This window comes from Janthinobacterium sp. BJB301, assembly GCF_002735685.1.
In the GTDB taxonomy this organism is placed as follows: Bacteria; Pseudomonadota; Gammaproteobacteria; order Burkholderiales; family Burkholderiaceae_D; genus Janthinobacterium; species Janthinobacterium lividum.
The window spans coordinates 113,714-170,386 of the sequence record NZ_PDZJ01000003.1; the positions used below are offsets into that span (position 1 = coordinate 113,714).

Sequence of the window (56,673 nt, forward strand, 5' to 3'; positions counted from 1 at the left end):
TCAGCTTGCCCGCCTCGATCTTGGAAAAATCGAGCAAGTCATTGATGATCACCAGCAGCGACTGGGCGTTGGCCTGGCCGCGCAGGATCTGCTCGCGCGTGGCGTCGTGCAGCTGCTCGTCGCGCAGGGCAAAGCCCAGCATGCCGATCACGCCGGCCAGCGGCGTGCGCATCTCGTGGCTCATGTTGGCCAAAAATTCCGACTTCTGGCGCGTCGCATCCTCGGCCTTGCGCTTGGCCTGGCGCAGGCTTTCCTCGTTTTTCGTCAGGCTGCTGTTCACTTGCGCCAGCTTTTCCGACTGGGCCAGCACTTCGATTTCCTTGCTCTGCAACTCGGCCGTGCGTTCGCTGACCTGCTTTTCCAGTTCATTCTGTTGATGCCGCAGCGCGCGCACGCGCTGGCGGTAGGCGCCATAAATGGCGCCCAGCAGCAGCACCGCCATCAGGGTGCGGAACCACCAGGTTTTCCAGAACGGCGGCAGGATCGTGATGGCCAGGGTGGCGCCGCTCTCGTTCCAGACGCCGTCCTTGTTGGCCGCCTTGACGCGAAACACGTAGTTGCCGGCATCGAGGTTGGTATAGGTGGCAAAGCGCCGCCCCGCATCCGTCATGACCCAGTCCTGGTCGAAGCCTTCGAGCCGGTAGGCGAACATGTTGCGCTGGGGCGCGGCGAAATGCAGGGCCGCGAATTCCAGCGAAAAGACGCTTTCGCGGCTGGTCAGCACGAGGTTGCGCGTGTGGTCGATGGCCGCCTTGAGCACGTGCGCGAACTCGCCGCGGCCGATGGCCACCGGCTTGTTGAAGATCTGCAGTTCCGTCACGGCCACCAGCGGCGGCACGCGGTTGTCGTGGATATCCTGCGGCACGAACGCCGTCATGCCGTTGAAGCCGCCGAAATACATGGTCCCGTCCGACGCGCGCAAGGCCGCGCCATCGAAGTACGAGCCTTCCACCGTGCCATCGGCGCTGTCGTAGTTGCGAAACAGGCCGCTGCGCATGTCGAGCCGCGTGATGCCGCTATTCGTGCTCAGCCACAGCTGCTCGTTGTCGTCGCCGAGGATGCTGGCGACGGCGTCGTCGGCCATGCCATCCTTGCGCAGGAAGCGCCGGAAACGGATCTCGCCCTTGGCATCGACGTCCATGCGGTTCAAGCCATTGGCCGTGCCCACCCACAGCACGCCGCGCTTGTCTTCGTGCAGGAAATGCACTTCATCGTGGCTCAGGCTATGCGGGTTTTGCGGATCGTGGCGGAAATGGCGGAAGTGGCCGCTGGCGCGGTCCAGCAAGTCCAGACCGTGGAAGGAACCGATCCACAAACGCCCCTTGCCATCTTCCAGCACGGGCCGCACCATGTTGTCGGACAGGCTGTTCGGGTTGGCCGGGTCGTGGCGGTAGGTGGTGAAGCGCTTGGTGACGGGGTCGAAGCGGTGCACGCCACCCCGCGTCGAGACCCACAGCATGCCGCTGCGGTCGCTCACGATATTGCGGATGGTGTCGCTGTTCGGGTCGCCGGCGGCAAAGCGCATGGTGAAGAAGCGCCCCAGTGCCGGATCGAAGCGGTGCAAGCCCGTCGAGCCGCCCACCCACAGGGTGCCGTCCGGCGCCTTGTACAGGGTAGTGACCTGTTCGTCGCGCGACATGCCGGGAGAACTGCGCAGGTCGAACAGGTGCGAGCTGCCGTCGCGCGTGTCATACAGTTTCAGGCCGCCCTTGGTGGCCAGCCACAGCTTGCCATTGCCCGCGTCGGCCACGGCGCGCACTTTCTTGTCCGCCAGCGCGCCAACATCGCCGGGCGCGCGCGCCATGCGCGAAAAGCCGCCGCTGCCCAGGTCGACCCGGCTCACGCCGTTGTACCAGGAGCCGACCCAGAAGGTGCCGGCGCGGTCGCGGTACAGCGACGACAGCTGGTTGTCGGCGACGCTGAATTTGTCGCCCGTCTGGTGACGGTACTGCAGGAAGGTGTCGCTCTCGGGCAGCCAGCGGAACAGGCCATCGGCATTGCTGCCCAGCCAGACAGTGGCGTCGACATCCTGGTACAGGCTGGCGACGCGGATGGCGGAAAAGCCATTTTTCTCACCGAAGCGCACTCTTGCCTGCGGCGGCTGGCCGGCGGCGCCCAGGCGCCAGCGCTCGGCGCCGGCCATGGTGCCGATCCACAGGTTCTGCTGGCGGTCGATCAGCAGCGACTGGATCACGTTGTACTTCGAGCCGGGCTCCGTGTCGACGGCAAAATGCTCGAAACGTTCGCTGCCCGGTGCCAGCATGTCCAGGCCCGTTACCGTGCCGATCCACAGGCGCTGCTGCGCGTCCAGCGCCAGCGCCTTGATTTCATTGTCACCCAGGCTGTGCGGGTTTCCCTCTTCATGGTGCCAGGTACGGAAGACGCCCGTGGCGGGATCGAAATGCTGCAAGCCGTCCGAGGTGGCGATCCAGAAGCCGCGCGCGCCATCTTCGAGAATGGCGTGGATATGCCGGTTGCCGTTACCACGCTTGCTCTTTTCAGCCGGGACGTAATGGATGAAGGTCTGGCTGGCGGCATCGAAGCGGTCCAGGCCATTGTCGGTACCCACCCACAACTGGCCCTGGCTGTCGACATGCAGTTCGCCCACCCAGTTGTCGGCCAGGCTGGTCTTGTCGCCTTCGATATTCTTGTAGACGACCATGCGGTAGCCATCGTAGCGGCTCAAGCCAGACTGGCTGCCGAACCACATATAGCCCTGCCGGTCCTGGGCGATGGCCAGCACCGATTCCTGCGCCAGGCCCTGGTCGACGCTGAGCTGATCGAAACGCAGGGTGGGCGCAGGCGCCGCCGCGGCCGGGCCGCCCAGCAGCAGAATTAACAGTAAGGCAACATCGTAAACACGTCGAAATACCAGCACAATCGTCCTGTCAAAAAAAACGCGAAAAACCCGCACGCCGCTCCAAGGGCCGTCTCAGGAACCAAAGAACGCCAGGACATCATCCTTGCGGGCCTGCGTATCGCGCTGTCCAAGACGGATCAGCTCGTTAGTATACGTCGATTCGAACAATAAATACGATGCCAGCGCCGCGCCGCGCGCTTCTGCCGCGCCGATGCCCGACAACATGGTGCGGATGGGACGCGGCAAACTGCCGATATGCCGGCTGGCGATGGCGTCGAGCCGTTCGGACGGCGCGATGACCAGCAATTCCACCGGCCGCAAGGCCGTCTTGCCCAGCAATTCGGGCGGCAGCATCGACAGGGTCAGGTTGATGCGGTTCAGGCGCTCGATGTCGACGGCCAGGCCATCGAGGAAGATCGACGACAGCGCATGGCCGGCGATCTGCGCCAGGCTCGGGTAGCGCGCCGCCTCGGAGGCGGCGGGCGCCGGTTCCGTCATGCGCCCCGCGCCCACCACCAGCACCTTGTTCGCGCCCAGGTGGATGGCCGGCGAGATCGGCGCCAGCTGGCGCATGGAGCCATCGCCGCAGTACTCGCGCTGGCCGCCCACATACAGGGGCACGGCAGGAAAGATGAAGGGGATGGCGGCCGAGGCAAGCAAGTGCTCCACGCCGATCTGGTCCGGCAGGGCCAGGCGCTGCGTGCGCACCCACGGCGCGATATCCTCGGCCGTCTGGTAAAACGTCATGTGGCGGCTGCCCGAATACGACGACGCCGTCACGGCCAGCGCATGCAGCAAGCCGTCAGCCAGGGCAGCGTCCAGGCGCGGCAAGTCGAGCATGCGGTGCAGCAGGCTGACCAGCGGGGTATTGTCGAGCAGGGAACTGGGCGGCGACGCATGCCACTGGCGCAGCAGCCAGCCGAACGACAGCAGCGACAGCCAGCGCGCGCCCGAGCGGATCACGCCCAGTGAATCGGCCCGATACACTTGCTCGACTTCGATGTGCTGCCACACGTCGAGCAGCTTTTGCACGCCTTCGCCGAAGTTATCCGCGCGGCAGGCCAGCGCCGTGGCGTTGATGGCGCCGGCCGAGGTGCCGCAGATGATGTCGAACGGGTTGCGCGCCGGCGCCCAGCCCGCTTCCCACAGAATCGCTGAAATCGCCTGCAGCACGCCCACCTGGTAGGCGGCACGGGCGCCTCCTCCCGTCAGTATCAAGCCTGTTTTATTTTGCATTCCCATGCCGGCAGATTAGCAGGGTCTTGATACTTTGTGGAAATTTCAGTCGCCGCGCACCATGCCTTCCCTGCGTGGGTCCGCGCCGCCAAACCAGAAGTCCTTGCCATGCGCATTCAGGCGCATGATGCCCTGCAAGCCGGAATTCTGTTCGATGACGCGCACTTCGTGGCCCATGGCTTGCAGCGCCTCGACTTGCGCGGCAGGCGCGCGGCCCTTTTCCAGTTCCGTCGGGCCGTTGCGGCTGCCAAAGTTCGGCAGGTTGATCGCCTGCTGCACGTTCATGCCCCAGTCCATGGTGCCGACCAGGACCTTGGCGACATAATTGATGATGGACGAGCCGCCGGGCGAACCCGTCGCCAGCACCAGCTTGTGCGTGCCCTTCTCGAACACGAGGGTGGGCGACATGGCGCTGCGCGGACGCTTGCCCGCCTCGACCCGGTTGGCAATCGGGCCGTCCGCGTCGCGCGAATCGAACGAGAAATCCGTCAGCTGGTTATTCAGCAAAAAGCCGTCGACCATCTGGCGCGAGCCGAACGCGTCTTCCACGCTGGTGGTCATCGACAGGCCGCCGCCAAAAGCGTCCACGGCCACCAGGTGCGAGGTCGACGGGCGCTGCAAGGCGTTGTCCATGCCCCACGCCACTTGCATGCCGGGCGGCGTGCCGGGCATGGCCTTGCCCATGGATTTGTCGCCGATCAGCGAGGCGCGCTGCGCCAGATAGGTTTTATCGAGCATCGAGGCAATACCGTTGCCCGGCAGCGGCACGAAGTCCGTGTCGGCCACGTAGCGGTTGCGGTCCGCGTAGGCCAGGCGCCCCGCTTCCGAGAACAGGTGGATCGCTTGCGCATCGAGCACGCCGTCGACGGGCGCATACGGCCGGATATCCTTCACTTCCAGCATGCCCAGCATCTGCGCGATGGCGATGCCGCCCGACGATGGCGGCGGCATGCCGCACACGGTCCATGCCTTGTAATCGCTGCAGACGGGTTCACGCACCTTGGCCCGGTAGCCGGAGATATCTTGCGCCGTCAGCTTGCCCGGATTGGTCGGATGCGCCGCCACCTTGGCGGCGATGTCGCGCGCGATGCGGCCCTGGTAAAAAGCGTCGGCGCCGCCACGGGCGATCTCGCGCAGGGTGCGCGCCAGCTGCGGGTTTTTCAGCACGTGGCCGACGGGCCAGGCCTTGCCCTCTTTATCATAGAAATAGGCGGCGGCGACAGGGTCGCGCTTCAGGGCCTGGTCCCAATTCAATAGGCCGTTGAGGCGCTGGCTGACGGGAAAGCCGCCGTGCGCCAGCTTGATGGCGGGGCCGAACAGGGTCGCCCACGGCAGCTTGCCGTGTTCCTTGTGCGCCAGTTCCAGCATGCGCAGCACGCCCGGCGCGCCCACGGAACGCCCGCCCACCACGCCCGTGGCGCGCGAGACGGGGCTGCCGTCCGCATTCTGGAACAGGTGCTCATCGGCGCTAGCAGGCGCCGTTTCGCGTCCGTCGAACGCCTGCACGCCCTTGGCCGTGGAATACAGCAGGAAGGCGCCGCCGCCGATACCCGACGACTGCGGTTCGACCAGGGTCAGGACCAACTGCGTGGCGATGGCCGCGTCGATGGCGCTGCCGCCCTTTTTCAGCATCTGGTAGCCGGCATCGGCGGCCAGCGGATTGGCGGCGGCAACCATGAATTTCTGCGCTGCCCAACCCGATTTTTCCGCATACGCAGTGGCGATTTCCGGCGCCTTTTGCGGCACCTCGGCAAATACGGGACTGGCAGCCAGGGCTCCCAGCAAGGTCAGGCTCAGCGCCAGCGGCTTCAATGTGATCATGGATTCTCCGATAAAAAAAGGGCGCACAGCCAGGCAAGGCTGTACGCCCCATACGGGGGTATCCTACATCAAATCACGCCAGGCTTATTTCGGTTGCATGCGGATCGCGCCGTCCAAACGAATCGTCTCGCCATTGAGCATGACGTTTTCCACGATGGCTTTCACCAGTTGCGCGTACTCGCCGGGCTTGCCCAGGCGCGAAGGGAACGGCACCATCTTGCCCAGCGCATCCTGCACTTCGGCCGGCATCCCGAGCAGCATCGGCGTTTCGAAAATGCCGGGCGCCACCGTCATCACGCGGATGCCGTTGCGCGACAGGTCGCGCGCCATCGGCAGGGTCAGTCCCACCACGGCCGCCTTCGACGACGCATACGCGGCCTGGCCGATCTGGCCATCGTAGGCCGCCACGGAAGCCGTGTTGATGATGACGCCGCGCTCGCCTTCAACGGTGGCATCCTGCTTGGTCATGGCGTCGGCCGCCAGGCGGCACATATTGAAGGTACCCACCAGGTTGATGTTGACGACCTTCTGGAACAGGGCCAGCGGATGCGGGCCGTCCTTGCCCACGGTTTTCACGGCCGGCGCCACGCCGGCGCAGTTGACCAGGCCGCGCAAGGTACCCAGTTGGGTTGCGGCGGCCACCACGGCCAGGCCGTCCTCTTCCGACGTCACGTCGCACTGCACGAACACGCCGTTCAACTCCGCGGCCAGCGCCTGGCCCGCCTCCGTCTGCACGTCGGCCAGCACGACCTTGCCGCCGGCTGCCGTCAGCATGCGCGCCGTGGCCGCGCCCAGGCCCGATGCGCCGCCCGTGATGATGAATACATTGTCCTGAATCTGCATGAAATCTCCTGAGTGATAAGGGCCGTGTTCCCGGCGCCTGATGAGTGCATGGTGTCGTGCATTACGTTTACGTAAACGTAATGTCGGCGACAATTGTAGCCATTTTTGCGGGCACCGAGCGAAAACTTGCAGCGCTGGCGTATGAGAACGTTAAAAACACTGGATGAAAGCGCCGTTGCGGTGGCAGATGCGCCCGTTGGCATCGAGCGTGGCATTGCCCGCGCCGTTGTAGCGCGCGCCGGCAGAGTCGCGGCAACCGCCCGTATCGCATGAACCGATGGGCTGCGGCGCGCGCGGCATCGGTACGGCCGGGCTGGGCGGCAAGGGCGCCATGGGCACGACGAGCGGCACGGCTTGCGCCGGCATGCGGCCGATCACCTGCTCCACGGAACGGCGCGGCTGCACGGGCGGCGCCGGGCGGCATGGTTCCACCGCCAGCTTGCTGCTGTCGCGCGGGTCCAGCTGGCACACGGGCAAGGACTCAGGCGCCTGCTGCTGCGCCCAGGCATGGCCGCCAGCCGATACCGACATGCCGCAAGCCAGCGCCAATATGCTTTTTGTCATCCGCTTCATGCCCTCTCCCAACACATCCATCGCCCGGTTTTCATTATTGGCACATGCCGCGCCAGATGCCAGCAAGGTAACAATTACTCACGCTTGCTGGTGCCGCACACCGCCGATGCGCGTCCGGTAACGGTGTTTTATTTCCTTTCAGTACTTTCTTTCTTGCCAGCATGCCATTACAATAAGAACGATTCTTATTCTCATTAGTGGAGTGAGAGCGCAATTTATTATCTTTTCACTCATTTATACCCGAGCCACCCGGAAGGCAGCCAGGAAATAACAATATCCGGAAAGTTCATCATGACCCAGCGTAGTTCCGTCTTCGTAGCCCCCGTCGCCACTCCCGCCCGTTCCATTCATTCCGCCGCCCTGCTACTGCCCTGCCTGCTGTCGCTGGCCGTCAGCAATGCCTGGGCCGAAGGCAATGTGGCCGCCGATCCCACCATGAACACGGTGGTCGTCACCGCGTCGGGCACGGCCATCGATATCAAGGATGCGCCGGCCAGTATCAGCGTCATCACGCGCGAGGAAATCGAACGCCAGCCCGTGTATGACTTGAACACGCTGCTGCGCCGTATCCCCGGCGTGACGGGCGGCACCAGCCCTGAAGGCGAGGCGTCGAAGATCAAGCTGCGCGGCTTGCCCGATAAATACACGCTGATCCTGGTCGATGGCAAGCGCGTGGGCAGCTCGGCCGACACGGCTTACCGTCCCGACCTGGGCCGCCAGGACTTGAACTGGATCTCGCCCGACATGATCGAGCGTATCGAAGTGGTGCGTGGCCCCATGTCCTCGTTGTACGGATCGGACGCCATGGGCGGCGTGATCAATATCATCACGCGCAAGGTGCCGGGCAAATGGAACGGTTCGGCCACGGCCAACTACACGCAGCCGCAGGACAGCGACCGCGGCACGGCGCACCAGCTGGGCGTAAACCTGGCCGGCCCCCTGTCGGACACGGTCGGCATGCGCCTGGGCGTGAGCCAGTCGCGCCAGAACGCCGATAAAAAATTTGACAAAGCGGGTGGCATGGGCGGCGAACGCAACCAGACTGTCTCGGGTCAGCTGAGCTGGGCGCTGGACAAGAAACAGAACCTGTCGCTGGACGCCAGCTATGGCAGGCAGGAAGCCAGCGATTCGAGCGCGCATGATGCGGATGGCGAGCCGCTGGTCTACAGCTGGGGCGCCAACAAACTGATACGCAAGAGCGTCAGCCTCGGGTACGAAGGCCGCTGGGACTTTGGCAAGGCGACGGTCAATTTGTACCACAACGATTTCGACAACGAAGTCGTCGGCACTGTGGCGAAATCCAAGGACAGCACCCTGGACGCCAGCCTGGAAAAACGGGTCGGCTGGGGCGGCATCGAGCAAATGCTGGTGATGGGCGGCCAGTGGAAGCACCAGGAGCTGACGAACACGGACACCATCGGCACCGTGCCCACCGATTACCTGGGCAACCCCGTAAGCGGCGCGACCCTGTCGGGCACCACCTCGGCCCTGTTTGCGGAAGACCAGCTGTTCCTGCGCGAAAACCTGACGGCCACGGCTGGCCTGCGCCTCGACCACCACAGCAAGTTCGGCAACCACTACAGCCCGCGCCTGTACCTGGTGTACCACCCTGCCCCGGCCTGGACCATCAAGGGCGGCATTTCGCAAGGCTTCCGCGCCCCGAGCCTGAAGGAAAACTCGCCGGCGGCAGCGACCAACTCGGGCGGACGCGGTTGCGGCAGCCTGAAACCGCTGGGCTACATCACCGGCTCCTGCTACATGGCTGGCAATGCGGACTTGAAGCCGGAAACGAGCACGGCCGGCGAGATCGGCTTGGCGTGGGAACAGAATGGCTGGGATGTAGGCCTGACCTACTTCCACACGGATTTCAAGAACAAGATCGACTATGCGCCGCTGGGCTTTTACCAGAAACGCTGGTGGACCAAGATGACGAATATCCAGAAGGCGCGCACCAGCGGCCTGGAAGCGACGGCCACCATCCCGCTGACGAAAAACCTGAACTGGCGTAACAACGTCACCTACATGGCGGAAGCGAAGAACCTGACCACGGGCGCCAACCTGCTGTCCACGCCAAAACTGTCGTGGTACTCGGCGCTGGGCTGGCAAGTCAACGACCAGCTGTTCGGCGAAGTATCGGCCCAGTACACGGGCAAGGAACTCGATGCCGGCAAGCTGGCCGAAAAAGCCTACACCATCGTCGACACCGTCGTGTCGTACAAGGTCACGCCACAGTGGACCGTGCGTGGCGGCGTGCAGAACCTGTTCAAGAAGGGGCCGATGGCCGATGGACTGGTCGACTATTACGTGCCGGGACGCCGCATGTTCGTCGGCCTGACGTCGCGTTTTTAATGCCTGGCTGTAAGACTTGATAGCGGCAGCGTGCCGGCGTTGGCCGGCACGCTGCCAGCATGGGCGCCGCCCTTCACCACCCGTTCCTGTTCATGCCGGCCTCCCGCGTCTCAGCGTCCGCCCAAGGCCGTCACTGCGCGCCATGGCGTCAGGCAATTTTTCACATACGGATAATAGCCCTGCGGCCGCGCGCAGTAATACCACCTCTGCGCCGTCGGTACGCCGCCCTGCTCGATATACACGGGCGGCAGCGGCACGATGAGCGTGCGGCCATACGGATAACGGTAGGGATAGCCATACCACGGGTCGCCATACCAGCCCGGCCCATAGCCCCACGACGATCCCATCCATACGCCCACCTGCGGGCGGCCGTGAAAGTTGCCGTGATGACCATGGTGGCCATGGAATTGGCCGTGCCCCATGTGCGCGCCATGCCCGCCCCGTCCACCGTGTCCGCCAGGCCCGGCCGCGGCGGCGCCGCTGAGCGCCAGTCCCACCACCAGCAGCACCAGCCCCACGCCACGTCTCTTGTACTTGCTGTCCATGACATCCTCCCGCCATGCACCATCAACGGTGACTATCACTCCATTATTGGTCGCTGCGGCCGGAAGTCAAAGGCAGGGTAACAAATGCTCACCGTTGATACGCGAGGGATACGGATGGCAGGAAAGTTTCGCGTGTGCACAGAAAAACAGCCCCGCTGGCTGCGGGGCTGTCGAGCGTGAGTGCGCTGCCTTACTGCGCCGGCAAGACCTGCGCCGGTGTCGCCGGCGCCAGGATGGGCGGCACGGGCGCGTGGATGGGTGCCGGCGCCTTGACCGCCAGCCAGCCCGTGGCCGGCAGCAGCGGCACCAGCAGCAGGGCCACGATATTGATGATCTTGATCAAGGGATTGACTGCCGGACCGGCCGTATCCTTGTACGGATCGCCCACCGTGTCGCCCGTGACGGCCGCCTTGTGCGCATCGGAACCCTTGCCGCCGAAATGGCCATCCTCGATGTATTTCTTCGCATTGTCCCAGGCGCCGCCGCCCGTCGTCATGGAAATGGCCACGAACAGCCCCGTGACGATCGTTCCCATCAAGAGGCCACCGAGCGCCGCAGGCCCCAGCAGCATGCCGACGACGATGGGCACCACCACGGGCAGCAGCGAGGGCACGATCATTTCGCGGATGGCCGACGCCGTCAGCATGTCGACGGCCTTGTCGTATTCGGGCCGCGCCGTGCCATCCATGATGCCCTTAATGTCGCGGAACTGGCGCCGCACTTCCACCACCACGGCGCCGGCCGCGCGGCCCACGGCTTCCATCGCCATGGCGCCGAACAGATACGGTATCAGGCCGCCGATGAAGAGGCCAACGATGACCATGGGGTTCGACAAATCAAAGGTGATGTGCTGGCCCACCGATTCGAGCGCATGCGTGTAGTCCGCAAACAGCACCAGCGCGGCCAGGCCGGCCGAGCCGATGGCATAGCCCTTGGTAACGGCCTTGGTGGTGTTGCCGACGGCGTCGAGCGGATCGGTGATGGCGCGCACGGAGTCTGGCAAGCCCGACATCTCCGCGATGCCGCCCGCGTTATCCGTGATGGGGCCATATGCGTCGAGCGCGACGATGATGCCCGCCATCGACAGCATCGAGGTGGCCGCGATGGCAATGCCGTACAGCCCGGCCAGCTGGTACGAAACGAGGATGGCGACGCAGACGGCCAGCACCGGGTAGGCCGTGGATTTCATCGACACGCCCAGGCCGGCGATGATATTCGTGCCGTGGCCCGTCGTCGACGCTTCGGCGATGTGGCGCACGGGCTTGAAGTCCGTGCCCGTGTAGTACTCGGTGATGTACACCATCAGGCCCGTGAGGACGATGCCGACGACGGTGGCGCCCAGCATCTTGTAGCGCATGGCGTCATCGGGCCACAGCAGCCACGTGACGACGGCAAAGCCGACCAGCGACAGGCCGGCGGCCCACCACAGGCCCGTGTACAGGGCCGACATGATTTTCGCACCCGGCTTGGTCTTCACCATCGAGCAGCCGACGATGGAGGCGAGGATGGAGACAGCGCCCAGCAGCAGCGGATAGAGGATGGCCGTGCCGCTGGCCTCGGCCATCAGCAAGGCGCCCAGCAGCATGGTGGCGATCAGGGTCACGACATAGGTTTCGAACAGGTCGGCCGCCATGCCGGCGCAGTCGCCCACGTTGTCGCCCACGTTGTCGGCGATGACGGCGGGGTTGCGCGGATCATCCTCGGGTATGCCCGCCTCCACCTTGCCCACCAGGTCCGCGCCCACGTCGGCGCCCTTGGTGAAGATGCCGCCGCCCAGACGCGCGAAGATGGAAATGAGCGAGGCGCCGAAGGCCAGGCCGATCAGGGGCTTGATCAGGTCATGCTGGGTCAGGCCGGGCGCGCCCGTCGTCACCAGCAGCCAGTAGAACAGGGTCACGCCCAGCAAGCCCAGTCCCACCACCAGCATGCCGGTGATCGCCCCGCCCTTGAAGGCCACGTTCAGCGCCTGGTTGATGCCCAGGGTGGCCGCCTGCGCCGTGCGCACATTGGCCCGCACGGAGACATTCATGCCGATGAAGCCGCAGGCGCCCGACAGCACGGCGCCGATCAGGAAGCCCAGCGCCGTATGCAGGCCAAGCAACGCATAGATGGCGATCAGGAGCACCACGCCGACGATGGCGATGGTGCGGTACTGGCGCGCCAGGTAGGCGGCCGCGCCCTGCTGGATCGCCAGGGCGATTTCCTGCATGCGCGCGTTGCCGGGATCCTGCCTCAGGATCCAGCTGCGCGACACCAAACCGTAAATGACTGCGACCACGCCGCAGGCTACCGCAAACCACAAACTGGCTGCCATATCGTCCCCTTCTGTTTTTATCCGACGTCATTGCCAACAGCTGCAGACCGCACCGGGTAGGCACGCGCAGCCAGGAAAACACGACCTGCAAAAAACCTGAACTACGAAAACGATGTGGCACCGCTGCTGAAAAGCGGGCACAAAAAAAGCGGACACTCAGGTCCGCTTTTCATAAACTGCTTATTCCGCCAGGGCGGCAAATGCGCTGTCGCGGATTTGCTCGACCGGGCCGACGCCGGCGATGCGGCGGTATTTCGGTGCGCCTGGCAGGCCGGACTTGGCCCAGTCATTGTAGTAGCCCAACAAGACCTTGGTCTGGTTGTGGTACACGTCCAGGCGCTTCTTGACCGTTTCCGCCTTGTCGTCGTCGCGCTGGATCAGCGGTTCGCCGGTGATGTCGTCGATGCCGTCGACCTTGGGCGGATTGAATTTGACGTGGTAGACGCGGCCCGAACCCGGGTGGCTGCGGCGGCCATCCATGCGCTCGATGATCGACGCGTCAGGCACGTCGATTTCCAGCACGTAGTCGACATTGATGCCGGCATCTTTCATGGCGTCCGCTTGCGCGATGGTGCGCGGGAAGCCGTCAAACAGGTAGCCATTGGTGCAATCGGCTTCCTGCAGGCGGTTCTTGACCAGGCCGATCATGATGTCGTCCGACACGAGGCCGCCCGCATCCATGACTTTTTTCGCAGCCAGGCCCAGTTCCGTGCCTTCCTTGATCGCCGCGCGCAGCATGTCGCCCGTGGAGATTTGTGGAATGTTGTATTTTTCTTTGATGAAATTAGCTTGGGTGCCCTTGCCGGCACCGGGTGCTCCTAAAAGTATCAGACGCATTGAAAAGTTCCTAAAAAACAGATTTTGGATGGTGGTATGTGTAATTATTTTTAGATGGTGTTGCTAAGGCTATCTTTCCCTACGAAACTTACCACAAAAAAACCCCGGAACGCCAGTTTGCTATCGAATTGCTATGCCCTGATTGATCAAAGCCAGCAATTCGCGCGACGCACGTTTCAAAATGTGGTTTTTTGTGGCAAGCCCCGCATAAAATTTTTCACGCGCACACACGGCGCCTGAAAAACGTTCAGGGCAAGGCGCCCCGCCGCAGACAGTACGCATGTACGGCAAGGCGGGGCAACGCAGCCATGGACGTTTTCTCAGGTGGCGTGACGGTAGTGCGCCTGGACCCTGGCAAGATCTTCCGGCGTGTCGACACCGGCGGCTGGCGCCAAGTCCGTGACATGCACGGCGATGGCCACACCGTGCCACAGCACGCGCAACTGCTCCAGCGCCTCGATGGCTTCCAGCGGCGAAGCGGACAATTGCGGATATTCTTGCAAGAACGCATTGCTGTACGCATACAGGCCGATATGGCGCAGCGGCACGTAGCCAGCCGGCAGGCTGTCTTTCGATTGCGCGAAACCGTCGCGGTGCCACGGGATGGTGGCGCGCGAGAAATACAAGGCGCGGCCATTCTTGTCCAGCACGACCTTCACCACGTTCGGGTTGAACGCATCCTGCACATCGTGCAGCGGATGGGCGCAGGTGGCCATGGGGACGGCAGCGCTGATCTGCGCCGCGCAGGCGGCCAGCAGGCCCGGATCGATCAAGGGTTCGTCGCCCTGCAGGTTGACGACGACGGCGTCCAACGGCAAATCGAGCGTGCGCGCCACTTCGGCGATGCGGTCCGTGCCCGATGGATGGTCGCTGCGCGTCATGCACACTTCCACGCCATGCGCGGCGCAGGCGGCGCGGATGCTGTCATGGTCGGTGGCGACGATGACGCGCGCGGCGCCAGACAAGGCTGCCTGCTCGGCCACGCGCACCACCATGGGCTTGCCGCCCAGGTCAGCCAGCGGCTTGCCCGGCAGGCGCGTCGAGGCCAGGCGGGCCGGGATGATGACGATGAACGCCATCGTTATTCCACTGCGTCTTGCAGGGTGCGCGCTTCGTCCGCCCACATGATGGGGATGCCATCGCGGATCGGATAGGCCAGGCGGTCGGCGCGGCAAATCAGTTCCTGCGCCTTCTTATCGTGTTCAAGCGGACCCTTGCAAACAGGGCAGACCAGGATATCAAGCAGTCGAGCGTCCACGACATTTCTCCACAATTTGTTGGGCCAGCGCGCTATCGATGCGCGCACTGACGGGGACGACCCACAGTCTCGGGTCATCTTTGAGATGTTCAATTTGCGCACATTTTACTGCATCCTTCTCGGTGATCAAGATCACATCCGTGTCGAGCGCCGCAAATGGCTGGTCGAGGAAGTCGTGATGGTCGGGCAGGGGCAATTCCATGAAGTCCAATCCGGCCCCGCGCAGCATGGCAAAGAAACGCTGGGGGTTGCCGATGCCGGCCGCCGCCACGATGCGCTGGCCGCCAGCCGCCAGGGTCGCCAAAGGCATGCGCTCGCCGCGGTCGAGCAGGCGCTCGGCCACGCCACCGGCCAGCAGCATCTGCACCACCAGCCCGCCCTGCGGCGCGGCCCTGGCCACCAGTGCCGGCGCCAGCTCGGGCGCATTGATCACCGTCACATCGCGCCGGCGGCGCGGCGATTCGCGCAAAGGCCCCGCCGGCAGCAGCCAGCCATTGCCTGCGCCGCGGCCATCGAACAGCACGATTTCCACGTCGCGCTGCAAGGCGTAATGCTGCAAGCCGTCGTCCGTCACCAGCACGTCGACGTCCGGGTGCGCGGCCAGCAGCGCCCTGCCCGCTTGCGCGCGGTCGCGCCCCACCATCACGGGGCAGCCGCCGCGCTGGAAGATCAGCAGCGGCTCATCGCCCACCTGCTGCGGCGTGGAAGCGGCGCTGACGGCGCGCGGCGAACGGTCGGCGCTGCCATGGCCGCGCGAAATGACGCCCGGCCGCATGCCCGCCTCGCGCAAGGCTTGCACCAGCCAGATCGTCAGCGGCGTCTTGCCCGTGCCGCCGATAAAAATATTGCCGACGACGACGACGGGCACGGGCAGGCGCGCGGATTTCAGGAGCTTGGCGCGGTACAAAACGCGCCGCACGGCGCTCAGGGCGCCGAACAGCAGCGATACGGGCCACAGCGCGCACGCCAGCGGACCGCGCGTCAGCCAGGCGCGGGTAAGAGTGGTTTCAAGCTTGGCGGGAGAGGATGTGGGCATGAAGGAAGACGTAAAAATAGTGTAGGTCGGATTAGCGGCGCCGTCAGGCGCAGCGTAATCCGACATGCTCGGCTGCGGCTTTTGTCGGCTTACGCCGTTCCGGCTAAGCCGACCTACTTGCTACCACCCGCCTGCGCCGCAAACGTCAGCTTTTCATAGCCGGCCAGGCGCGCCGCTTCCATCACGTGGATGACCATCTGGTGCATGGCGAACTGGTCGGCGTTGACCACCACCACGGGCGTCTGCGCGGGTGCCTTGCCGCCATTGGCTGCCTTGGCCGCGCTTTGCAGGGCGTCGGCCAGGCCGGCCACGTCGCGGAACGAGACGGGCTCGCGGTTGACCGTGTAATTACCCTTGGCATCGATGGTGACGTCGATCTGCTGCGGCTTGTCCTTGGCTTGCTCGGCGTCGGCCGTCGGCAAGGTGATCTGCAGCTCCGTAAACTTGCTGTAGGTGGTGCTGACCATGAGGAAGATCAGGATCACCAGCAGCACGTCGATGAACGGGATCAGGTTGATTTCGGGGTCTTCACGCCCCTTGCCTTTGCGGAAGTTCATTTGCGGCCACTGTGGACGATGTCGACGAACTTGACCGCTTGCTGCTCCATGTCAATGACGAAGCTGTCGACGAGGGCGCGGAAATGGCGGTAGAAGACCAGGGTCGGCATGGCGATGGCCAGGCCAAAGCCCGTGTTATACAGGGCCACCGAGATGCCGTGGGCCAACTGTGCGGGATTGGAGCCGCTGGCGTTTTGCGAGCCGAAGATTTCGATCATGCCCACCACCGTGCCAAACAGGCCCATCAGTGGAGCCAGGGTGGCGATGGTGCCCAGGGTCGTCAGGAAACGTTCCAGCGTGTGGGCCACGCCGCTGCCCGCCTCTTCGATCGATTCCTTCATCACCTCGCGTGGCGCGTCGACGTTGCGCAGGGCGGCGGCCAGCACCACGCCCAGCGGCGAGTTGTCTTCCAGCTTGGCCACCGTGTCCGGCGTGATCTTGCCGCTGCGATACACCTGCACCACTTCATCAAACAGCTTGCGGGGCAGTATCTTGACGCGGCGCAAATACAGCAGGCGCTCGATGATCAGGGCCAGGGCGACGATGGAAGCGATCAACAACAGCCAGATGGGCCAGCCAGCGGCTTGAAATATAGCGAGCAAAAGAAACTCCTGGAAAAGGGAAGGCGATGGACCGCCCGAACAGCCTGTATTGTACCGAGCGCCGAAGACCGATTGTACGTCCGCGCGGGAATGGCGCAATGTAGCGCGTTGCCGCGCCGGCGGCAAGTGGCGCCCGCATGGCAGTTGTCCACACGGCGCAGCGGACGCCCACCGCCGGCGCCCGGTTTTGCACATTTTATGTGGATAAGATTGTGAGCAAGCATGAAGTCCATCAGGCAAGTCATTGATTTATATACAGATTATAGAGCTGCGCAAAATACAGGCATAGCAGCTTAACGGCAGTAGTCAATATCAATAAATCAATACTTGAAGAGTTCTGCACATTTACTGTGGACAAGATTGTGCGCAAAGCCCGGGAATTAAATTAAGTCATTGATTTTAAAGGAAATTAAATCAATGAGTAAAAAAGTGGCAGCGGGCGTGCGATACGCAGCATAGTGGCCGTAAAAGTTCTGCACACAATCTGTGGACAAGATTGTGCGCAAGCTCAAAGATAGGCGCCAAGTACATTGATTTATATCGTTTTTATTGCCATGCATAAAAATGTAGCACGGCCTGAAAAGCGGGGTTTTCGGCGTCCGATTTCACTTCGACACGGCAGTTTTTAAGCGCGAAGGCAGTTCCACACATAAAGTGTGGATAAGATTGTGAGCAAGCGGATTGACTCCATGTAAGAGCATTGATTTTAAAGGAGTTTTTTTCAATGCTGAAAAATTAGGCAGAGGAATGCTCTGGTCGTTCAGTGGAAAAGCAGGCGAAAAGGCGAAACGGTTTATGCAGTTTTGCACACATTCTGTGGATAAGATTGTGAGCAAGGCGTATGACGTGACGCTACACCATTGATTTATATGGCTATTTTTATGCTGCGCAAAATTCAGGCAAGCCATGCCATGGGCGTTCCGGTGGATAAATCAGGCGCTGTGCCAGAGTTCTGCACATTTTTTGTGGATAAGATTGTGCGCAAGGCCATGCATGGCATACTAAGCGATTGATTCCTATACACTTTATTTCCGTGCGCAAAAATGTAGCACGACACTTTTATCGCTCAATGCTGGCTTGTCAGGCAACGTTTGTCCAAGGCAAAAAGTTCCGCACACTTTCTGTGGATAACTTTGTGCGTAAGTGGCAGAGGCTTTACTGATGTGCTTGATATTAAAGGTTTTTTTCCCTGTGCACGCAAATCAGGCATACAGGAATTCATCATGAAATCAAATACTTAGAAATAGAACTTGTTGTTTTGCACGATATATGACATAAGCATGACCTCGCCGATAATATGTGGACAGTTCCCTCCCCCATAGCACCAGATGATGACCGATACTCCAACTGACAGCGGCTTTGCCGCCCCGCCCGTGCTGACCGTCAGCGCCCTGAACCAGGCCGTCGCGCGTCTGCTCGAGCGCTCGTTTCCCCTGACATGGATCGCCGGCGAGATTTCCAACTTCACGCGCGCCGCGTCCGGCCACTGGTATTTCACATTAAAAGATGATGGCGCCCAGGTGCGCGCCGTGATGTTCCGCGGCCGCGCCCAGTTTGCCGGCTTCACGCCGCGCGAAGGCGACAAGGTGGAAGTGCGCGCCCTCGTCACCCTGTACGGCGCGCGCGGCGATTACCAGATCAACGTGGAAGCCATCCGCCGCGCCGGCGTGGGCGCCCTGTATGAAGCGTTCCAGCGCCTGAAGGAAAAGCTGGCCGCGCAGGGGCTGTTCGACCAGGAACGCAAGCGCGCCATCCCCATGTTCGCGCGCAGCATCGGCATCGTCACCAGCCCGCAGGCGGCCGCCCTGCGCGACGTGCTGATCGCGCTCAAGCGCCGCGCGCCGCACGTCTCCATCATCCTCTACCCCACGCCCGTCCAGGGGCAGCAGGCGCCGGAAAAGATCGCGCACGCCATCCGCACGGCATCCACAAGGGCCGAGTGCGACGTGCTGCTGGTGTGCCGTGGCGGCGGCAGTATCGAAGATTTGTGGTCGTTCAACGATGAAGCCGTGGCCCATGCCATTGCCGACTGTTCCATGCCCGTGATCAGCGGCGTGGGACACGAGACGGATTTCACCATCGCCGACTTCGCGGCCGACCTGCGCGCAGCCACGCCGACGGCGGCGGCCGAACTGGCGGCCACGCCGCGCGCCGACTGGATGGCTTCCCTGCGCGCCGATGCGGCCGACCTGCGCCGCGCCATGCGCCGCAGCCTCGACGATGCGGCGCAGACCCTGGACCGCCACAGCCGCCGCCTGCTCAACCCGAAGGCGCAGCTGCAGCAACAGCGTTTGCAGCTGCTGGCCCTGTCGACAGCCATGACGCATGCGGCGCGCGCGCCCGTGAACCAGTCGCAGTACGCGCTCGAACGCCTGCGTGCGCGCTGGGCGGCCTTGCGCCCCGACGTCGCGGCGCCGCGCGCGCGCCTGGAAGAAATGCAGCGGCGCGGCGGCGCGGCCATGGCGCAGCAGCTGGGCCAGCGGCGCCACCGCCTCGACGGCCTGGCGGCGCAGCTGGAGCTGTTGAATCCCCAGCGCACGCTGGAACGCGGCTACGCCATCCTGCGCGATGAGAAAGGGGCGATCGTCCGCTCGCCGGCGCAGCTGCAGGCGCGCCAAAACGTGAATGTACGCCTGGCCGAAGGCAGCGCGCAGATCGGCATCGCCAGCGTGCAAGCCACCCTGGAATAATAAAAAAGGCCGGGGAAACTCCCCGGCCCAACACCTGCCCTACTGAGTGGACTGCTACTGCAACTGCTCTTTCACCCTACGCCATCAGAACTTCATCGACACGCGCGCGCCAAAGGTGCGCGGCGCGTTGTAGAAGGCGCCGTAGATCTGCTGCGTGGGCTGGCATGGCATGCCCACGTCCGTGCAGATTTCATTGACGTCCAGCTTGACCGCCTTGTCCGTGGCGTTCTGCACGAACGCCTCCACCGTATAGGCCTTGTTCGCCGGCTGGAAGCGCAGGCTCAGGTCCAGGGTCGTGTAGGCTTCCTGGCGCTTGACGCCGGCATGGCCGGGCACGTCGCCGTTGAACGCGCCCGCGCCCACATACGACATGGTTTCATAATGCACCGAGGCGCGCGGCGTGAGCTGGCCGCCGGCGACATTGAAATCATGCTCGTACTGGACGGTCGTGGAAAACTTCGGCGCATGCTTCATGGTGCTGCCGCCCACGTTCACCAATGGCGCCGTCGAACCGCAGGACTGGCCATTCGCGCGCGCCGCATCGACGTCGCACGACATGAAGTCGTCATACACGGCTTTCAACCAGGTGGCGTTGCCCGTCAGGCGGTCGACCTTCGTTGGCCGCCACACCCATTCCGCTTCCAGGCCCTTGACGGTGGCGCCGGCCGCATTGAAGTTGGCCAGCACGCTGTTGACCACCTGCGACTCGAGCTTGTCCTTGTACTTCATCAGGAAGGCATCGAGGTTCAGCGTCAGTTCGCGGTTCAGCAGGTCGGACTTGAAGCCGATTTCATAGCTGGTCAGCTTTTCCGGCTTGGTGGTGGCGCCGCCGTCGCCGATGGCAGGCGAATGGAAGCCCGTCGTCACGGAGCCGAACAGCAGGATATCGGAGCGCAGCTTGTACTCGATGCGGCCCAGCCAGGTGGCCTGGCCGTATTTCAGGTCGGCCGTATTGTCGCCCGGCGTATTGCCGCAGGTGGCCGCCGTGATGGCGCCGCCAGGACCGATATTGTGCGTATTGGCCAGGCCCGTGCCTGGCGTGACCAGCTGCGCCAGTTGATCGGGCGTGAGCACGGTGGTGCCCAGCGGCGTGTTGGCAGGCCAGTTCGGGCAGGCCCAGTTCTTGCCACCGACGTCGAATTTATGGTCTTTCGTGTAGCGCGCGCCGGCCGTCAGCTTGATCTGATCCGTCAACTGCTGGCTGACCTGGCCGAATACGGCCTTTGATTTGAGCTGGCGGTCGCCCTGGATGAAGGACATGGCCGAGGCATACTGGCCCACGGTCGGCTGCACGAAGATCACGGCGCCGTTGGCGATATCCTGCTGCACGGCGGCCTGCGAAATCTGGCTGCGGTCGATATCGAAGCGCACCTTGTTCTTTTCATTGAACAGGAACAGGCCGGCTACCCACTGGAACGGCGCATCGTCGTCCGAGCGCGCCTGCAGCTCGTGCGAATAGCTGTCGAACTGCGCCCAGTCGGTGCGGTTTTCCGACTTGAAGCCGGGGAACAGGCCCGCATCGGCATCGTTGCTGTTCTGGCGCTTGTAGCGGCTCCAGCTGCCCAGGTAAGTGAAGTCCAGCGCATCGGTCGGCTTGTAATTGAGCTTGCCCTTGTAAGTCAAAATCGACTGGTCGAGGGTGCCCGGCGTGTCGATCAGTGCCGAGCGCAGCTTCTCGCCCCGTTTCGGTTCGGCCGCCAGGTACACGTTGCCGGCGCCCTGGTCGAGGAAGTAGTCGGCGATGAACGTGCCGCGCAGCTGCGGCGTGAACTTCCACAGCAGCGAGGCGCGCACGCCCATCTGGTCGCCGGCGCCATACTTGGCCGTGCCCGGCATGACGTTCGAGCCGCGGCGGAAATCCACCGTGCCATCGTGGCTATCCTTGATGGCGGCGATGCGCAGCGCCACGTCGTCGGAAAACGGGATATTGATCATGCCCTGCGTCTGCAAATGGCGCTTGTCGCCCACCGTGATGCCGGCCGAACCCATGAACTTGGCCGTGCTCGGCGCGGCCGACACGAGGTTGACGGCACCTGCCGTGGAATTGCGGCCGTTCAGGGTGCCCTGCGGTCCGCGCGCCACCTCGACGTGCGACAGGTCATACATCAGCGCCGTGGCGCCCTGCGGACGCGGCGAATACACGCCGTCGACATAAAAGGCGACGGCCGGGTCGCCCAGCTCCGTGTGGTTGGCCGAGCCGACGCCGCGCATGTAGACGTGCACGCCGCCCGAGTCGCCATGCTGCTCGACGACGAGGCTGGGCACCATGGTTGCCAGCGACGCCAGATCCTTGACCTGGTTGTTTTGCAGGGTGTCCTGGTTGAAGGCGGTGACGGCAAGCGGCGTCTCCTGCACGAAGGTATTGCGCCGCGTGGCCGTGACGACGATGCGGTCCATCTGTTCTGAGGCCGGTTTTGCCGCGTCCGCGGCCGCAGTGTCCTGGGCCATGGCGGCGCCGCTGCCCAGCAAGATGAACTGGGCGAATGTCGCATGCGCCAGGCTGAGGGCGATGGTATTGCGTTTGAGCTGTTGCATTGTTGTTGTCTCCTGTACCGCTGGTTGAATGATGATCACATAGCTCTTTGGCTACTGCTGCACATTTTTTGGGTGTCAATCTGAAGTCATGTCGCCTCCGTGCGGGGTCAATGGGTAGCCACGGCGCGCCCGGCCGTGTCGAATAGAAAGGCATGGCCTTCTTCCGGCGCAAAGCCGATGGCGCTGCCCTGCGCCAGCGCGTGGCGCGCCTCGCCGTGCAGCTTGATGGCCACCGCATGCGGACTGCCGTCAATGCCGCCATCGAGCGTCGCGTGAATGATTTGCGCATCGCCCAGCTGCTCGATCAGGGTGACGGTGGCGCCGTAGCCCTCCTCGCGCGGCACCAGGCGCAGGTGCTCGGGGCGTATGCCGACCAGCATGCCCGCCTCGCCACCGAGCTGGCTGGCCAATGCAGGGACGGCGGCGCACGGCAAAAAATTCATGCGCAGCGCGCCGATGAAGCCGGCCACGAACTGGCTGGCCGGATGGCGGTACAGGTCCAGGGGCGCGCCCACCTGCTCCAGGTGACCGCCGTGGAAGACGGCGACCCTGTCGCCGAGGGTCATGGCCTCGATCTGGTCGTGCGTCACGTAGATCATCGTGGTACCCAGTTCCTGGTGCAGCTTGGCCAGCTCGATGCGCGTCTGCACGCGCAGCGAGGCATCGAGGTTGGACAGCGGCTCGTCAAACAGGAATACCTTGGGCTGGCGCACGATGGAGCGGCCGATGGCCACGCGCTGGCGTTCGCCGCCGGACAAGGCCTTGGGTTTGCGGTCGAGCAGGTGCGTGATCTGCAAAATCTCGGCCACCTTGCCGACGGCCGCGCGCACTTCGGCTTCCCCCTTGCCCGCCAATTTGAGGGCAAAGCCCATGTTGTCGCGCGCCGTCATGTGCGGATACAGGGCGTAGCTCTGGAAGACCATGGCGATGCCCCGCTCTGCCGGCGCCACGTCGTTGGCCAGCAGGTCGCCGATGCGCAGCTGGCCCGCGCTGATGTCTTCCAGTCCCGCGATCATGCGCAGCAGGGTCGACTTGCCGCAGCCGGACGGTCCCACGAAGACCATGAATTCGCCGTCATGGATATCAAGGTCCAGGCCCTTGACGATTTCCGGGCCGTCGCCGTAGGTCTTGCGGATGCCGCGCAGGGAAATGGCGGCCATGTCAGTGCTCCCCGGCCAGGACGGCCGTATCGGCATGCGCGGCGCGCTGCGCGGCGATGAAGTCGCGGTACCACAAGGCGCTGTCCTTGAAACTGCGCTGCTGCGTGGCGTAATCGACGTACAGCATGCCGAAACGCTTGGCGTAGCCCGAATTCCACTCGAAGTTGTCCATCAGGCTCCAGTAGAAATAACCGCGCACGTCGATGCCCTGCGCGATCACGGCGCGCAAGGCATCCAGGTGCAGCTGCACGTAGTCGATGCGCGGCGCGTCATGGATCTTGCCGTCGACGGGCTTGTCGGCAACGGCCATGCCGTTTTCCGTGATGTAGACGGGCGGCAGCCGGTATTCGCGGTGCAGGCCCACGAGCAGCTCCGTCAAGCCTTGCGGATAGGTTTCCCAGCCCATGTCGTTGACCCCGAGCTTGCATTCGGGCTTGCGCGGCGGTGTCTCGGCGCTCATGAAAGCGCGCGTGTAGTAGTTCACGCCAAGGAAATCGATAGGCTGCTTGATATCCATGAAATCGTTTTCAAAGATGGATAAAGCAGAAGCGTCGGCGTGTTTCAGGGCCAGGGCCGGGTAGCGGCCCTTGAAGATGGCGTCCATATACCATTGCACCGAACGCGCATATTCGAGTTCGGCCAGTTCGCGGTCCTGAGCGCTGTCGGTGGCCGGCGTGGCCGTCCATTGATTGAGCACGATGCCCAGCTTCGCCGGCGCATTCACCGTGCGCATGGCCTGCATGGCCAGGCCGTGCGACAGCAGCAAGTGGTGCGACACTTGCACGGCGGCGGCCGGATCGGCCATGCCCGGAGCGAACTGGCCCGTGCCGTGGCCCAGCACGGCCGTGCACCACGGTTCGTTATGCGTGGCGATGCTGGCGACCTTGTGGCCGAAGCGGCGCGCCACCTCGGCCGCATAGGCGGCGAAGTGGTAGCAGGTGGCGCGATTGAGCCAACCACCCTCGTCCTGCAAGGCTTGCGGCAAGTCCCAGTGGTACAGGGTCAAATGGGCATCGAGTCCCTTGGCGGCCAGGGCGTCGAGCAGGCGCGCATAGAAGTCGAAGCCCGCTTCGTTCCAGGCGCCGGAACCCGCCGGCTGCACGCGCGACCAGGACATGGAAAAGCGGTAGGCGTTCACGCCCAGGTTGGCGATCAGCTCCACGTCCTCGGCATAGCGGTGATAGTGGTCGCAGGCCACGTCGCCATTGCTGCCGTCGATGATCTTGCCATCCGTGTGGCTGAAGGTATCCCAGATGGATGGGCCGCGGCCGTCGATGGCGGCGGCGCCCTCGATCTGATAGGCGCTGGTGGCCACGCCCCAGGTGAAGGTGGCGGGGAAATTGGTGTCAATGTCGTCGTTATGCATGGTGGTGGTATCAGTGTGAGGGGTTGAAATAAGTGAGTGCATCAGCCTTTGACGGCGCCCTGGGTCAGCCCTTCGATCAGGCGCTTGGAGGCAACAAAAAACATCAGCAGCAGCGGCAGCACGGCGATGGCGGCGCCCGTCATCAGCGCGCCCCACTCCGTGTTGTTGGGCGCCTGCATGCTGCGCAGGGCCAGCGGGATCGTGTAGTTCTCGACCGAGCGCATGACGACCAGCGGCGTGATGAAATTGTTCCACGAGTTGATGAAGGTGATCAGGCCCAGGGTGCCCATGGCGGGGCCGATCAGCGGCAGCACGACCCGCCAGTAGATGGCGAACTCGCCGCAGCCGTCGATGCGCGCCGCCTCGATCAGGTCCTTCGGTATCGCCGTGCCGATGTACTGGCGCATGAGGAAGATACCCAGCGCGCCGGCCGCTCCCGGCACGTACAGGGCGCGCGGCTGGTCCAGCCAGCCGAGGAAATCCATCAGCATGAAGGTGGGGATCATGTTCATGAACGACGGGATGATCATCGACGCCATCACCAGGGTAAACAAGGGCCGCTTGAAGCGGAACTCGTACATGGCGAACGCATAGCCGCCCAGCGAGCAAAAGAACAGGGTCAGCGCCGTCGTCATCAGGGCCACATACAGGCTGATGCCGATATTGCGCCAGAATGGCAGGCGCTCCTGCAGCAGCGCGATGTTGTTCAGCAGGGCCGTGCCGAACCAGCGCGGCGGCGGCAGGCTGTATATCTCGGCGCTCGTGTGCGTGGCGAAGACGAACATGAAGTAGAACGGCGCAACCATGATCAGGGCGCCGATGGCCACCATGGCGTAGGCTGTCCAGCGGGTGGTTTTCATCGGACCTCCTTGCGTTCATTGCGGCTGAAGATGCGGTTATTCACCCAGGTGGTGCTGGCGATGATGAGGAACAGCAGCCAGGAAATGGCCGACGCCGTGCCGAAGTCGCCCGAGGAAAACGCCGTCTTGTAGACGAAGATGGCCGTCGTCATCACGGACTGGCTCACGCCGCTCGATTCGGCCACCAGCACGAACGGCTCCTCGAACAGCTGCAGGTTGCCCATGATGGTGAGGGTCACGGCCAGGTAGATCATGGGGCGCAGCTGCGGCAGGGTGATGTACCAGAATTGCTGGCGTTTCGAGGCGCCATCGATGGTGGCTGCTTCGTACAGGTCCTTCGGGATCACCTGCAGCGCGGACAGGTACAGCACCAAATTCCAGCCCAGGTAGCGCCAGAAAATCACGAAGGCGACGGCCGGCTTGATGAACAGCGAACTGCCCAGCCAGTCGATCGATTCTGCCGGGAACAGGCCGCCCACCAGCGGCAGGCTGGCGCACCATTGGATCAGTACATTGATCTGCCCATAGTCGCGCGAGAACAGGGTATTGAAGACCATGGCGATGGCCACGCTGGACGTGATGAACGGTAAAAAATAGATGCCGATCACCAGGTTGCGCGAGCGCTTGAAGCTGTTGTGGATGAAGGCCGCCAGCGGAATGGCCACCAGGTGCTGCGGTACGCCCGAGGCCAGCGCCAGCCACACGGTATTGCCCAGCGAGCGCAGGAACCACGGGTCGCTCAAGGCATACTTGTAGTTGTCCAGGCCCACCCACTGCATGGCTTCCACGCCGCTGGCCGCTTCCCACTGGTTGAATGACAAATAGATGGAAAACAGCAGCGGGAACAGGCTGAAGACGGCGAACAAAATAAAGAAGGGGCTGATGAAGATGTACGGCGCCCACTGCTTCATGTTGAAGCGTTTTTTTGCGGGCCGCGCTGCCGCAGCAGCGGGCGCGCCCTCGGTACAAGGCATGGAGGTAGTCATGCTGCTCCTAGCGCCGCGCGCGGTGGGTGATCAGGGCCTTGGCGTCGGCCAGGGCCGTCTTGATATCCTTGTTTTGCGCCAGCACGCTTTCCAGTTCCATGTTGACGATGTCGCGCGCCACGGCGTCGAACTTGTCGACGCGGATGACGGGGATCTTCGCCGCCGTGTCGCGCGCCAGCAGGCGCGTCTTCTGGCCGCCGAAGTACGGCTGCGGCTCGTCCATCATCGGGTCCGCATAGGCTGCCTTGAGGGCCGGGAAGGCGCCGATCTCTTTCAGCGAGTGCAGCTGGATATCCTTGTTGACGGTCATGAACTTGATGAATTCCCAGGCCTGGGTTTTATTCGCCGCCTTTTTCGGAATGCCGTAGAAGGAGCCGCCGTACGACGCCAGCGCGCCGGCCGGCAAGTTCGCCGCGCGCCACTGGCCGGACGAAGCCGGCGCCAGCCACTTGGCCAGGTGGCCGCTGAGCCACGATCCCATCATCTGGCTGGCCACCTTGTCGCGTTTGAAGCCTTCGGCCCACTCGCCCGTCCAGGCCACGGTGCGCGCATCGATGCCCGCCACCCGCGCCGCCTTGGCCAGCTCGAACGCCTTCACGAAGCGGGGCGAGTCGACCAGCACCTGGCCCTTGTCGCCAAAGTAAATGCCTTCGCCATCTTTCAAATTGGCGCGGATATAGATGTCGGCCAGGTCGCTGGCGCCGGCCAGCAGATAGGTGCCGGTGGCGGCCTTGAGTTTCTTGCCGGCGGCGATATACGACTCCCACGATTGCGTCAGGTCGGTTTCCTTGATGCCCGCCTTGTCCATCAGGTCCTTGCGGTAGAACAGGGTGCCCGGTCCCAGGTCGGCCGGCATGGCGCCCAGGGTGCCGCGAGAACTGGTCGCCTGCACGAAGGTGAACGGCACGAACTGGGCGCGGTACTGCCCTGCCCCGTATGGCGCTTGCAGCAAATCTTCCATGCCCTTCGATTCGGCGAAGCTGCCGACATAGCGGAAGTCGATGGCCATCACGTCGGGCAGGCGCGCGCCGGCCGCCAGCGCCGTCGTCATCGAGTTATGGTGGTCGTCGATCTGCAGGCTGACCAGCTTGACCTTCACTTGCGGATACAGTTTTTCCCACAGGGGCAAGGCGGTTTTCACGGCGCGGTCCAGGTCGGGGAACGAGGCGACGGTAATCGTGGCCGGGGCCAGCGTCGGCAGGGCTGCAGCCGGCGGAACGGCTGCGGGCGCGGCGGCCGCACTGGCGGCCAGGGTCAGCGCTGCCAGCGGGGCGGCGCCAAGGATGCTTGACTTCATTATTTCATCTCCGTTTATTGAGCGTCTTCTATCTTGAAAACGTTTTCACAACATGTGTCCATTTAACACCGCAAAGAAAATCAAGTCAACCGAAAAAGTTGTCATTTTTATTGAAGGCAGCGTGGCAAGCGGCACGCCGTGGCGCGTTTTCCCCTATGAAAAAGCGCAAAAAATCGTCATTTGAGCTGCCGTTGTTTTTTGTGAAAACGTTTTCATATGAAGGTCGAGCGGGTCGCCGAGGCGCGCGAGCGCGTCATCCGACGCATTGCTGGCGGCAAAGGCATGGTTCCAAGGCATTGCTTGGCCTTGAGGTGTCGGCTTACGCCCTGCGGGCTAAGCCGACCTATGCCGACCTGCACCGACCTGCGGTTGCTCGTGGCCATTTATGGTAATCTTCCGATGAAAAGGTTTTCAGAACACTGAGAACCAGCCATCTTGATACCCAGGAATCACCTTGAACGATAGCGCCCACGCTGCTCCCCCTTCCACTCTGCTCGACGTGGCACGCCAGGCCGGCGTGTCGCCCAGCACCGTCTCGCGCATCCTCAATGGCACGGCCAGGGTCTCCGACGACAAGCGCGACGCCGTACTGGCCGCGATTGCCCACATGAAATTCGCGCCGAACCAGATGGCGCAGGGGCTGAAAAAAGGCCGCTCGATGACCATCGGCATCGTGGTGCAGGACATTTCCAGCCCCTTCTTCGACGAAAGCCTGCGCGGCGTGGACGATGGCTTGAAGGACACGGGCTATGCGTCCGTCATCGTCAGCGGGCACTGGAATGCGCAGGAAGAGGCGGACCGCATCCGCCTGCTGCTGGCAAGAAAGGTGGACGGCATCATTTTGCTGTCGGGGCGCATCTCGGACGAGAGCGTGCTCGATTTCTCGCAGCAGCGTCCCATCGTCTCGACGGGCCGCCTGCTGGCCACGAAAAGCGCCATCGGCTTCAAGCTCGACAACGAATACGGCGCCTACCTGGCCGTGCGCCACCTGGTGGAACTGGGCCACCGGCGCATCGCCTTCGTGGCCGGCCCCGCCAACAACACGGATGCGGCCGAACGCCTGACGGGCTACCAGCGCGCACTGCGCGAAGCGGACATCGCCATCGACCCGAAGCTGATGGTGGAAGGCGATTTCCACGAAGCAAGCGGGATGCTGGCCATGAACCATTTGTTCGATACGCAGCAGCAGTTCAGCGCCGTCTTCGCCGCCAATGACCTGTCCGCCTACGGCGTGCGCCTGTGCCTGTACCGCAAGGGCATCCGCGTGCCCGACGATATCTCGCTCGTCGGCTTCGATGACTTGCCCGGCTCGTCCTACACGACGCCGCCGCTGACCACCATCCACCAGCCCCTGTACGACATCGGCCGCATCGCCACAGAAGCGCTGCTGGGCCTGATCAATGGCGAAGCCGTGCAGGCAGCCATTCCGCCGCTGGAACTCATCGTGCGCGAGACTACGCGCCGCATCCGCTGAGGCTTGCGGCTGGGAACTTTTCCGCCCGATTCAGGCTGAACGAGAATCAGTACGCGAACGGCATCCGCAACGCATGCGGGAATCTGCAGCAATGGCGCATCCGCTTTACAATAGTGGCTCGTTCAGCAAGAATGCCTGCTTCAAGCAAGCTTGGCTCAACCCTCCGGCCGCAGGCTGGAAGACTCCGAACATTCACCACAAAGGGACATCACATGGAACATACTCTGCCACCACTGCCGTATGAAATGGACGCTCTGGCGCCGCATATTTCGAAAGAAACCCTGGAATACCACTATGCCAAGCATCACCAGGCGTATGTCACCAACTTGAACAACCTGATCAAGGGTACCGAGTTCGAGAACCTGTCGCTGGAAGAGATCATCAAGAAATCGTCGGGCGGCATCTTCAACAATGCAGCGCAAGTATGGAACCACACCTTCTACTGGAACGGCATGAAGCCGGCCGGCGGCGGCGCGCCTGCGGGTGCCGTGGCTGACGCGATCAACGCCAAATGGTCGTCGTTCGACAAGTTCAAGGAAGAATTCACCAAGTCGTGCGTGGGCAACTTCGGTTCGGGCTGGACCTGGCTGGTGCAAAAAGCCGACGGCTCCGTCGACATCGTCAACACCTCGAACGCCGGCTGCCCGCTGACCACCGGCGACAAGCCGCTGCTGACCTGCGACGTGTGGGAACACGCCTACTACATCGACTACCGTAACCTGCGCGCCAAGTACGTGGAAACGTTCTGGGGCCTGGTCAACTGGGACTTCGTTGCCAAGAACTTCGCGTAAGCAGTTCCTGTCAACGTAAGGAGAAAAAGCCTGCGCCGCCCCGCGCGGGCTTTTTTTTGCCTGCTGAAAGGCGAGGCGCTGCGCTACAATCAGCATCTTCCCACCCCGCCCTGCCCCGATGTCCGCTCGCCTGCTGCGCCGCCTGTTGATTTTCCCCCTGCTGGCGTGCCACCTGCACGCGTGCGCGGCCGCCCCATCGCCCCTGTTATCCGACTACACCCACAACGCCTGGGGCGCCCTGCAAGGCGCGCCCGTCGACGTACTGAAATTCGCCCAGGGCAAGGATGGCTGGCTGTGGATCGCCACGGCCACCGGTTTGTACCGCTACGATGGCGTGCGCTTCGACCGCGTCGACAGCGTGTACGGCCACCGCCTGCCGTCGAGCAATGTGCTGGGCCTGGCCACGCCGCCTGACGGCGCCGTCTGGGTCGGCTACCGCCTGGGCGGCGTCAGCGTCTTTCGCCAGGGTGCCACGCGCACGTACGGGGAAGCGGACGGCTTGCCGCCGGGCGCCGTATTCCATATCGAGGCAGCGCCCGACGGCGCCATCTGGGTCGGCACGCGCGATGGCGCGGCGCGCCTGGCGCCGGGCGCCGACCGCTTCGTCGCGCAGGCCGCCAACGTGGGCCTGCCCGACAAGCGCGTGTACCAGATCCTGTTCGGGCGCGATGGCACGCAGTGGATGGGTACCATGCACGGCGTCTTTTTCCGCAGGCCGGGCGAGACGCGCTTTTCCCATGCCTGGCCGCGCACCATGCTCACCAGCATGGATGAAGCGCCCGATGGCGCCATCTGGGCCGTGGACGCGCAAAGCAATTACTATCGCGTGCGCACCAGCGCGCCGCGCGGCGACGCGCCCATCCGGCCCGACGCCACGGGCAACGGCATCCGCTTCGACCGCGCCGGCACCATGTGGCTGATGCAGCCCGATGGCATTGAGCGCAAGTTCGATCCTTCCGGCCCCAGCCTGCCGGCCCAGCGCCTGACGCGCCAGAACGGCATCAGCGGCCCGCTGCCGCAAACGTCGTTCCAGGACCGCGAAGGCAATCTGTGGTTCGGCACGTCGACGGGCCTGGACCGGCTGCGGCCGAACCGCCTGCAGACCCTGGCCGTCGCCGTGCCCTTCGACCATCCCGGCATGCTGCCGGGGCCCGATGGCGACGTGTGGATCGGCGACTACGTCGGCGACGTGCGCAGCTTTACCGCCGACGGGGTGAAGAAAGTGATACTGAAAGGGGCGCTGGCGGCCAGCCACTGGGCGCCCGATGGCACGCTGTGGCTGGGCAACGAGCAGGAGCTGCACCATCGCGCGCGCAACGGCGCCATGACGCGCGTGGTGCCGCCCGTGCTGGGACTCGATCCGCAGGCGCTGCAGCAGGACCGCTCGGGCGCCCTGTGGGCCTCGTTTTCCGGCGGCGGCCTGTTTCGCCTGAGCGAAGGAAAATGGATCGCCGACGGCGGCCTGTCCGGCCTGCCGGCGGTGCTGACCACGGCCATGGCGATCGATGGCGCCGGCACCGTCTGGCTGGGCCATGCCGACAATACGCTCAGCCTGGTGGCCGATGGCCAGCGCGCAGGCGCCGTCAAGCGGCTCGGCGCGCCCGAGGGCCTGCAAGTGGGCACCGTGCTGCAGCTGTACCGCGATGGCGAGGCGATGTGGGCCGGCGGCGAAAACGGCGTGGCCCTGTACCGCGCCGGCCGCTTCCAGATGCTGCGCGGCGCGCACGGGGCGGCGTTTCGCGGCGTATCGGGCATCGTGCGCCTGCCGGACGGCGACCTGTGGCTGCATGGCGCGGACGGCATCGACCATATCGCTGCCGCCAGCCTGGCCGCGTGGATGCGGGACGGCAGCGCTGTTACCTCGGAGCGCTTCGACGCGCTCGACGGCTTGCAGGGCCATGCCTCGCAACTGCGCCCCGTGCCTTCGCTGATCCATGCGCCCGATGGCAAGCTGTGGTTCTCCACCTCGGCCACCATCGCCATGCTCGACCCGCTGCACATCCGCCGCAACGCCCTGGCGCCGCCCGTGCAGATCCACAGCTTGCTGGCCGATGGCGTGCGTTACGCGCTGGACGATGGCAAGCCGCAGCACCTGCCGCAAGGCAGCAAGACCCTGCAGATCGGCTTCACGGCCCTGAGCCTGTCGATGCCGGAACGCGTGCGCCTGCGCTACCGGCTGGCAGGCGTGGACACGGGCTGGCAGGAGGCGGTGGGACGCCGCGAAGCGTACTACACCAACCTTGCCCCCGGCAGCTACCGCTTCGACGTCACGGCCGCCAACGAAGATGGCGTGTGGAACACGCAGGGGACAGGGCTCGACATCGTCATCGCGCCCACCTTCGTGCAAACGCCGTGGTTCGTCGTGCTGCTGGCGCTGGGCGCCGCGCTGCTGCTGTATGGCGGCTATGTGCTGCGCATCCGCCACCTGACGCGCAATATGCAGGAACGGTTGCAGGAACGCTTGCAGGAGCGCCTGGCCGAGCGCTCGCGCATCGCCCGTTCGCTGCACGACACGCTGCTGCAAAGCGTGCAAGGCCTGATCCTGTCGTTCCATGCGCATGCGGACATGCTGCCCAAGGGCACACGCGAACGGGCGCGCCTCGATGGCACCCTCAACCTGGCGGACCAGCTGCTGATCGAAGGCCGCGACCAGATCATGGACTTGCGCGCCTCGGCCGAACCCGACGAACTGCGGCTGGCGCTTCAGCAATTCGGCAAGGGCCTGGCCGAGCACCGCGCGCACGCCTTCACGGTGCATGTCAGCGGCATCTGCCGGCGCCTGCAGCCGCGCGTGCATGACGAAATCTATGCCATCGCGCGCGAAGCGCTGTTCAACGCCTCGCGCTACGCCGAGGCGGCAAACATCGTGCTGGAACTCGACTATGCGGAGCAGGCATTCACCCTGCGCGTGCGCGACGACGGCTGCGGCCTTGATGACGCCGTGGCGCAGGCGGGCCAGCGGCCCGGCCACTGGGGCCTGGTCGGCATGCGCGAGCGCGCCGCCGCCATCGGGGCCGGCCTGCGCATCGACAGCCGGCCCGGCGCCGGCACGCAGATCGAAGTGAACGTGCCGGGCCGCCTGGCCTATTGACGGCACGCTTGCGGGCGCGCCCGCAAGCGTCTGCGGCCCGGATGGAAAATGTTATACGATGCGCAAGAGCGCTGCCGTGCTCGCCTATCCTGCCACACCACTTTCTGAAAGCACTCCATGAAAAAATGCCTGCTCGCCCTATTGTTCTGCGCCTCCGGCTCCGCCTTCGCCAACTCGGCCTGCGACACGCCGCGCAACGACTTCGATGGCCTGTATTGCCTCAACAAGGTGTACCAGGAAGCGGACAAGGAACTCAACGCCAACTACAAGAAACTTAGCTCCCAGCTCGATGCCGGCGGCAAGCAAAAGCTGAAATCGGGCCAGCTTTCCTGGATCAGCGAGCGCAACGAGCGATGCTCGAAAAAGGATGGCTCGGGCTTCTATGTGAATCTCGATTGCGCCACGCGCACCACCATCGAACGCGCGCAATTCCTGCAAGACCGCGTGCGCGAATGCGTGAGCGCCGGCTGCCAGAACAGCAAACTGTGAGCTGAACCTGCGCTAGCGCAAACGGGAGCGGGCGGCAGGCGCCCATACTGGCCGCTCCGATGTCTTCCCCGTTTGTGCCATGAGCAAACTCATCGACATTTCCCTGAACCAGTGGGACGCCAGCGGCAGCGCCGTGCAGCAGGCGGCGGCGCTGCAGGCACTCGAAGATGGGCAAGTGCTGCTGTTGCCCCGCCTGGGTTTCTCCCTGCGACAGGAAGAGCATGCGCTGCTGAACGGCGCGGTGGGTAACGCCAGCAGCGCCAAGAATATCAGCTGGGAACCGGCGCGCGGCGTGCGCGGCCACGGCGGTGCCTGCGATGCGGCCCTGCTGGCCGCGCTGATGCAGCGCTACGCGCGGCACACGCAGCGCTTGCTGGGCGGCTTGCTGCCTGGCTATTCCTCCCATCTGCAGCAAGGCAAGGGCAGCTTTCGCCCCGTGGAAATCGCCGGCCGGGCGAGTTCCTGGCGCAAGGACGATACGCGCCTGCATGTCGACAGCTTTCCCTCCTCGCCCACGCAGGGCCGGCGCATCCTGCGCGTCTTCACCAACATCCATCCGCGCGACGCACCCCGCGTGTGGAAACTGGGCGCGCCATTCGAGCAGGTGGCGCAGCATTTTTTACCCGTCGCGAAGCGTCCGCAACCCGTGCTGGCGGCCCTGCTGCAATGGCTGGGCATCACCAAGTCGCGGCGCACGGCCTACGACCACTACATGCTGCAACTGCACGACGCCATGAAGGCCGACCTTGGCTACCAGGCGCAGGTGGAACAGCACACCCATGCGTTCGCGCCGGGCCAGACGTGGATCGTCTTCAGTGACGCCGTATCGCACGCGGCCCTGCGGGGACAGCATGCGCTGGAGCAAACCTGGCTGCTGCCGGTGCAAGCCATGGCCGCCCCGCACAAATCGCCGCTGGCCATCCTCGAACGCCGGTTGCAGCGCCCGCTGGCCTAGCCGCGCCTGGTCTGGCTTGGCCTGATACTGCGGCAAGAGCGGGCTCAGGCCGGCAAGCGGGCCGTCTTGAAGCGCCGCCAGGCCTTGTGCATGCGGCCATCGCTGCCCTGCGCCTGCGCGCGCGCCGCCAGATAGCCGCGCACGAAGGCCGCGTGCAGCCGCAAGCCATCCCGGGCGGACTGGGCCGACTGGTCAGCTTGGCCAGTCTGAACCTCGGGCAATTGCTGCAGCAGCCGGTCCGCCACCTGCACATCGTTGAGCCAACCCAGTTCATCCTGCAGCAGCGACAGCCGCCCCACATACGGCTGCACGGTGCGCGCGGCAAACAGCGAGGCAAAGAATTCCGTCGCATACCGCGTCTTCTTGGCCGCGATACGCACCCGATGGCGCTGCTGCGGCGTGGCATGCAGCAGGCGCTTGCCGCGCTTCATCAGGCGGCGCTGGTCCTTGCGCAGGGTCGCGCGGGCAAACGGCGAGACGTGCGCGTCCAGGCGCCGCAATTGGCGCGCGGAGCAATTGTCGCGCCAGGCGCACGCCTGCAGCCAGCGCTGCAAGCCCAGCATGCAGGCCGTGTAGCGCGCCGAGGTGACGGCCTGGGCCGCTTGCACGTGCTTGAACCGCGCCTGCGCATGCGCCGCCTCGGCCAGCGCCGCCGCATCCGCGGCCGCCTCGCCATCGAGCTGCGCCAGGGTATTGCCAGCCAACACATCCCAATCGCGCGCCTCGCCCAGCGCGCCGCCCAGCCAGCCGAGTTCGCCCTTCAAGGCGTCCGGCAGCGCCAGCAGGGACTTGAACATGCCCAGCGCCGAGCGCAAGCGGCGCAGGCCCACGCGCATCTGGTGCACGCTTTCCACGTCCTCGCCCGCCGCCACGCCATCCTGGTTGCCGCTGACCTGCTCCAGGCAATTGCCGGCGATGGCCAGGAATACCTGCTCCACGGACATGGCCGCGTCCAGCGCCAGGGGCTGCGCCTTGACGGCTTGCAAGGGATAGGATGCCGCCAGCCGGTAACCGCGTTCCGCCTTGCTCATGTGGCCCAGCTGCAGCGGCACGTCCTGCAGCAGGGCCAGCGCCACGTCGAACAGGCTGGCCGCCTGCCCCTGCTTCAACTCCAGTTCGATCTCGCTGACGGGCACGCTGCGGACGGCGCCATCCGCCCCATCCGCACCGCTTTCAATGACACCCTGGTCCAGCACGCATTCGATCTGGTCGCCCTGCGGCGTGCGCAGCTGCCATACGGTGCGCTCGATACGCGTGGTAAACACGGGCTGCAAGGCGTCGCGGATGGCGTCCTGGCGCAGCAGCGCGCGGATCGGCTGCTTGCGGCCGATGGCCGCATCGAGCGCGGCAAGGTCCGGTTGCGGCCCGGGAACTTCGCCTTCCCACTCGTGGCGGCTGTGCAAGCCGCCGCTGACGCTGCCGCCCGCCTTCAGGGTTTGCACCCAGCGCCCGTCCACCTGGCGCACGCGCAAGCCCGCCTGCTGGCGGCACAGCTGCAAATCGGGCGTATCGACATAGATATCGTGCATCTGCAGCATCTGCGGCTCGCCTTGCGCCGACTGCGCCAGCAGCGGGTGCGCGCGCAAACGCAATACATCTTCCTGCGCCAGCAACAATTTCAATTCGATTTCCATGACCGCTCCTTGCGAGACTTCTCAACGCTTATTGTAAGGCGCGTCCCTTCGCGCGCAAGGCGCACGCACGCAGACCTTGATTTTGCGCGAAAATAAGCACTTCATTCAACCAGGAGATGCCATGACCTACCACGCCGCCGAGAACCGCTACGACAGCATGCAATACCGCACCTGCGGGCGCAGCGGGCTGAAACTGCCGCTGCTGTCGCTGGGACTGTGGCACAACTTTGGCGACAGCAACAGCCTCGCTTCCCAGCGCGACATGCTGCGCACGGCGTTTGACCTGGGCATCACGCATTTCGACCTGGCGAATAACTATGGCCCACCATATGGCAGCGCGGAAAGCAATTTCGGCAAGCTGCTGCGCGACGATTTTTTACCATACCGCGATGAACTGATCATTTCCACCAAGGCAGGCTGGGACATGTGGCCGGGCCCGTACGGCCAGGGCGGCGGTTCGCGCAAATATGTGCTGGCCAGCCTGGACCAGAGCTTGCAGCGCCTGGGCCTCGACTACGTCGACATCTTTTACTCGCACCGCTACGACGCCGACACGCCGCTGGAAGAAACCATGGGCGCGCTGGCCACCGCCGTGCAGCAGGGCAAGGCGCTGTACGTGGGCCTGTCGTCGTATTCTCCGCAAAAGACGGCCGAGGCGGCCGCCCTGCTGAAAGAGTGGAAAGTGCCGTGTCTGATCCACCAGCCGGCCTACAATATGCTCAACCGCTGGATCGAGGAAGACGGCTTGCTCGACACCCTGCAGGAGCAAGGCATGGGTTGCATCACGTTCACGGCGCTGGCGCAGGGGCTGCTCAGCGACAAATACCTCGATGGCGTGCCGCAGGATGCGCGCGTCAACCGCCCCGGCGGCGGCTCGCTGCTGCAAAAGCACCTGAGCGCGGAAAACCTGGCCCGCGTGCGCGCGCTGAACCAGATCGCCGCGCAGCGGGGGCAAACCCTGGCGCAGATGGCGCTGGCCTGGGTCTTGCGCGATCCCCGCGTCACCTCGACCCTGATCGGCGCCAGCAGCAGCGCGCAAATCCGCGAAAACGTGGCCGCGCTGCAGCAATTGTCATTCACGGCCGACGAGCTGGCCGCCATCGACGTGCAGGCGCGCGAAGGCCATATCAATCTGTGGGAAGGCCCGTCGCGGGCCGTGTAAGGCGATTACGCTGGCGGTGGCAGCAGGGCCAGCAGTTCCTGCGCCACTTGCCGGCGCCGTTCGGGCGTGGCGAACACGCCCACGTCCACATGCGCACCAGCCTGGCCGACATCCTGGATGCGTATCAACTGGCGCGGCCCTTGCGGCATGGCGATGCGCGTGCGCCACGGCGAAAAGTGGTGGCGCCGGCAGCGCCCGGCGCTGACCTGTTCGATGATCAGCTCGCCGTCGCGCAGGGCGATGTGTTCATAGTCGCGCGCATGGCGTAGATAATGCAGCAGTGCAATGGCCACCAGGCCCAGCTCGGCGAACGAAAAGACGGGAATGTACCAGAGGCCGCGCAGCGCAAAGGCGGCGGCAATCACGAGGGAAAACAGGCATAGCAAGCCATAGGCGCGCAGCAGCTGGCGCGCCGTCAAGGCACTGTGGCGCGCCAGCAGCCATTGCGGCTGCTCGCGCGAGTGATCGCGTGGCATGGCGCCTCCCGCACTATCGCTCCATCACCGCAGCGGCCCCCGCCGCCGCCAGGTTCAGCCAGATCGCGCCAAGATCAGGCGCCCATGCGCACCAGCGCGTGGCCCACGTGCTGCCACCAGTGATCGCGCGACTTGACCTGCTTCAGGCAAGACGTGTCGATTTCCGTGGGGAACACGTGATCCTGGCAAGCCTTCGTTTCCAGGGCATAACGCTGGTTTTCCGCCGCCGCCAGGGCCACGACAAGCCAGAACGCCAACGCCAGCAAGACCACCAGCAAACTCCAGGCCAGGTGATTGGTGTTACTTTTTTCGCCAAAAAACTCGCGCGGCCGCGTCTCGCGGTACATCGACATCAAGTCTTTTTCTTTCTCTTCCGACATCTGCGTTTGCATCCTCTGACATCCTATCCTGTGCCGGCCGGCTGGCCATGGCGGCGCGCACGCCGCCTTGACCGCATTTTACGCTGATGGCGCAGGAGAGACAGTAATTCGTGGCGACCGTGCCGCCAGCAGCCGTCAGGGGCGCGGCGCAGCCCCCCGCGGACCGCCGGGTTCGCCCTCGCCCTCCTCCTCTGCCGGCCGCACGGGCGCCACGCTTTCCACATGGTCGACGTCGATATCGCCGCCATCGGGCGCCGTATTCTGCGGCTCCACGCCAGCCCGCTCTCCCGTGCCGGCCGCATCGCTGTCGTTCTCGAGCGCTTCCGGGTCCTGGCCCGGCACGCCCTGCATGTCGCTGCCGCTGTCGGAACTGTCGCTGGGCCCAAGCGCGCCCTTGCCATGGCCGCTGCCCAGGATACGGTCGGGCGTGACGGGCAAATTATCCGGATCGAGTGAACTGCTGCTCATGGCTGACTCCCGTTAATAAAAAAACCAGCTTACTCCCCTGGCCTGGCCAGCGGCGCACGCCTGCACGGCATTTTCCCTGCGGAAAATGCGGCGGCGCACAAATATTTTCATAAATTACTTCACAAATGTACTATTCATTGCTATAGTTAATTCAAGTAAGCATCTTCTCATCCAGAAACTGCTTCATCGGCGGCAGGGCACCCACCAGCGCCCTGCCGCCGAACCGACCGGTACGTGGCGATCCGGCCCATCCACCCAGCCATCATGCACATTTTGGAGTCTTATCATGCAAGCCAAATCACTCATCGCAGCATTGTTTGCCATCACCACCGCTACCTCGGCCTTCGCCCAAAGCGCCGCGCCAGCCGCTGCCAGCCAGCAACTCACACGCGCCGACGTCACGGCCGAATACATCCGTGCCCGCAACGCCGGCGAAATCGCCACCAGCGAAGTCGACTACCCGAAAACGCCGGCTACCGCCGCCAGCAACGTGACGCGCGAACAAGTCATGGCCGAGTTCTACGCCGCCCGCAAGGCTGGCCTGATCCCGCAAACGGAAGCGGACTTTGATGTCGCGCAAACGGCAAAACACGTCGTGAAATAAGAAACCAGTCAGCCGGTTTCAGTCAGTCAGTAACACACCTCAGTTGCGGCGCAGCACCCGGGCCACTCCCGGCGCTCACCGCGGCGAGCTGTCAGCAGCACCCCCAACACGATCTTTCCCGGAGTCCCTGCATGTCCCTGCACCGCCGTTTGCTTGCCGCCAGCCTGATCCTTGCCTTGAGCGCTTGCGCCGACATGGGCCATATCGCGCCGCAATCGGCCATGCTCGACGCCAACAAGCTGCAAGCGAGCCAGGCCATGGATGCCGCCGCCAGCGCCGCCATCCAATGGCCGCGCACGCAATGGTGGCAAGACTTGCACGATCCCCAATTGAACCGCCTGATGGAGCAGGCGCTGGCCGACAGTCCCACCCTGCGCGGCGCCCAGGCGCGCGTGCGCCAGGCCGAGGCGCTGGCCGGCGCGGCCGAGGACAAGACCCGTCCGCAAGCGGACGCGAATGTCTCCATCAACCGCGAACTGTATTCGCAGCACGGCAGCACCCCGGCGCCGCTGGCCGGCAACTACGCCTGGCGCAACCAGGCCACCGTCACGGCCTCGTACGACCTGGACCTGTGGGGCCGCAACCGCGCCGCCCTGTCCGCCGCGCTGGGCGACGTGCAGATGGCGTCGGCCGAATCGCAGATGGCCCGCCTGGCCCTGGAAACGGCGCTGGTGCGCACCTACATCCAGCTGTCGTATGAATTCCAGCTGCAGGACGTGATCGAACGCAGCCTGGCGCAGCGCGCCCGCATCCTCGACATCACGCGCCAGCGCAAGGCCGCCGGCATCGGCACGGACATCGACGTGGCGCAGATCGAAACCACCTTGCCGGCGGGACGCCGCCAGCTGGAACAGTCGGCCGAATCGCTGGCCCTGCTGCGCAACCAGCTGGCGGCCCTGACGGGCAAGGGCCCGGCAGCGGGCGCAGCCTTGAGCCGCCCCGTGCTGCGCCTGGACCAGCCGCTGGCCATTCCCGCCGCCCTGCCGGCCGACCTGATTGGCCGCCGTCCCGACATCGCCGCCCAGCGCTGGAGGGTCGAAGCGGCGGCGCAGCGCATCGACGCCGCCAAGGCCGAGTTCTACCCGAACGTCAACCTGGTGGCGTTTGCCGGCTTCCAGGCCTTCGGCTTCAGCCACTTTCTCGACGCCAATTCGCAGATGCGCGGCGCCTCGCCCGCACTGAGCCTGCCCATCTTCGCCGGCGCCCGCCTGCGCGCCCAGCTGGGCAGCCAGACGGCCGTGTACGACGGCGCCGTGGAGCAATACAACGCCACCGTCATCAACGCCATGTCGGACGTGGCCAATGCCGTCACCCGCGCCCAGTCGCTGGCCAAACAGCACCAGCTGACGGTGCAGGCGCTGGCCACGGCGCAGCGCGCGCGCGACCTGGCGGAGAAGGCTTACAAGGCAGGCATGAGCGACGCCATCAACATGCTCAACACGCAAGTGGCGCTGCTGGCGGAAGAACAGCAGCAGGCGCAGAATGGGGCACGCGAGCTCGATCTGTACGTTTCCTTGATGAATGCACTGGGAGGCGGCATCTGAGCTTGCAATCCTGGCATTGCCCTAGCCCAACAAGATACAATCGGAACTTTATTCACACATGAAGGAATATGACATGACCGCTTTTGACGCCACCTCCAAGCGGCTGCAAAACATCCGCACGCGCATGCCAGGCTTCCCCATGGAACTGATGCGCCTGTTGCGCATGACGTACCACATTCAAAAAGGCATGAAGGACCTGACCAACGCCGCGCTGAAAAAGCATGACCTGGTCGATGCCAGCTACATGGTGCTGGCCGTGCTGTACGGCACGGACGACGAAACCTCGAACGCCTGCACCCTGGGCATGGCCTGCCATGAAAAGCCGGCCAACCTGACGCGCGTGTGCAACGACCTGGAAACGCGCGGCCTGATCCACCGCGGCACGCGTCCCGGCGACCGCCGCTCCGTGATGATCTCGCTGACCGACAAGGGCCGCGCACTGATCGAAACGGCACTGCCCGATGTGTACCAGGAAACCTCGGCCCTGTATGAAGGATTCACGGACGAAGAGCTGCAAGTGCTCGACAAGCTGTACATGCGCCAGTTGCGCAACCTGAACAATCTCAACAACCAGAACTGATAGCCTATCGATGACGCCAGCCACAGCAACCAAATTCACACACGGCCCCCTGACCCGGGCGGCCCACTGGCTGGCGCTGGCGCTGCAGGACTGGCGCGCAACGGAAGGCGAACGCTGGATCTACGTCGGCAAGACCCTCATCGCGTCCTTCTGCGCCCTGTGGCTGGCCTACCGCCTGGGCCTCGATTCGCCCAGCACGGCGATGACCACCACCATCATCCTGGCCCTGCCCAGCAGCGGCATGGTGCTGGAAAAAAGCTTTTACCGCCTGTGCGGCACCCTGCTCGGCTGCACGGCCGCGCTGACCCTGATCGGCCTGTTCCCACAGCAGCCCGTGCTGCTGTTCGCCGGCCTGGCCCTGTGGGTGGGCCTGTGCACGAGCGGCTCGGCTCTGCACCGCAATGCGCAATCGTATGTGTACGTGCTGGCTGGCTACACGGCCTGCATGATCGTCTTGCCCGCCATCGAGCAACCGATGCAGGTGTTCGCGCTGGCCGTCACGCGCGTGGCCGAGGTGAGCCTGGGCATCATCTGCTCGGCGGCCGTCTCCAGCGTACTGCTGCCGCGCCACCAGGGCACGCAGGTGATGCGTACGGTGCAGGCGCGCTACGGCAAATTCCTCACCTTTTGCCAGGACGTGCTGCAGCAAAAACTCACGCCAGCGCAGGTGGAACTGACGCATTTGCAGTTTGCCGCCGACGTCGCGGCGCTGGAACTGGGCCGCTCGGCCGCCCTGTTCGAAGTCACCAGCAAGGTCAGCCACGTGCGCGCGCAAAACCGCAAGCTGCACGCCTTCAACGCCACCTTCATGACGGCGCTGACCACTTTCTACACCTTTCACCGCCTGTTCGACCGCCTGCAGCGCGATGGCGAAACCCAAGTCATGCAGGCCTGCGCGCCCCTGTACGCCATCGTCGCCGAAGCGCTGCAGGCGACGCCTTCGCAAGACTCGCTCGACACCATGCAGCTGCATCTGCAGACGGCCCTGGCGCAGGCCCGCTCGGACATCGATGGCGCGACCATCGCGCATGCGCAGCGCATCGATTTCGACACCGTGTGCGAACTGCTGGAGCGCTTCGCGCGCGACATGAGCCGCTTTCACGAAGTGTATTTCAGCCTGGCCCACGACACGCCCCTGGAAATCAGCACGCCGCAAGCGTATGCGCCGAAGACGCCGCCCGCGCTGGTGATCGCCAGCGGCGCGCGCGCGGCCATCAGCCTGGCCCTGCTGGCGCTGGGCGCCTACTTCCTCGCCTGGCCCTACGCCAGCACGGCGATGCTGATGGCGGCCGTGTTCTGCGCGCTGGCCTCGTCCTCGCCGCGCCCCATCATGATGATCCGCCAGGTGCTGGCGGGCTTCCTCATCGCCATGCCGCTGTCGCTCGTGTGCGTGTACTTCGTGCTGGTGCACGGCGACGGTTTCCCCATGCTGGTACTCAGTTTTGCGCCCTTCCTGGCCGTCGGCCTGTACCTGATGACGAATCCCGCCAAGCTGGGCGTGGGCCTGGGCGTGTCGACCTTCATCACGCAGATGGCGCCGACGAATCTGATGCATGTCGACGGCGCGGCCTTCTTGAACACGGGCATAGCCCTGATCGTGGGCCTGATGCTGGCGGCCCTCGTGTTTGCCGTGCTGCTGCCCGAGCACACGATGGGCCACAAGGACCACATCGGCCGTGCCCTGTGGCGCGAAGCGCTGCATGCGTGCACGGCGCCCGCGCGGCGCGTGAAACACCGTTTCGACAACCGCGTGCGCGACTTGCTCAGCCAGCTCAATGCGGCGGCCGGACCGGCGCCGGGCGAGGCTGCGCGCGCCGTCGTGCGCCAGGCCTTGACCTTGCTGGAAATCGGCCACTCGGTGATCGAACTGCGCGAACTGATCGCGACGGCCCAGCCAGGCGCCACGCGCCACGCGCTGCAGCAGTGCGTGGACCACATCGCCGCCTGGCTGCGCACGCGCAGCGACACGGCACTGCAGGCGGCGCTGGCAGCCACCCTGCAGGCGGGCGCCGTGGTGCGCGCGGCCCAGACGGAAGCCGGTGCGACACCAGAACGCAAGCAGGAGCAAGACCTGCGCCTGCACACGGCGCTGGCCGACCTGCATTCGATCTACACCTCATTACTCGACCATATGGCGCCTGGCGCCGGAGACCACCATGCCGCGTGAATTCGCCCTGTTCGGAATTCTGATTCCTACCCTGCTGCCCCTGTTCATCCTCAGCATCGGCCTGCAAACCCTGCTCGACCGCGTGCTGGGCTGGCTGGGCGTGTACCGCATGGTGTGGCACCCGTCGCTGGCGCGGCTGTGCATTTTCATCGCCATCTTTGGCGCGCTGGCTTTATCGCTTTACAAATAAAAAAAACTGTTCAACCCCATCAAGGAAAGGCTGCCGTCATGGTAAGCAAACTGACCCGCTATGCAATCACCTTGCTGCTCCTGGCCGCCGCGCTGTGGATAGGCAAGACCGTCTGGGACCGCTACATGGAGTCGCCGTGGACGCGCGACGGCCGCATCAAGGCCGACATTGTCAACATCAGCGCCGACGTGGCCGGCACCGTCACGGACGTGCTGGTACGCGACAACCAGGTGGTGCAAAAGGGCGACGTGCTGTTCGTCGTCGACAAGGAACGCTACACGAGCGCACTGGCGCAGGCCGACGCCGTACTGGCCGCGCAAAAAACGGAAATGGGCCGCCGCGGCAAAGAAGCCCAGCGCCGCGCAGGCCTTGACGCCAGCATCATCTCGACGGAAAGCCGCGAAAGCGCGGCCTTTGCCGCCAGCTCCGCCTCGTCGCAGGTGCAGGCCGCCGTGGCCGCGCGCGCGCTGGCGCAATTGAACCTGGAGCGCACCACCGTGCGCGCCCCCGTCAGCGGCTACGTGACGAACCTGAACGTGCACAAGGGCGATTTCGCCGCCGTCGGCGCGGCCAAGCTGGCCGTCATCGACAGCGCCTCGTACTACGTCGTCGGCTATTTCGAAGAGACCAAGCTGGGCATGCTGGCGCAGGACGACAAGGCGGAAATGAATCTGATGAGCGGCGGCACCCTGCACGGCCACATCGAGAGCATCGCGCGCGGCATCACCGACCGCGACGCCGCCACGGGCCGCGAACTGCTGGCCGACGTCAATCCCACCTTCAACTGGGTGCGCCTGGCGCAGCGCGTGCCCGTGCGCATCCACATCGACGAGCAGCCGAAAGGGCAATTGCTGGTGGCCGGCACCACCTGCACCGTGGTGATCACGCCCCATTCTGCGCCGGCGCCGAAGCCCGTGGCCGCGCACCCGGCATGATACGCAGCGGCGGCGCCGGGCGCCTGGCGGAAATCGCCCTGTTCCTCGACGCCGCGGTGCTGGGCAGTTTTTCCGCGGCCGGCCGCAAGCACGGCCTGTCGCCGGCCGCCGCCAGCGCCGCCATCGCGCGCCTGGAAACGGCGCTGGGCGTCACCCTGTTCGAGCGCACCACGCGCCAGCTGCGCCTGACGGAAGAAGGTGTGCACTACCGCCATTACAGCGAGCAGGCGCTGGACTTGCTGGCGCAAGCCGAAGACGGCTTGCATGCAGGCGGCGCCGGCGTACGCGGCGTGGTGCGCATCTCGGCGCCGTCCGACATCGGCCGCCAGCTGCTGCTGCCCATGCTCGACCGTTTTTCCGCCCAGCACCCGCAGGTGCGCCATGCGCTGACCTTGACGGACACCACGGCCAGGCTGCTGCAGGACGACATCGACCTGGCCATCCGCTACGGCGAACTGCCCGACAGCGACATGGTGGCGCGCCTGCTGCACCCTGGCCGGCGCGTCGTGTGCGTGGCGCCCGCGCTGGCCGCCAGGGTGGGCGTACCGGCCACGCCGCGCGACCTGGCGCTGCTGCCGACCCTCGTGCTCACGGCGGGTGACGGCGCGCCGCAGGAGTGGCGCTACCGCGAGGATGGCAAGCGCCATAGCCTGCGCCTGCAAGGCGCCTGGCACAGCAACGATGGCGAAATCATCCGCCGCTGGGCCGTGGCCGGCCATGGCTATGCCTACAAATCCCTGCTCGACATCGGCGGCGACCTGTCCGCCGGACGCCTGCAGACGGTGCTCGACGATTACTTCGGCGACAGCGTTCCCCTGAACCTGCTGTACCGGCGCAGCCGCTTCCAGCCGCCGCGCGTGGCCCTGCTGATCGAATTCCTGCTGCAGCAATTCGCGGCCCTGCCGGCGCAAGGCTAGCGGGCCGTCATCAAGGCACCAGCACGCCCAGCTGGCGCAGCAGGGTCAGATTATCTTCCAGGTGCCAGTTGTCGCTGATGCGGCCCTGCGCATTGACCTGGTACAAATCGAACGCGTAAAAATCGATGGCTTGCCCCTGCCCCTGCAAGGGTCCCTGCGGCGTGGGGAAGACGCCCGTGAAGCGGCCCGTGAAATGCAGGCGCAGGCTGACCCGGTCGCCGGCCACCAGCATGTCCTCGATGGCCACCTGCAAATCCGGCACGGCCGCGTGAAACACGTCAGATGCCTGCAGCGGACCGGCCAATCCCTGCGCACGCCCGGCGGGCAAGGTGCGGTCGGTAAAATCATCGGCCAGCGCAAGGCGCGCCAGGGCCGGATCGCCGCTCTGCCAGAACGCGGCATAGCGGCGCGCCGCCAGTACCACCTTGTCGGTGGCAGCGGCGCCGGCCAGGTGGGCCGGCATGGGCAGATTTACGGCGGCATGGGCTGGCGCGGCAGCGGCCAGCAGAGAAAGGGCCAGGATGGCGGGGGCAAGAACAGGTGCGGGCATAAGGAATCCAGGTGGGTTGATCGGCGTGCCTGCTGCAATGGCACCCCGCCATTCTGGACTCGCTTGCCCTATTTGATAATTGGCCCCGCACTTGAAGCACTTGCTTTCAGCGGTTGAAAATACGTTGAAAATGCGTGGAAATCAGCGCCCGCCCGCCACGTCGAGGATGCTGCCCGTCACATAGCTGGCGCCCGGTCCCAGCAGGTACAGGATGGCGTCGGCGATTTCTTCCGGCTGGCCGCCCCGCTGCATCGGCACGCCGGACGCCAGGCGCGCCACCCGCCCCGGTTCGCCGCCGGAAGCGTGGATCTCCGTATAGATGATGCCGGGCCGCACGCCGTTGACGCGGATGCCCTCGGCCGCCACTTCCTTCGCCAGGCCGAGGGTCAGGGTATCGACGGCGCCTTTCGAGGCCGCGTAATCGATGTATTCGCCCGGAGAGCCGAGGCGCGCGGCTGCCGACGAGACGTTCACGATGCGCCCGCCCTGCCCGCCGCTGGCCGTCGACATACGCCGCACGGCCTGCTGGCAGCACAGGAAATAACTGATCACGTTGGTGCGCAGCACGCGTTCCAGGCGCTGCACGGAGATATCGGCCAGCCGGCATTTCTGCTCCAGCACGCCCACATTGTTGACCAGCGCCGTGAGCGTCCCCAGGCGCGCATCGACTTCCGCAAACAGCCGTTCCACGTCTTGCGCGTCGCTGACGTCGGCCTGCACGGCGATGGCTTCGCCCCCATCGGCGACGATGCGCGCGCACAGCGCGTCGGCCGCCTGCGCATCGCGCACATAATTGATGCACACGGCATAGCCCTGGCGCGCCGCCAGCTGTGCCGTCGCCGCGCCGATGCCGCGGCTGCTACCGGTAATCAAGATCACTTCCTTCATCGTTCCTCCTGAATGGTTGTGGTTCCATCATACGCGGACGAAAAAAAACCCGCGCATGGCGGGTTCTGTATGCAAACACCTTCAGTTCCTGAAGTGCGTCATGGCGTAAGTCAAGTGCTGCCACCAGTGCTCGCGCGACTGCACGGACGCCAGGCATTTCGCGTCGACCTCGTTCTTGAACGCGGGGTCCACGCACGCCTTGGTGACCAGCGCATTGCGCTGGTTTTCCACGCTGACGACGGCAATCGCCAGCCACGCCACGAGGGCAAGAGCCAGTGCGCACAAGGTCCAGGGCAGCTGTTTCATGATGCGCTCCGCTTACTTCTTCGCTGGCGCCGGGGCGCGCTCTTTCAGCACGCGCGCCACCAGTTCATCCATCACGCGCAGGGTCGCTGTCTGGGTCTGCGGCTCGGACTGCCCCGGACGCGACAGCTGCGCCGGCGACGTCACGAAGCGGCCATCGATGACGATGGTCGGCGCGCTGTCGATCTTGCTGGCAGTGATCAGCTGTTCATTGCGTTTCAGCTTGGTCTGCACGCCGAAGGAATTGAACATGTCCAGGTATTTCGCCTTGTCGATGCCATTCTTGACCAGCAGGTCGAGGATGGCGTCATCGCGGTTCAGGCGGTTGCGCTCGACGTGGATGGCGCGGAAGATCTTGTCGTGGAACTGGTCCAGCTGGCCCATCGCTTCCAGGGTGGCATAGGCGTGCGCCTGCGGATCCTTCGGGCCATTGAAGGCCAGGTGGATGCGGCGGAAGGCGATCTTGTCGCCCTGCTTCTTGACCCAGTCGTGCATCAGCGGATCGAGCGCGTAGCAATGCGGGCAGGAATACATGAAGTACTCGACAACTTCCACCTTCTTGCCCGTGTCCGTGCGCACTGGCGTCGGGAGCGTGGTAAAGCCGGTATCGGCCGCCATGGCGCCGCCGGTGGCCGCCACCAGGGTGACGGCGGCAAGCAGGGGACGCAAGAAACGCAGAAAACGCATAATAATCCTTCATCATAAATGGTCGTGAACGGGGCGAGATTACCACTTTTTGCGCCGGGCGATGAAGCCCGGGCGGAAAAAAACCGTCTTTATCACTCCGGTTTGCGCCCGCTTAAGCCGCATTTAAGCCCCGCCGCGCCCGCGCCTCAAAAATGGTAGCGCGCCGACACGCGCAGCTGGCGCGCATCCTTGAGATAAATGCTGGAACGGCAGCCTGGCGCATCGCCGTAATGGCGGCGGTTGGCCAGGTTGCTGCCGGCCAGTTCTAGCTCCCAGGTGCCCAGCTTGCGCACATAGCGCCCGTCCACGGTGGCAAACGCAGGCACTTGCGCCAGGCAGCTGTTGGCGAAATCGGGACCGTAGCGCAGCGCGCGCAGCCATTGCACGCCCATGTCGGCACTGGCGCCGGCCTGTCCCGTCCAGTACAGGCGCAGGCTGGCCAGGGTTTTCGGCACGAGGGCGATATCCGGGCCGTCATAGGCGTAATCGTCGTAGCGCGCATGCACTTGCCGCAGTTGCCCGTCGAGGCGCCAGTCGCGCGCCAGCGCCATGCTGGCCTCGATGGCGATGCCGTCGCGGCGCGAGGGGTCGAGGTTGCCCGCAAAGCCCAGCTGGCCCAGGCTCTGGTCGAAAACGATCTGGTTGCTCAGGCGCTCGCTGAACACGCGCACGGAAGCGCTGCGCGCCGCGTCGCCGAAGGTGGCGCCCACTTCCATCTCGCGCCGCAGCTGTCCCGCCAGGGGGCGGTAGCCGGCACGGGTATAGCCATCGTCGTCGATGCGGTAGCTGCGCGCGGCCTTGGCGTACACGCTCAGCTGCGGGCGCAATTGCAGGCTGCCCTGCACGTCCCAGGCATTCTGGTTTTCCCAGTCGCTGCCGCCGGCGGGCATGTCGGCAGGATCGAGCTGGAACTGTTCATGCCGCAGTCCCAGCAACAGGCGCGGCGTATACAGGCCGCCGAAGGCCAGATCCTCGCGCAGCAGCAGCGCGCGCGAATACTGGCGGCGCTGCCCATCGCCATCGCTGCCCGAGCGCCGCTGCCACTGCATCAGGTCCAGGCCCACTTCCGTATCCGTGCCCACGCCGCCCACCTTGCCGTAATGGCGCAGGCGCGGCGCCAGCTGCCGGCGGCGGCTGCTGTATCTCGATTCGCTGCTGCCCTCCTCGCCCGCATAGTGGGCAGTGGCACGCTTTTCCCGCTGCGACAGTTCCACGCCCAGCTCGAAACTGCCCACATAGCGCTGCACGAAGGCGCTGGCGCGCCGCACTTCATAGCGGTACAGGTCTTCCGGGCGGGCCGCCAGCATGGCCAGGAACGGCGCCTCGGGCGCGGGATAGCTGGTGTCCTGGTTCAGCTGGTCGGCGCTGAAGCCGAAGCGGCCCTGCCGCACCTTCCATTCCGCGCCGCCATTGAAGCCGCGCTGGTGAAACACGCTGCCATCGCGGTAATTGCCATTGCGCAGTCCGTCCATGGCCACATCGAGCATCATGCCGCCCTGCTCGCGCGACAAGGCGCCGCGCACGCTGTGCTGGCCGCCCTGCGCCAGCTCGGCGGACAAGTCGCCATGCGTGACGCCGGCCGCGCCGCCATCCACGCCATCCTGCGCGCACGCCGGCATGGCCAGGGCGCACAGCAGCAAGGCGCGCGCGGCAATGGTCAGGACGGGAGGGGCAGGCATCATGGCGGCAGGCTTGAGGCGTCATCGCGGCGCGGACGCACGCTGGTGGGACGGGGGGATGGCAAAAGCGAATCATTATACGCACGGCGCGCGGCGCCGCAAGCGCCGGCCCGATGGTACTTTCCTTATGCCAATATTTTATTGGTGATTTGGCATTTTTGTAGGTATATTAAGCTGCGCCCGGCGATCCTGGGCGCAGCCGACTGCATTTGAAAATCAACAATAAGAAGTCACTGTGGGAGTCACGCATGGAAAGTCGTAGCACAACGCGCCAGGGGCCGCCAAGTCCCCGCGGCACGCGCCGCAGCATTGGTTTTTTCCCCATCTCGGGCAAGCTCAAAGCCCTCTCCATCGCCGCCCTGCTGCTGGCCGGCCTGGCCCTGCAGGCCGACCTGTTCGCCCAGCCGGGCCAAGGCAAGCCGGCCAGCGCACCCACGCCACTGGCGCCGTCCGCCGACGGCATCGCCCTGGCTTCGCCGCACGCTTCCGCCGTCAGCACGCCCAGCGCCAGCAACGCCTGGGGCGGTGCGCGCACGGGCGCGCAAGCGACCCTGTCGGAGCGCGTGGTCGATTACCAGATCGAAGCGACGCTCGATCCCGTCAAGCACACCATCGACGGCCAGCAGAAACTACGCTGGCGCAACCGCAGCGCACAAGCCGTCAGCAGCGTCTACCTGCACCTGTACCTGAACGCGTTCGAAGGCGAGCATTCGACCTTCTTCACCGAGAAGCGCAAGCTCGATACGGGCTTCCGCTCGGGCGTCGACACGCGCGACGGCGAGTGGGGCTACATCGAACTGCGCAGCATGACGCAGAACGGCGCCAAGGCGCCCTGGCATTTCGTCCAGCCCGACAACGGCCCGGCCACCGACCGCACCGTGGTGCGCGTCGACTTGCCGCAGGCCGTCGCGCCGGGCGCCGAGACGACGCTCGACATCCGCTTCTTCGACCAGCTGCCGCGCGTCATCGCGCGCACCGGCTATTTCGGCAGCTTCCACCTGGTGGGCCAGTGGTTCCCCAAGATCGCGGTGCTGGAATTGCCCGGCGAACGGGGCGCCACCGCGCCGCGCTGGAATGCGCATGAATTCCACCTCAATTCGGAGTTCTACGCCGATTTCGGCAACTATGACGTGAAGCTGACCGTGCCCAAGGAGTACACGGTGGGCGCCACGGGCGAGCTGCAAGGCGCGCCGCAGGAAAAGAACGGCATGCTCACGCATCACTATGTGCAGGGCGACGTGCACGATTTCGCCTGGACGGCCGACAAGCGCAGCGCGCAGCCGTTGACGGGCAGCTGGAGCGGCCCCGGCAGTCCGCCGGTGGCCATCAAGGTGCTGTACCCGCCCGAATACGCATCGAACGCGGCGCCGGCGCTGCAGGCGGCCAAGGATGCGCTCACGTATTTCTCGCGCACCCTGGGCCCGTATCCGTACAAGACCCTGACGGTGGTGATCCCGCCGTTCAATGCGGCCGAAGCGGGCGGCATGGAATATCCGACCTTCATCACGGCCTCGAGCTACGCCAACCTGCAGCCGAAGACCATACCCGAATTCGGCCTCGATTTCGTCACCATCCATGAATTCGGCCATGGCTATTTCTACGGCATCCTGGCGTCGAACGAGTTCGAGGAACCCCTTCTCGACGAAGGCTTGAACGAGTACTGGGACCAGCGCATGCTGCGCGCGCGCGGCCAGCACATCCACGCCACCACGCCCCTGCTCAAGCGCCTGGGCTTCGATCCCGTTTTCAAGGTCTTCGAATTCGAGCGCATGGCCGCGCCGCGCCAGGATGCGGCAGATCCGCTGGGCCAGAACGCGTGGGACCGCCTGCAGGGCGTGGGGCCCGTCTACAGCCGCACGGCCATCACCATGCGCGACCTGGAAGCGCGCATCGGCAGCGAAGCCATGGAACGGGGCTTCAAGGCCTACTACGAACAGTGGAAATTCCGCCACCCGAGCGTGGCCGACCTGCGCGAAACGCTGGCCGAGGCGACGGGCCAGCGGCGCATCGTGGAACAGGTCTTCGCGCAGCAAGTCTATGCCAGCGCGAATATCGACGACCGCATCGGCACCTTCACCAGCGAAGAGCAGACGCCGCTGGCGGGCATGGCGCTGGTGAACGGCAAACGCGTGGAGCATACGGCCGAAGCGCTGGAAAAAGAGGAAAAAAAGGTACGCGATGCGTGGGACAAGGCGCATCCGGACGCCAAGCCGGGCACGGGACCGTATCCCTACCTGACCAGCGTGGTCCTGCGCCGCCGCGGCGCGCCCGTGCCGCAGGTGCTGCTGGTGAAGTTCGCCGACGGCAGCTCCGAACGCGTGGTGTGGGATAACGAGCAGTTGTGGCAACGCTACACCTGGAGCAAGCCCGTGAAGGCCGTCTCGGCCGAACTGGACCCCGACCGCGTGCACTATCTCGACGTCAACAAGCTCGATGAGAGCCGCACCCTGAAGGCAGACAAATCCGCCTCGCAGCGCTGGAGCTTCGACCTTGCGGCCGCTTTCCAATACCTCCTTTCCCTGATTGCCATCGTATGAGCGCCACTTCCACGACACGGGCCAGCGGCCTGACCCTGACCACGCGCGCCAGCCGCGCCGCCCTGCAATGGCGCTTGCTGCTGCTGTGGGCCGGCCTGCTGCTGATCCCCGCCATCCTTGCCGTCATTCCCCTCTGGCGCACCTTGAGCGCCAGCCTCGATAACGCAGTGCATGCGGCGGCCCTGGCGCACAAGCTCGACCTGATGACCCTGGCCGACCTGGTGGCCAATGCGGGACGCAACGGCGCCGCCATCAGCCAGGCCGCCATCACGGGCATCGTGCTGGCCTTGCTGCTGTCGCCGCTGCTGAGCGGCTTGGTGGTGACGGCCGCGCGCGCGCCTGCGCCACCCGGCTTCGGTCCCCTGCTGACGGGCGCCTTCAGCGAATACGGCCGCATGCTGCGCATGCTGCTGTGGAGCATCGTGCCGCTGGGCCTGGCGCTAACGATCGGCGCCGGCGCGCTGAAACTGGCCGACAAGCACGCGGCGAAAGCCATCCTGGAAGCCGATGCGGACCTGGCCCGCCACCTGGCCTTGCTGCTCACGGGTTTGCTGTTCCTGCTGGCCTGCGCCACGCTCGACGCCGGCCGCGCGGCCTTGGCCGTCGACCGTCGCCGCACCTCGGCCGTCAAGGCATGGTGGCGGGGCCTCGGCATGCTGCGCCGGCGTCCGCTGGCCAGCCTGGCCATCTACCTCGTCATCACCGTGCTGGGACTGGCGCTGTATGCGCTGCTGGGCGTGGCGCGCCTGAACCTGGCCGCGCCTGGCCCACTCGCCATCGTGGCCGGCTTCTTGGTGACGCAGCTGGCGGCGCTGGTGCTGGCGTGGATGCGCAGCGCCCGCCTGTTCGCGCTGATCGACGTCAAGCGCTCGCTCGCGTAATCAACTCCCCAGGCGCCCTTCATCGGCGAGAAAGTCGATGAAGGTGCGCACCTTCGACGACAGGTAGCGGCGGCTCGTGTAGACGGCATACACGCTGCCGCCCGCCAGCTTGAAATCATCGAAGAGGCGCACCAGCCGCCCCGCCGCCAGGTCCGCATCCGTCTGCCACGACGGCAGCAGGGCGATGCCCATGCCGTCGAGCGCGGCCGCGTGCAGCAGGCTTTCGTTATTGCATTGCAGGACGGGCGAGAACTTCACCGTCTCGCGCCCCTGTACCCCGTCGAAGGCCAGCTCATTGCCGTTCGCCAACAAGGAATAGCTGATCATGGCGTGCCGCGCCAGGTCCTGCGGCAGGTGCGGGTGGCCCGCGCGCGCCAGGTAGGCGGGCGCGGCCACCAGGTGGAATTCGATGCTGCCGATGGGCCGCGCGATCAGGGCCGGCGATGGAGCCTGGCTCACGCGCAGGGCCAGGTCGAAACCTTCTTCCACCAGGTTGACCACTCTTCCGCTCAAATCGATGTCGAACGTGACTTCCGGAAAACGTTCGCGGTAAGCGGCCAGGGTGCGCGTAAAGATGGCGTTGGCGAACCAGACGGGGGCGCTCAGGCGCAGCATGCCGCGCGGCACCACCGTCGTGCGGCCGACCATCGCTTCCACCTCGTCGAGATTGTCGAGCATGTCGCGGCACTGTTCAAAATACACCTTGCCGATTTCCGTCAGGCTCAGGTGGCGGCTGCTGCGGTTCAGCAGGCGCGCGCCCAGGTGGCGCTCCAGGTGCATCACGTGCTTGCTGACCATGGCCGGCGACAGGTCCAGGCGCTCGCTGGCGCGCACAAAACTGTCGAGCTCCACCACGGCGCGAAACACGCGCATGCTGCGCAAGGTATCCATACCCATCCAATCGTCAACAAATTGGAAATGATATATCAATAATAGCGATCTTGATCAACTGACTGCGCATGACTATCATGGTCCCATCGTTAGCCACTCCCCCAGGAGCCGCCATGCAAGAGCACACTTTCCCCACGTATTTCCTGTCGCACGGCGGCGGCCCGTGGCCGTTCATGAAAGACCAGTTCGGCGGCCGCTACGACGTGCTGGAAGCATCGTTGCAGGATATTCCGCGTCAGATCGGCGCGCGGCCGACAGCCGTGCTGGTGGTCACGGCACACTGGGAAGGGCCGCAATTTCTCGTCTCGGCCAGCCCACGGCCGGGCATGATCTACGATTATTCGGGCTTTCCGCCGCATACGTACCAGATCCAGTACCCGGCGCCCGGCGCGCCGGAACTGGCGGCGCAAGTCAAACAGTTGCTCGACGCGGCTGGCCATCCGGCGCGCCTCGACCACGAGCGGGGTTTCGACCACGGCACCTTCAGCGCCCTGTTCCCCATCTACCCGCAGGCCGACATGCCGCTGGTGCAGCTGTCGCTGAAACACGGCTACGACCCGCTCGCGCACGTCGAAGTGGGCCGCGCGCTGGCCAGCCTGCGCCGGCAAGGCGTGCTGATACTCGGCAGCGGCCTGTCTTACCATAACCTGCGCCAGTTCGGCCAGGCGGGCGCCGTCGCCTCGCACCAGTTCGACGCCTGGCTGCGACAGGCCATGGCCTTGCCGCCAGAACAAAGGCTGGAGCAATTGCTGGCCTGGGACCAGGCGCCGGGCGCGCGCCAGGCCCATCCGCAGGAAGACCATCTGCTGCCGCTGATGGTGGCGCTGGGCGCGGCCGAGCAGGAAGCGGCGCAGGTGGTGTACCACGAGGAGGATTTCTTTGGGGCGCTGGCGGTGACCAGTTTCAAATTCGGATAATCGGATAGCGCATGAAAAAAGCGCCGCGACATTGCTGTCGCGGCGCTTTTTTCATGGTGAAGCGGTAACTTACGTGCCGCGCTTGCCGCGCGCCGCATTCTTCGCCTTCTCGGCAGCGATCTCCGCTGCCTTGGCCGCTTTTTCCGCCATCTCGGCCGCGTGCTGGGCCAGCAGGGCCGCACGCGTGTCCGGCGTTTCCAGCGAAATGCGTCCCAGGATGCCGCTGCGGTAGTCGAGCAGCAGGGTGTGCGACGCTTTCTCGAAATCGTAGTCGCCGCCCTTGATGCGGAAACCGCGCTTGGCGGCGATGCCTTCGACCACGCCGATGGCGTCGACTTCATCGACCTTGGTGCCATAGCGGGTTGCCAGCAAGTCCGGGTAGCGCTTGAGCAATTCCTCGGCCAGGAATACGGCCACTTCTTCTTCGATCAGCGCGTTCGAGCCGATCGCATGGCTGGCGGCCAGCATCAGGCCGTCGCTGGGGATGGCGATCTTTGGCCACAGCATGCCGGGCGTGTCGACGAGAATGGTGTTCTTGTCCAGATACAGCTTTTGCTGCATCTTGGTGACGGCCGGCTCGTCGCCCACCTTGGCCACGCGCTTTTTCAGCAGCGCGTTCATCAGGGTCGACTTGCCCACGTTGGGGATGCCCATGATCATGATGCGCAGCGGCTTCGTCGGCACGCCGCGGTGCGGCGCCAGCGATTTGGCCAGGTCCGGAATGCGCGCCACATCACCCGGCTTCTTGGTCGTCATCGCATATGCGGTCACGCCTTCCTGGGCATTGAAATAGGCTACCCAGGCGGCAGTGGCGGCAGGATCGGCCAGGTCGGTCTTGTTGAGGATTTTCAGGCAAGGGCGCTGGCGGAACAGGCGCAGCTCATCCACCATGGGATTGCAGCTGGCTGCCGGCAGGCGCGCGTCCACCACTTCAATCACCAGATCGGTGTTTTCCATGGTCTCGGCCGCTTTCTTGCGGGCCGCGTTCATGTGTCCTGGGTACCATTGTATCGCCATGCTCTTGCTTTCAAAATCGTTCGGTCAATCCGCTATTTTACGTGGTTGCCGCCACGACGTCCCATTTTCCGCCGCCAGCGCCAGCCGTGCGACACGAACGAGACAATTGGTGATAATTTGGCAGTTACATGAATGATAAGATTCGCAGTCCGTCCAGCCTGGCCGGTTCCCCATCGCACGCTTAACCTGACACGCATTCCATGCACTTTTCCCGCTTTTGCCTCCTCGCCTCCCTTTACGCCTGCCTGCTGCCTGCCATGGCCCAGGAAAAACCGGCGGCACCAGGCGACGCGGCGAACCAAGAAATGCAGCAGATCGTCGACGTGCAAAGCACGCGCGATCCCGACCTGCGTCCCTACCGCACCATGCTCAAGGGGCTCGACGCGTATGCCGATCACCAGCGCCTGGCGCCGGGCGCGCCGCTGCGCTTCATGCTGATTCCCGCCACGCCCCAGGCCAGGCTCGATGGCGTGACCCTGCACCTGTCGGCCGATAACCTGTCGATCCCCGTGCCGCTGGCAGCGGACGGCGGCTTCACCTTGTCGCGCGACAAGACCGCCTACGATGCGAATGCCGATTTGGTCAGCAACAAGAAGCGCGACACCTTGCGCTGGCGCGCCGACATCCACACGCCGGGCCTGCCACAGAATGTGCGCCGCCTGGGCGACCTGCGCCTGGAATGTGAAATCCGCTGGGCCGTCGAGCAGGATGAGCTGTCCTTTGTCCGGCGCAACCTGTTCC

Annotated in this window: 51 protein-coding genes (2 of these 51 only partly in view); 21 read left to right on the forward strand and 30 right to left on the reverse strand. The window is 64.7% G+C overall.

Going from position 1 to position 56,673, the window contains the following annotated elements; all coding sequences use genetic code 11:
• The 5 genes from CSQ91_RS19825 to CSQ91_RS19845 all read right to left on the reverse strand — a co-directional run.
• Positions 1 to 2,878: the 5' portion of a hybrid sensor histidine kinase/response regulator gene (locus tag CSQ91_RS19825; protein WP_257217416.1), read on the reverse strand. It extends 1,352 nt beyond the left edge of the window; 2,878 of the gene's 4,230 nt are visible here — the first part of the coding sequence; the start codon lies at positions 2,876 to 2,878; its stop codon lies off the left edge, out of view.
• Between the two features lie 54 nt (positions 2,879 to 2,932).
• A complete protein-coding gene (locus CSQ91_RS19830; RefSeq protein WP_034751717.1) occupies positions 2,933 to 4,102 on the reverse strand; it encodes a patatin-like phospholipase family protein in 1,170 nt (389 codons plus the stop codon).
• Between the two features lie 39 nt (positions 4,103 to 4,141).
• Positions 4,142 to 5,917 (reverse strand): gamma-glutamyltransferase, encoded by a 1,776-nt coding sequence (gene ggt / locus CSQ91_RS19835; protein ID WP_070282714.1) that lies wholly within the window; start codon positions 5,915 to 5,917, stop codon positions 4,142 to 4,144.
• Positions 5,918 to 6,001: 84 nt separating this feature from the next.
• Complete coding sequence (locus CSQ91_RS19840) at positions 6,002 to 6,760, reverse strand: 3-hydroxyacyl-CoA dehydrogenase (RefSeq protein ID WP_099389386.1); 759 nt, start codon at positions 6,758 to 6,760, stop codon at positions 6,002 to 6,004.
• Positions 6,761 to 6,910: 150 nt separating this feature from the next.
• Positions 6,911 to 7,333 carry a hypothetical protein gene (locus CSQ91_RS19845; RefSeq protein ID WP_143451065.1) on the reverse strand — a complete coding sequence of 141 codons (423 nt, stop codon included), beginning with the start codon at positions 7,331 to 7,333 and terminating at the stop codon, positions 6,911 to 6,913.
• A gap of 291 nt (positions 7,334 to 7,624) precedes the next feature.
• Between CSQ91_RS19845 and CSQ91_RS19850 the strand changes: the two genes are divergently transcribed.
• Entirely contained in the window at positions 7,625 to 9,682 is a 2,058-nt protein-coding gene (locus tag CSQ91_RS19850) for a TonB-dependent receptor domain-containing protein (protein WP_099389388.1), read from the forward strand.
• A gap of 110 nt (positions 9,683 to 9,792) precedes the next feature.
• Here the strand turns inward: CSQ91_RS19850 and CSQ91_RS19855 are convergent, their stop codons facing one another.
• The 8 genes from CSQ91_RS19855 to CSQ91_RS19890 all read right to left on the reverse strand — a co-directional run bounded on the left by CSQ91_RS19855 (position 9,793) and on the right by CSQ91_RS19890 (position 16,831).
• Positions 9,793 to 10,227 carry a hypothetical protein gene (locus tag CSQ91_RS19855; protein WP_257217417.1) on the reverse strand — a complete coding sequence of 145 codons (435 nt, stop codon included), beginning with the start codon at positions 10,225 to 10,227 and terminating at the stop codon, positions 9,793 to 9,795.
• Between the two features lie 190 nt (positions 10,228 to 10,417).
• Positions 10,418 to 12,541: a sodium-translocating pyrophosphatase gene (locus CSQ91_RS19860; protein ID WP_099389389.1), complete on the reverse strand. Its 2,124-nt coding sequence runs from the start codon at positions 12,539 to 12,541 to the stop codon at positions 10,418 to 10,420.
• A 180-nt stretch (positions 12,542 to 12,721) separates the two neighbouring features.
• The gene (gene adk / locus CSQ91_RS19865; RefSeq protein ID WP_099389390.1) at positions 12,722 to 13,378 is read right to left on the reverse strand and encodes an adenylate kinase; all 657 of its coding nucleotides are present in this window, start codon (positions 13,376 to 13,378) and stop codon (positions 12,722 to 12,724) included.
• Between the two features lie 320 nt (positions 13,379 to 13,698).
• A complete protein-coding gene (kdsB, locus tag CSQ91_RS19870; RefSeq protein WP_092611333.1) occupies positions 13,699 to 14,457 on the reverse strand; it encodes a 3-deoxy-manno-octulosonate cytidylyltransferase in 759 nt (252 codons plus the stop codon).
• A 2-nt stretch (positions 14,458 to 14,459) separates the two neighbouring features.
• Positions 14,460 to 14,636, reverse strand: coding sequence for a Trm112 family protein (locus CSQ91_RS19875; protein WP_010395789.1), 177 nt, complete (start codon positions 14,634 to 14,636; stop codon positions 14,460 to 14,462).
• Positions 14,617 to 15,672 carry a tetraacyldisaccharide 4'-kinase gene (lpxK, locus tag CSQ91_RS19880; protein WP_099389391.1) on the reverse strand — a complete coding sequence of 352 codons (1,056 nt, stop codon included), beginning with the start codon at positions 15,670 to 15,672 and terminating at the stop codon, positions 14,617 to 14,619. Before lpxK ends, CSQ91_RS19875 begins: the two co-directional genes overlap by 20 nt.
• 113 nt (positions 15,673 to 15,785) lie before the next feature.
• On the reverse strand, positions 15,786 to 16,229 hold the full coding sequence (locus CSQ91_RS19885; RefSeq protein ID WP_092611339.1) for an ExbD/TolR family protein: 444 nt from the start codon (positions 16,227 to 16,229) through the stop codon (positions 15,786 to 15,788).
• A complete protein-coding gene (locus CSQ91_RS19890; protein WP_034782085.1) occupies positions 16,226 to 16,831 on the reverse strand; it encodes a MotA/TolQ/ExbB proton channel family protein in 606 nt (201 codons plus the stop codon). Before CSQ91_RS19890 ends, CSQ91_RS19885 begins: the two co-directional genes overlap by 4 nt.
• Before the next feature lie 869 nt (positions 16,832 to 17,700).
• Here CSQ91_RS19890 and CSQ91_RS29010 point away from each other — a divergent pair.
• Both CSQ91_RS29010 and xseA read left to right on the forward strand, forming a co-directional pair.
• On the forward strand, positions 17,701 to 17,844 hold the full coding sequence (locus CSQ91_RS29010; protein WP_180278471.1) for a hypothetical protein: 144 nt from the start codon (positions 17,701 to 17,703) through the stop codon (positions 17,842 to 17,844).
• 315 nt (positions 17,845 to 18,159) lie between these two features.
• On the forward strand, positions 18,160 to 19,521 hold the full coding sequence (xseA, locus tag CSQ91_RS19895) for an exodeoxyribonuclease VII large subunit (RefSeq protein ID WP_070253516.1): 1,362 nt from the start codon (positions 18,160 to 18,162) through the stop codon (positions 19,519 to 19,521).
• An 84-nt stretch (positions 19,522 to 19,605) separates the two neighbouring features.
• On the opposite strand, the gene CSQ91_RS19900 is transcribed toward xseA, so the two are convergent.
• From CSQ91_RS19900 to CSQ91_RS19925, 6 genes are all read right to left on the reverse strand, one after another.
• Positions 19,606 to 22,056: a TonB-dependent receptor gene (locus CSQ91_RS19900; protein ID WP_099389392.1), complete on the reverse strand. Its 2,451-nt coding sequence runs from the start codon at positions 22,054 to 22,056 to the stop codon at positions 19,606 to 19,608.
• A 107-nt stretch (positions 22,057 to 22,163) separates the two neighbouring features.
• Entirely contained in the window at positions 22,164 to 23,216 is a 1,053-nt protein-coding gene (locus CSQ91_RS19905) for an ABC transporter ATP-binding protein (RefSeq protein WP_099389393.1), read from the reverse strand.
• 1 nt (position 23,217) lies between these two features.
• A complete protein-coding gene (locus CSQ91_RS19910; RefSeq protein ID WP_099389394.1) occupies positions 23,218 to 24,582 on the reverse strand; it encodes a GH1 family beta-glucosidase in 1,365 nt (454 codons plus the stop codon).
• Between the two features lie 41 nt (positions 24,583 to 24,623).
• A complete protein-coding gene (locus CSQ91_RS19915) occupies positions 24,624 to 25,442 on the reverse strand; it encodes a carbohydrate ABC transporter permease (protein WP_099389395.1) in 819 nt (272 codons plus the stop codon).
• Positions 25,439 to 26,428, reverse strand: a complete 990-nt coding sequence (locus CSQ91_RS19920) for a carbohydrate ABC transporter permease (protein WP_225317211.1) — start codon at positions 26,426 to 26,428, stop codon at positions 25,439 to 25,441. The genes CSQ91_RS19915 and CSQ91_RS19920 overlap by 4 nt, the downstream gene beginning before the upstream one ends.
• Before the next feature lie 7 nt (positions 26,429 to 26,435).
• Positions 26,436 to 27,725 carry an extracellular solute-binding protein gene (locus CSQ91_RS19925; RefSeq protein WP_099389397.1) on the reverse strand — a complete coding sequence of 430 codons (1,290 nt, stop codon included), beginning with the start codon at positions 27,723 to 27,725 and terminating at the stop codon, positions 26,436 to 26,438.
• Between CSQ91_RS19925 and CSQ91_RS28750 the strand changes: the two genes are divergently transcribed.
• The 6 genes from CSQ91_RS28750 (at position 27,716) to CSQ91_RS19950 (ending at position 34,525) form a co-directional block, all read left to right on the forward strand.
• The gene (locus CSQ91_RS28750) at positions 27,716 to 28,117 is read left to right on the forward strand and encodes a hypothetical protein (protein WP_143451066.1); all 402 of its coding nucleotides are present in this window, start codon (positions 27,716 to 27,718) and stop codon (positions 28,115 to 28,117) included. The genes CSQ91_RS19925 and CSQ91_RS28750 overlap by 10 nt on opposite strands.
• 62 nt (positions 28,118 to 28,179) lie before the next feature.
• Positions 28,180 to 29,199, forward strand: a complete 1,020-nt coding sequence (locus CSQ91_RS19930; protein WP_034751748.1) for a LacI family DNA-binding transcriptional regulator — start codon at positions 28,180 to 28,182, stop codon at positions 29,197 to 29,199.
• Between the two features lie 212 nt (positions 29,200 to 29,411).
• Positions 29,412 to 29,990 carry a superoxide dismutase gene (locus tag CSQ91_RS19935; RefSeq protein WP_034751750.1) on the forward strand — a complete coding sequence of 193 codons (579 nt, stop codon included), beginning with the start codon at positions 29,412 to 29,414 and terminating at the stop codon, positions 29,988 to 29,990.
• A 118-nt stretch (positions 29,991 to 30,108) separates the two neighbouring features.
• Positions 30,109 to 33,081 carry a sensor histidine kinase gene (locus CSQ91_RS19940; RefSeq protein WP_099389398.1) on the forward strand — a complete coding sequence of 991 codons (2,973 nt, stop codon included), beginning with the start codon at positions 30,109 to 30,111 and terminating at the stop codon, positions 33,079 to 33,081.
• Positions 33,082 to 33,198: 117 nt separating this feature from the next.
• The gene (locus CSQ91_RS19945) at positions 33,199 to 33,570 is read left to right on the forward strand and encodes a lysozyme inhibitor LprI family protein (protein ID WP_099389399.1); all 372 of its coding nucleotides are present in this window, start codon (positions 33,199 to 33,201) and stop codon (positions 33,568 to 33,570) included.
• 79 nt (positions 33,571 to 33,649) lie between these two features.
• Positions 33,650 to 34,525, forward strand: a complete 876-nt coding sequence (locus CSQ91_RS19950) for a Kdo hydroxylase family protein (protein WP_099389400.1) — start codon at positions 33,650 to 33,652, stop codon at positions 34,523 to 34,525.
• 44 nt (positions 34,526 to 34,569) lie between these two features.
• Here CSQ91_RS19950 and CSQ91_RS19955 read toward each other — a convergent pair whose 3' ends face one another.
• Complete coding sequence (locus CSQ91_RS19955; protein WP_099389401.1) at positions 34,570 to 36,159, reverse strand: CYTH and CHAD domain-containing protein; 1,590 nt, start codon at positions 36,157 to 36,159, stop codon at positions 34,570 to 34,572.
• Between the two features lie 121 nt (positions 36,160 to 36,280).
• Here CSQ91_RS19955 and mgrA point away from each other — a divergent pair, with 121 nt between their 5' ends.
• Positions 36,281 to 37,321 (forward strand): L-glyceraldehyde 3-phosphate reductase, encoded by a 1,041-nt coding sequence (mgrA, locus tag CSQ91_RS19960; protein WP_034782068.1) that lies wholly within the window; start codon positions 36,281 to 36,283, stop codon positions 37,319 to 37,321.
• A 5-nt stretch (positions 37,322 to 37,326) separates the two neighbouring features.
• On the opposite strand, the gene CSQ91_RS19965 is transcribed toward mgrA, so the two are convergent.
• From CSQ91_RS19965 to CSQ91_RS19975, 3 genes are all read right to left on the reverse strand, one after another.
• Positions 37,327 to 37,797 (reverse strand): DUF2244 domain-containing protein, encoded by a 471-nt coding sequence (locus CSQ91_RS19965; protein ID WP_052140101.1) that lies wholly within the window; start codon positions 37,795 to 37,797, stop codon positions 37,327 to 37,329.
• 74 nt (positions 37,798 to 37,871) lie between these two features.
• Positions 37,872 to 38,189 (reverse strand): hypothetical protein, encoded by a 318-nt coding sequence (locus CSQ91_RS19970; protein WP_034782067.1) that lies wholly within the window; start codon positions 38,187 to 38,189, stop codon positions 37,872 to 37,874.
• A 123-nt stretch (positions 38,190 to 38,312) separates the two neighbouring features.
• Complete coding sequence (locus tag CSQ91_RS19975) at positions 38,313 to 38,645, reverse strand: hypothetical protein (protein WP_052140118.1); 333 nt, start codon at positions 38,643 to 38,645, stop codon at positions 38,313 to 38,315.
• Positions 38,646 to 38,931: 286 nt separating this feature from the next.
• Between CSQ91_RS19975 and CSQ91_RS19980 the strand changes: the two genes are divergently transcribed.
• The 7 genes from CSQ91_RS19980 (at position 38,932) to CSQ91_RS20010 (ending at position 45,582) form a co-directional block, all read left to right on the forward strand.
• Positions 38,932 to 39,249, forward strand: a complete 318-nt coding sequence (locus CSQ91_RS19980; protein WP_034782066.1) for a DUF4148 domain-containing protein — start codon at positions 38,932 to 38,934, stop codon at positions 39,247 to 39,249.
• Positions 39,250 to 39,380: 131 nt separating this feature from the next.
• Positions 39,381 to 40,793, forward strand: coding sequence for an efflux transporter outer membrane subunit (locus CSQ91_RS19985; RefSeq protein ID WP_099389402.1), 1,413 nt, complete (start codon positions 39,381 to 39,383; stop codon positions 40,791 to 40,793).
• Positions 40,794 to 40,866: 73 nt separating this feature from the next.
• Positions 40,867 to 41,373 carry a MarR family winged helix-turn-helix transcriptional regulator gene (locus CSQ91_RS19990; protein WP_034782299.1) on the forward strand — a complete coding sequence of 169 codons (507 nt, stop codon included), beginning with the start codon at positions 40,867 to 40,869 and terminating at the stop codon, positions 41,371 to 41,373.
• Positions 41,374 to 41,383: 10 nt separating this feature from the next.
• The gene (locus tag CSQ91_RS19995; protein ID WP_257217418.1) at positions 41,384 to 43,540 is read left to right on the forward strand and encodes an FUSC family protein; all 2,157 of its coding nucleotides are present in this window, start codon (positions 41,384 to 41,386) and stop codon (positions 43,538 to 43,540) included.
• Positions 43,530 to 43,730 carry a DUF1656 domain-containing protein gene (locus CSQ91_RS20000; RefSeq protein ID WP_070224633.1) on the forward strand — a complete coding sequence of 67 codons (201 nt, stop codon included), beginning with the start codon at positions 43,530 to 43,532 and terminating at the stop codon, positions 43,728 to 43,730. Before CSQ91_RS19995 ends, CSQ91_RS20000 begins: the two co-directional genes overlap by 11 nt.
• A 38-nt stretch (positions 43,731 to 43,768) precedes the next feature.
• Complete coding sequence (locus tag CSQ91_RS20005; protein ID WP_099389403.1) at positions 43,769 to 44,665, forward strand: efflux RND transporter periplasmic adaptor subunit; 897 nt, start codon at positions 43,769 to 43,771, stop codon at positions 44,663 to 44,665.
• Complete coding sequence (locus CSQ91_RS20010; protein ID WP_099389404.1) at positions 44,662 to 45,582, forward strand: LysR substrate-binding domain-containing protein; 921 nt, start codon at positions 44,662 to 44,664, stop codon at positions 45,580 to 45,582. Before CSQ91_RS20005 ends, CSQ91_RS20010 begins: the two co-directional genes overlap by 4 nt.
• 10 nt (positions 45,583 to 45,592) lie before the next feature.
• On the opposite strand, the gene CSQ91_RS20015 is transcribed toward CSQ91_RS20010, so the two are convergent.
• The 5 genes from CSQ91_RS20015 to CSQ91_RS20035 form a co-directional block, all read right to left on the reverse strand.
• The gene (locus tag CSQ91_RS20015) at positions 45,593 to 46,132 is read right to left on the reverse strand and encodes an ester cyclase (protein WP_099389405.1); all 540 of its coding nucleotides are present in this window, start codon (positions 46,130 to 46,132) and stop codon (positions 45,593 to 45,595) included.
• Positions 46,133 to 46,273: 141 nt separating this feature from the next.
• A complete protein-coding gene (locus CSQ91_RS20020) occupies positions 46,274 to 47,020 on the reverse strand; it encodes an SDR family oxidoreductase (protein ID WP_099389406.1) in 747 nt (248 codons plus the stop codon).
• A gap of 81 nt (positions 47,021 to 47,101) precedes the next feature.
• Complete coding sequence (locus tag CSQ91_RS20025) at positions 47,102 to 47,326, reverse strand: hypothetical protein (RefSeq protein WP_034782054.1); 225 nt, start codon at positions 47,324 to 47,326, stop codon at positions 47,102 to 47,104.
• A 12-nt stretch (positions 47,327 to 47,338) separates the two neighbouring features.
• Positions 47,339 to 48,010: a thiol:disulfide interchange protein DsbA/DsbL gene (locus CSQ91_RS20030; RefSeq protein WP_034782052.1), complete on the reverse strand. Its 672-nt coding sequence runs from the start codon at positions 48,008 to 48,010 to the stop codon at positions 47,339 to 47,341.
• Between the two features lie 146 nt (positions 48,011 to 48,156).
• Complete coding sequence (locus CSQ91_RS20035) at positions 48,157 to 49,692, reverse strand: TonB-dependent receptor domain-containing protein (RefSeq protein WP_099389407.1); 1,536 nt, start codon at positions 49,690 to 49,692, stop codon at positions 48,157 to 48,159.
• Between the two features lie 245 nt (positions 49,693 to 49,937).
• Between CSQ91_RS20035 and CSQ91_RS20040 the strand changes: the two genes are divergently transcribed.
• Positions 49,938 to 52,226: a M1 family metallopeptidase gene (locus CSQ91_RS20040; protein ID WP_180278472.1), complete on the forward strand. Its 2,289-nt coding sequence runs from the start codon at positions 49,938 to 49,940 to the stop codon at positions 52,224 to 52,226.
• Positions 52,223 to 53,107 carry a hypothetical protein gene (locus CSQ91_RS20045; protein ID WP_099389408.1) on the forward strand — a complete coding sequence of 295 codons (885 nt, stop codon included), beginning with the start codon at positions 52,223 to 52,225 and terminating at the stop codon, positions 53,105 to 53,107. Before CSQ91_RS20040 ends, CSQ91_RS20045 begins: the two co-directional genes overlap by 4 nt.
• On the opposite strand, the gene CSQ91_RS20050 is transcribed toward CSQ91_RS20045, so the two are convergent.
• Positions 53,108 to 53,998: a LysR family transcriptional regulator gene (locus tag CSQ91_RS20050; RefSeq protein ID WP_099389409.1), complete on the reverse strand. Its 891-nt coding sequence runs from the start codon at positions 53,996 to 53,998 to the stop codon at positions 53,108 to 53,110.
• 113 nt (positions 53,999 to 54,111) lie between these two features.
• Here CSQ91_RS20050 and CSQ91_RS20055 point away from each other — a divergent pair, with 113 nt between their 5' ends.
• Positions 54,112 to 54,915: a DODA-type extradiol aromatic ring-opening family dioxygenase gene (locus tag CSQ91_RS20055; protein WP_099389410.1), complete on the forward strand. Its 804-nt coding sequence runs from the start codon at positions 54,112 to 54,114 to the stop codon at positions 54,913 to 54,915.
• A 69-nt stretch (positions 54,916 to 54,984) separates the two neighbouring features.
• On the opposite strand, the gene ylqF is transcribed toward CSQ91_RS20055, so the two are convergent.
• On the reverse strand, positions 54,985 to 55,905 hold the full coding sequence (gene ylqF, locus CSQ91_RS20060; protein ID WP_035825692.1) for a ribosome biogenesis GTPase YlqF: 921 nt from the start codon (positions 55,903 to 55,905) through the stop codon (positions 54,985 to 54,987).
• A gap of 227 nt (positions 55,906 to 56,132) precedes the next feature.
• On the opposite strand from ylqF, the gene CSQ91_RS20065 reads away from it, so the two are divergent.
• A protein-coding gene (locus tag CSQ91_RS20065; protein WP_099389411.1) for a hypothetical protein crosses the window boundary here: on the forward strand, positions 56,133 to 56,673 show its 5' portion. It continues 257 nt past the right edge of the window; only the first 541 of its 798 coding nucleotides appear in the window; the start codon lies at positions 56,133 to 56,135; the stop codon falls past the right edge of the window.

Coding starts and splice junctions, on each gene's coding strand:
- CSQ91_RS19910 (WP_099389394.1), bottom strand. CDS start 24,582: ATGCATAACGACGACATTGACACCAATTTCCCCGCCACCTTCACCTGG.
- CSQ91_RS20050 (WP_099389409.1), bottom strand. CDS start 53,998: ATGGATACCTTGCGCAGCATGCGCGTGTTTCGCGCCGTGGTGGAGCTC.
- CSQ91_RS19985 (WP_099389402.1), top strand. CDS start 39,381: ATGTCCCTGCACCGCCGTTTGCTTGCCGCCAGCCTGATCCTTGCCTTG.
- CSQ91_RS19920 (WP_225317211.1), bottom strand. CDS start 26,428: ATGACTACCTCCATGCCTTGTACCGAGGGCGCGCCCGCTGCTGCGGCA.
- CSQ91_RS19885 (WP_092611339.1), bottom strand. CDS start 16,229: ATGAACTTCCGCAAAGGCAAGGGGCGTGAAGACCCCGAAATCAACCTG.
- CSQ91_RS19915 (WP_099389395.1), bottom strand. CDS start 25,442: ATGAAAACCACCCGCTGGACAGCCTACGCCATGGTGGCCATCGGCGCC.
- CSQ91_RS19975 (WP_052140118.1), bottom strand. CDS start 38,645: ATGAGCAGCAGTTCACTCGATCCGGATAATTTGCCCGTCACGCCCGAC.
- kdsB (WP_092611333.1), bottom strand. CDS start 14,457: ATGGCGTTCATCGTCATCATCCCGGCCCGCCTGGCCTCGACGCGCCTG.
- CSQ91_RS20045 (WP_099389408.1), top strand. CDS start 52,223: ATGAGCGCCACTTCCACGACACGGGCCAGCGGCCTGACCCTGACCACG.
- CSQ91_RS19850 (WP_099389388.1), top strand. CDS start 7,625: ATGACCCAGCGTAGTTCCGTCTTCGTAGCCCCCGTCGCCACTCCCGCC.
- CSQ91_RS20000 (WP_070224633.1), top strand. CDS start 43,530: ATGCCGCGTGAATTCGCCCTGTTCGGAATTCTGATTCCTACCCTGCTG.
- CSQ91_RS20055 (WP_099389410.1), top strand. CDS start 54,112: ATGCAAGAGCACACTTTCCCCACGTATTTCCTGTCGCACGGCGGCGGC.
- ggt (WP_070282714.1), bottom strand. CDS start 5,917: ATGATCACATTGAAGCCGCTGGCGCTGAGCCTGACCTTGCTGGGAGCC.
- CSQ91_RS29010 (WP_180278471.1), top strand. CDS start 17,701: ATGGCTATTTTTATGCTGCGCAAAATTCAGGCAAGCCATGCCATGGGC.
- mgrA (WP_034782068.1), top strand. CDS start 36,281: ATGACCTACCACGCCGCCGAGAACCGCTACGACAGCATGCAATACCGC.
- CSQ91_RS19940 (WP_099389398.1), top strand. CDS start 30,109: ATGTCCGCTCGCCTGCTGCGCCGCCTGTTGATTTTCCCCCTGCTGGCG.
- ylqF (WP_035825692.1), bottom strand. CDS start 55,905: ATGAACGCGGCCCGCAAGAAAGCGGCCGAGACCATGGAAAACACCGAT.
- CSQ91_RS19945 (WP_099389399.1), top strand. CDS start 33,199: ATGAAAAAATGCCTGCTCGCCCTATTGTTCTGCGCCTCCGGCTCCGCC.
- CSQ91_RS19965 (WP_052140101.1), bottom strand. CDS start 37,797: ATGCCACGCGATCACTCGCGCGAGCAGCCGCAATGGCTGCTGGCGCGC.
- CSQ91_RS20020 (WP_099389406.1), bottom strand. CDS start 47,020: ATGAAGGAAGTGATCTTGATTACCGGTAGCAGCCGCGGCATCGGCGCG.
- CSQ91_RS20025 (WP_034782054.1), bottom strand. CDS start 47,326: ATGAAACAGCTGCCCTGGACCTTGTGCGCACTGGCTCTTGCCCTCGTG.
- CSQ91_RS20040 (WP_180278472.1), top strand. CDS start 49,938: ATGGAAAGTCGTAGCACAACGCGCCAGGGGCCGCCAAGTCCCCGCGGC.
- CSQ91_RS19860 (WP_099389389.1), bottom strand. CDS start 12,541: ATGGCAGCCAGTTTGTGGTTTGCGGTAGCCTGCGGCGTGGTCGCAGTC.
- CSQ91_RS20035 (WP_099389407.1), bottom strand. CDS start 49,692: ATGATGCCTGCCCCTCCCGTCCTGACCATTGCCGCGCGCGCCTTGCTG.
- CSQ91_RS19950 (WP_099389400.1), top strand. CDS start 33,650: ATGAGCAAACTCATCGACATTTCCCTGAACCAGTGGGACGCCAGCGGC.
- CSQ91_RS20010 (WP_099389404.1), top strand. CDS start 44,662: ATGATACGCAGCGGCGGCGCCGGGCGCCTGGCGGAAATCGCCCTGTTC.
- CSQ91_RS19970 (WP_034782067.1), bottom strand. CDS start 38,189: ATGCAAACGCAGATGTCGGAAGAGAAAGAAAAAGACTTGATGTCGATG.
- CSQ91_RS19830 (WP_034751717.1), bottom strand. CDS start 4,102: ATGGGAATGCAAAATAAAACAGGCTTGATACTGACGGGAGGAGGCGCC.
- CSQ91_RS19955 (WP_099389401.1), bottom strand. CDS start 36,159: ATGGAAATCGAATTGAAATTGTTGCTGGCGCAGGAAGATGTATTGCGT.
- CSQ91_RS19845 (WP_143451065.1), bottom strand. CDS start 7,333: ATGAAGCGGATGACAAAAAGCATATTGGCGCTGGCTTGCGGCATGTCG.
- CSQ91_RS19855 (WP_257217417.1), bottom strand. CDS start 10,227: ATGGACAGCAAGTACAAGAGACGTGGCGTGGGGCTGGTGCTGCTGGTG.
- CSQ91_RS19840 (WP_099389386.1), bottom strand. CDS start 6,760: ATGCAGATTCAGGACAATGTATTCATCATCACGGGCGGCGCATCGGGC.
- CSQ91_RS19980 (WP_034782066.1), top strand. CDS start 38,932: ATGCAAGCCAAATCACTCATCGCAGCATTGTTTGCCATCACCACCGCT.
- CSQ91_RS19905 (WP_099389393.1), bottom strand. CDS start 23,216: ATGGCCGCCATTTCCCTGCGCGGCATCCGCAAGACCTACGGCGACGGC.
- adk (WP_099389390.1), bottom strand. CDS start 13,378: ATGCGTCTGATACTTTTAGGAGCACCCGGTGCCGGCAAGGGCACCCAA.
- CSQ91_RS20005 (WP_099389403.1), top strand. CDS start 43,769: ATGGTAAGCAAACTGACCCGCTATGCAATCACCTTGCTGCTCCTGGCC.
- CSQ91_RS19935 (WP_034751750.1), top strand. CDS start 29,412: ATGGAACATACTCTGCCACCACTGCCGTATGAAATGGACGCTCTGGCG.
- CSQ91_RS20030 (WP_034782052.1), bottom strand. CDS start 48,010: ATGCGTTTTCTGCGTTTCTTGCGTCCCCTGCTTGCCGCCGTCACCCTG.
- CSQ91_RS19925 (WP_099389397.1), bottom strand. CDS start 27,725: ATGAAGTCAAGCATCCTTGGCGCCGCCCCGCTGGCAGCGCTGACCCTG.
- CSQ91_RS19990 (WP_034782299.1), top strand. CDS start 40,867: ATGACCGCTTTTGACGCCACCTCCAAGCGGCTGCAAAACATCCGCACG.
- CSQ91_RS19900 (WP_099389392.1), bottom strand. CDS start 22,056: ATGCAACAGCTCAAACGCAATACCATCGCCCTCAGCCTGGCGCATGCG.
- CSQ91_RS19995 (WP_257217418.1), top strand. CDS start 41,384: ATGACGCCAGCCACAGCAACCAAATTCACACACGGCCCCCTGACCCGG.
- xseA (WP_070253516.1), top strand. CDS start 18,160: ATGATGACCGATACTCCAACTGACAGCGGCTTTGCCGCCCCGCCCGTG.
- CSQ91_RS20015 (WP_099389405.1), bottom strand. CDS start 46,132: ATGCCCGCACCTGTTCTTGCCCCCGCCATCCTGGCCCTTTCTCTGCTG.
- lpxK (WP_099389391.1), bottom strand. CDS start 15,672: ATGCCCACATCCTCTCCCGCCAAGCTTGAAACCACTCTTACCCGCGCC.